Origin of the sequence: Natronococcus sp. CG52, from assembly GCF_023913515.1 — an archaeon.
GTDB lineage: Archaea > Halobacteriota > Halobacteria > Halobacteriales > Natrialbaceae > Natronococcus > Natronococcus zhouii.
Window position 1 is genome coordinate 610,852 of sequence record NZ_CP099391.1, and the last position, 54,691, is coordinate 665,542.

At 65.4% G+C, this 54,691-nt stretch carries 59 protein-coding genes (2 of these 59 running past the window's edge); 29 read left to right on the top strand and 30 right to left on the bottom strand.

The window, feature by feature from the left end:
- From NED97_RS03215 to NED97_RS23440, 4 genes are all read left to right on the top strand, one after another.
- On the top strand, window positions 1-695 hold the 3' portion of the coding sequence (locus tag NED97_RS03215) for a tRNA pseudouridine(54/55) synthase Pus10 (protein WP_252489283.1). Its footprint begins 688 nt before the window's first position; the window shows 695 of its 1,383 coding nt (coding positions 689-1,383); its start codon lies beyond the left edge, outside the window; the stop codon is at window positions 693-695.
- Window positions 696-747: 52 nt separating this feature from the next.
- The gene (rnhB, locus tag NED97_RS03220; RefSeq protein ID WP_252489284.1) at window positions 748-1,410 is read left to right on the top strand and encodes a ribonuclease HII; all 663 of its coding nucleotides are present in this window, start codon (window positions 748-750) and stop codon (window positions 1,408-1,410) included.
- A 72-nt stretch (window positions 1,411-1,482) separates the two neighbouring features.
- Window positions 1,483-2,493 (top strand): sodium:calcium antiporter, encoded by a 1,011-nt coding sequence (locus NED97_RS03225; protein ID WP_252489285.1) that lies wholly within the window; start codon window positions 1,483-1,485, stop codon window positions 2,491-2,493.
- Between the two features lie 90 nt (window positions 2,494-2,583).
- Window positions 2,584-2,691, top strand: coding sequence for a DUF7563 family protein (locus NED97_RS23440; protein WP_455429867.1), 108 nt, complete (start codon window positions 2,584-2,586; stop codon window positions 2,689-2,691).
- 27 nt (window positions 2,692-2,718) lie between these two features.
- Here NED97_RS23440 and NED97_RS03230 read toward each other — a convergent pair whose 3' ends face one another.
- Together NED97_RS03230 and secF are read right to left on the bottom strand one after the other, a co-directional pair.
- Entirely contained in the window at window positions 2,719-4,338 is a 1,620-nt protein-coding gene (locus NED97_RS03230) for a preprotein translocase subunit SecD (protein ID WP_252489286.1), read from the bottom strand.
- Window positions 4,335-5,219 carry a protein translocase subunit SecF gene (gene secF, locus NED97_RS03235; RefSeq protein WP_252489287.1) on the bottom strand — a complete coding sequence of 295 codons (885 nt, stop codon included), beginning with the start codon at window positions 5,217-5,219 and terminating at the stop codon, window positions 4,335-4,337. The genes NED97_RS03230 and secF overlap by 4 nt, the downstream gene beginning before the upstream one ends.
- Window positions 5,220-5,338: 119 nt before the next feature.
- Here secF and NED97_RS03240 point away from each other — a divergent pair, with 119 nt between their 5' ends.
- Window positions 5,339-5,713, top strand: coding sequence for a hypothetical protein (locus NED97_RS03240; protein WP_252489288.1), 375 nt, complete (start codon window positions 5,339-5,341; stop codon window positions 5,711-5,713).
- A 12-nt stretch (window positions 5,714-5,725) separates the two neighbouring features.
- On the opposite strand, the gene NED97_RS03245 is transcribed toward NED97_RS03240, so the two are convergent.
- Window positions 5,726-6,196 carry a DUF5812 family protein gene (locus NED97_RS03245; RefSeq protein ID WP_252489289.1) on the bottom strand — a complete coding sequence of 157 codons (471 nt, stop codon included), beginning with the start codon at window positions 6,194-6,196 and terminating at the stop codon, window positions 5,726-5,728.
- 123 nt (window positions 6,197-6,319) lie between these two features.
- Here NED97_RS03245 and NED97_RS03250 point away from each other — a divergent pair, with 123 nt between their 5' ends.
- Window positions 6,320-7,615 (top strand): glucose-6-phosphate isomerase, encoded by a 1,296-nt coding sequence (locus NED97_RS03250; protein WP_252489290.1) that lies wholly within the window; start codon window positions 6,320-6,322, stop codon window positions 7,613-7,615.
- Between the two features lie 29 nt (window positions 7,616-7,644).
- Here NED97_RS03250 and NED97_RS03255 read toward each other — a convergent pair whose 3' ends face one another.
- Window positions 7,645-8,307 (bottom strand): helix-turn-helix domain-containing protein, encoded by a 663-nt coding sequence (locus tag NED97_RS03255; RefSeq protein ID WP_252489291.1) that lies wholly within the window; start codon window positions 8,305-8,307, stop codon window positions 7,645-7,647.
- A 303-nt stretch (window positions 8,308-8,610) separates the two neighbouring features.
- Between NED97_RS03255 and NED97_RS03260 the strand changes: the two genes are divergently transcribed.
- Window positions 8,611-9,726 carry a CPBP family intramembrane glutamic endopeptidase gene (locus NED97_RS03260; protein WP_252489292.1) on the top strand — a complete coding sequence of 372 codons (1,116 nt, stop codon included), beginning with the start codon at window positions 8,611-8,613 and terminating at the stop codon, window positions 9,724-9,726.
- On the opposite strand, the gene NED97_RS03265 is transcribed toward NED97_RS03260, so the two are convergent.
- The gene (locus NED97_RS03265; protein WP_252489293.1) at window positions 9,727-10,185 is read right to left on the bottom strand and encodes an NOB1 family endonuclease; all 459 of its coding nucleotides are present in this window, start codon (window positions 10,183-10,185) and stop codon (window positions 9,727-9,729) included.
- 4 nt (window positions 10,186-10,189) lie between these two features.
- Window positions 10,190-10,435, bottom strand: a complete 246-nt coding sequence (locus tag NED97_RS03270) for a PRC-barrel domain-containing protein (protein ID WP_252489294.1) — start codon at window positions 10,433-10,435, stop codon at window positions 10,190-10,192.
- Between the two features lie 424 nt (window positions 10,436-10,859).
- Here NED97_RS03270 and infB point away from each other — a divergent pair, with 424 nt between their 5' ends.
- Window positions 10,860-12,659: a translation initiation factor IF-2 gene (infB, locus tag NED97_RS03275; protein ID WP_252489295.1), complete on the top strand. Its 1,800-nt coding sequence runs from the start codon at window positions 10,860-10,862 to the stop codon at window positions 12,657-12,659.
- Here infB and NED97_RS03280 read toward each other — a convergent pair whose 3' ends face one another.
- On the bottom strand, window positions 12,660-13,598 hold the full coding sequence (locus NED97_RS03280) for a hypothetical protein (protein WP_252489296.1): 939 nt from the start codon (window positions 13,596-13,598) through the stop codon (window positions 12,660-12,662).
- Window positions 13,599-13,852: 254 nt separating this feature from the next.
- On the opposite strand from NED97_RS03280, the gene NED97_RS03285 reads away from it, so the two are divergent.
- The 4 genes from NED97_RS03285 to NED97_RS03300 all read left to right on the top strand — a co-directional run bounded on the left by NED97_RS03285 (window position 13,853) and on the right by NED97_RS03300 (window position 17,301).
- A complete protein-coding gene (locus tag NED97_RS03285; RefSeq protein ID WP_252489297.1) occupies window positions 13,853-14,203 on the top strand; it encodes a hypothetical protein in 351 nt (116 codons plus the stop codon).
- A gap of 187 nt (window positions 14,204-14,390) precedes the next feature.
- Entirely contained in the window at window positions 14,391-16,061 is a 1,671-nt protein-coding gene (gene pyrG / locus NED97_RS03290; RefSeq protein WP_252489298.1) for a glutamine hydrolyzing CTP synthase, read from the top strand.
- Window positions 16,061-16,978: a glutamine-hydrolyzing GMP synthase gene (guaA, locus tag NED97_RS03295; RefSeq protein ID WP_252489299.1), complete on the top strand. Its 918-nt coding sequence runs from the start codon at window positions 16,061-16,063 to the stop codon at window positions 16,976-16,978. The genes pyrG and guaA overlap by 1 nt, the downstream gene beginning before the upstream one ends.
- A complete protein-coding gene (locus NED97_RS03300) occupies window positions 16,975-17,301 on the top strand; it encodes a DUF7126 family protein (RefSeq protein ID WP_252489300.1) in 327 nt (108 codons plus the stop codon). Before guaA ends, NED97_RS03300 begins: the two co-directional genes overlap by 4 nt.
- A 443-nt stretch (window positions 17,302-17,744) precedes the next feature.
- On the opposite strand, the gene NED97_RS03305 is transcribed toward NED97_RS03300, so the two are convergent.
- The gene (locus tag NED97_RS03305; RefSeq protein ID WP_252489301.1) at window positions 17,745-18,488 is read right to left on the bottom strand and encodes a 5-formyltetrahydrofolate cyclo-ligase; all 744 of its coding nucleotides are present in this window, start codon (window positions 18,486-18,488) and stop codon (window positions 17,745-17,747) included.
- Window positions 18,475-19,053: a MogA/MoaB family molybdenum cofactor biosynthesis protein gene (locus NED97_RS03310; protein ID WP_252489302.1), complete on the bottom strand. Its 579-nt coding sequence runs from the start codon at window positions 19,051-19,053 to the stop codon at window positions 18,475-18,477. The genes NED97_RS03305 and NED97_RS03310 overlap by 14 nt, the downstream gene beginning before the upstream one ends.
- A 115-nt stretch (window positions 19,054-19,168) precedes the next feature.
- On the opposite strand from NED97_RS03310, the gene NED97_RS03315 reads away from it, so the two are divergent.
- The gene (locus tag NED97_RS03315) at window positions 19,169-20,209 is read left to right on the top strand and encodes a zinc-binding dehydrogenase (RefSeq protein ID WP_252489303.1); all 1,041 of its coding nucleotides are present in this window, start codon (window positions 19,169-19,171) and stop codon (window positions 20,207-20,209) included.
- A gap of 78 nt (window positions 20,210-20,287) precedes the next feature.
- Window positions 20,288-20,599, top strand: coding sequence for a hypothetical protein (locus NED97_RS03320; RefSeq protein WP_252489304.1), 312 nt, complete (start codon window positions 20,288-20,290; stop codon window positions 20,597-20,599).
- 240 nt (window positions 20,600-20,839) lie between these two features.
- On the opposite strand, the gene NED97_RS03325 is transcribed toward NED97_RS03320, so the two are convergent.
- The 3 genes from NED97_RS03325 to NED97_RS03335 form a co-directional block, all read right to left on the bottom strand.
- Window positions 20,840-21,745: a ketopantoate reductase family protein gene (locus NED97_RS03325; protein WP_252489305.1), complete on the bottom strand. Its 906-nt coding sequence runs from the start codon at window positions 21,743-21,745 to the stop codon at window positions 20,840-20,842.
- Between the two features lie 255 nt (window positions 21,746-22,000).
- Window positions 22,001-22,567, bottom strand: a complete 567-nt coding sequence (locus NED97_RS03330) for an NUDIX hydrolase (protein WP_252489306.1) — start codon at window positions 22,565-22,567, stop codon at window positions 22,001-22,003.
- A gap of 64 nt (window positions 22,568-22,631) precedes the next feature.
- Window positions 22,632-23,585, bottom strand: coding sequence for a diacylglycerol/lipid kinase family protein (locus NED97_RS03335; RefSeq protein ID WP_252489307.1), 954 nt, complete (start codon window positions 23,583-23,585; stop codon window positions 22,632-22,634).
- Between the two features lie 54 nt (window positions 23,586-23,639).
- Between NED97_RS03335 and NED97_RS03340 the strand changes: the two genes are divergently transcribed.
- Window positions 23,640-24,431 carry a PHP domain-containing protein gene (locus NED97_RS03340; protein WP_252489308.1) on the top strand — a complete coding sequence of 264 codons (792 nt, stop codon included), beginning with the start codon at window positions 23,640-23,642 and terminating at the stop codon, window positions 24,429-24,431.
- Here NED97_RS03340 and NED97_RS03345 read toward each other — a convergent pair.
- Window positions 24,428-24,841 carry an Lrp/AsnC family transcriptional regulator gene (locus NED97_RS03345; RefSeq protein WP_252489309.1) on the bottom strand — a complete coding sequence of 138 codons (414 nt, stop codon included), beginning with the start codon at window positions 24,839-24,841 and terminating at the stop codon, window positions 24,428-24,430. The genes NED97_RS03340 and NED97_RS03345 overlap by 4 nt on opposite strands.
- 102 nt (window positions 24,842-24,943) lie before the next feature.
- Between NED97_RS03345 and carA the strand changes: the two genes are divergently transcribed.
- Window positions 24,944-26,020, top strand: coding sequence for a glutamine-hydrolyzing carbamoyl-phosphate synthase small subunit (gene carA, locus NED97_RS03350; protein ID WP_252489310.1), 1,077 nt, complete (start codon window positions 24,944-24,946; stop codon window positions 26,018-26,020).
- A gap of 468 nt (window positions 26,021-26,488) precedes the next feature.
- On the opposite strand, the gene NED97_RS03355 is transcribed toward carA, so the two are convergent.
- Window positions 26,489-27,679 carry an ABC transporter substrate-binding protein gene (locus NED97_RS03355; RefSeq protein WP_252489311.1) on the bottom strand — a complete coding sequence of 397 codons (1,191 nt, stop codon included), beginning with the start codon at window positions 27,677-27,679 and terminating at the stop codon, window positions 26,489-26,491.
- Window positions 27,680-28,253: 574 nt separating this feature from the next.
- On the opposite strand from NED97_RS03355, the gene NED97_RS03360 reads away from it, so the two are divergent.
- Window positions 28,254-28,790: a hypothetical protein gene (locus NED97_RS03360; RefSeq protein WP_252489312.1), complete on the top strand. Its 537-nt coding sequence runs from the start codon at window positions 28,254-28,256 to the stop codon at window positions 28,788-28,790.
- Window positions 28,791-28,836: 46 nt separating this feature from the next.
- Here NED97_RS03360 and NED97_RS03365 read toward each other — a convergent pair whose 3' ends face one another.
- Window positions 28,837-29,580: an SIMPL domain-containing protein gene (locus NED97_RS03365; protein ID WP_252489313.1), complete on the bottom strand. Its 744-nt coding sequence runs from the start codon at window positions 29,578-29,580 to the stop codon at window positions 28,837-28,839.
- Window positions 29,581-29,699: 119 nt separating this feature from the next.
- On the opposite strand from NED97_RS03365, the gene NED97_RS03370 reads away from it, so the two are divergent.
- Complete coding sequence (locus tag NED97_RS03370) at window positions 29,700-30,560, top strand: universal stress protein (protein ID WP_252489314.1); 861 nt, start codon at window positions 29,700-29,702, stop codon at window positions 30,558-30,560.
- A gap of 66 nt (window positions 30,561-30,626) precedes the next feature.
- Here the strand turns inward: NED97_RS03370 and NED97_RS03375 are convergent, their stop codons facing one another.
- The gene (locus tag NED97_RS03375) at window positions 30,627-31,442 is read right to left on the bottom strand and encodes a glycerophosphodiester phosphodiesterase (RefSeq protein WP_252489315.1); all 816 of its coding nucleotides are present in this window, start codon (window positions 31,440-31,442) and stop codon (window positions 30,627-30,629) included.
- Between the two features lie 29 nt (window positions 31,443-31,471).
- Between NED97_RS03375 and NED97_RS03380 the strand changes: the two genes are divergently transcribed.
- Window positions 31,472-31,954 carry a hypothetical protein gene (locus NED97_RS03380; RefSeq protein WP_252489316.1) on the top strand — a complete coding sequence of 161 codons (483 nt, stop codon included), beginning with the start codon at window positions 31,472-31,474 and terminating at the stop codon, window positions 31,952-31,954.
- A gap of 187 nt (window positions 31,955-32,141) precedes the next feature.
- Here the strand turns inward: NED97_RS03380 and purH are convergent, their stop codons facing one another.
- Window positions 32,142-33,779, bottom strand: a complete 1,638-nt coding sequence (gene purH / locus NED97_RS03385) for a bifunctional phosphoribosylaminoimidazolecarboxamide formyltransferase/IMP cyclohydrolase (RefSeq protein WP_252489317.1) — start codon at window positions 33,777-33,779, stop codon at window positions 32,142-32,144.
- A gap of 168 nt (window positions 33,780-33,947) precedes the next feature.
- On the opposite strand from purH, the gene purB reads away from it, so the two are divergent.
- Window positions 33,948-35,333, top strand: a complete 1,386-nt coding sequence (purB, locus tag NED97_RS03390; RefSeq protein WP_252489318.1) for an adenylosuccinate lyase — start codon at window positions 33,948-33,950, stop codon at window positions 35,331-35,333.
- A 302-nt stretch (window positions 35,334-35,635) separates the two neighbouring features.
- Here the strand turns inward: purB and NED97_RS03395 are convergent, their stop codons facing one another.
- The 7 genes from NED97_RS03395 to dapA form a co-directional block, all read right to left on the bottom strand.
- Window positions 35,636-36,712 carry a M20/M25/M40 family metallo-hydrolase gene (locus NED97_RS03395; RefSeq protein WP_252489319.1) on the bottom strand — a complete coding sequence of 359 codons (1,077 nt, stop codon included), beginning with the start codon at window positions 36,710-36,712 and terminating at the stop codon, window positions 35,636-35,638.
- Window positions 36,713-36,857: 145 nt separating this feature from the next.
- The gene (locus NED97_RS03400) at window positions 36,858-37,253 is read right to left on the bottom strand and encodes an SPW repeat domain-containing protein (protein ID WP_252489320.1); all 396 of its coding nucleotides are present in this window, start codon (window positions 37,251-37,253) and stop codon (window positions 36,858-36,860) included.
- A gap of 83 nt (window positions 37,254-37,336) precedes the next feature.
- A complete protein-coding gene (gene lysA / locus NED97_RS03405; RefSeq protein ID WP_252489321.1) occupies window positions 37,337-38,566 on the bottom strand; it encodes a diaminopimelate decarboxylase in 1,230 nt (409 codons plus the stop codon).
- Window positions 38,567-39,387: 821 nt separating this feature from the next.
- Window positions 39,388-40,152, bottom strand: coding sequence for an aldo/keto reductase (locus tag NED97_RS03410; protein ID WP_252489322.1), 765 nt, complete (start codon window positions 40,150-40,152; stop codon window positions 39,388-39,390).
- Between the two features lie 673 nt (window positions 40,153-40,825).
- Entirely contained in the window at window positions 40,826-41,662 is an 837-nt protein-coding gene (locus NED97_RS03415; RefSeq protein WP_252489323.1) for a 2,3,4,5-tetrahydropyridine-2,6-dicarboxylate N-succinyltransferase, read from the bottom strand.
- The gene (dapB, locus tag NED97_RS03420) at window positions 41,659-42,423 is read right to left on the bottom strand and encodes a 4-hydroxy-tetrahydrodipicolinate reductase (protein WP_252489324.1); all 765 of its coding nucleotides are present in this window, start codon (window positions 42,421-42,423) and stop codon (window positions 41,659-41,661) included. The genes NED97_RS03415 and dapB overlap by 4 nt, the downstream gene beginning before the upstream one ends.
- Window positions 42,420-43,340, bottom strand: coding sequence for a 4-hydroxy-tetrahydrodipicolinate synthase (dapA, locus tag NED97_RS03425; protein ID WP_252489325.1), 921 nt, complete (start codon window positions 43,338-43,340; stop codon window positions 42,420-42,422). The genes dapB and dapA overlap by 4 nt, the downstream gene beginning before the upstream one ends.
- A 386-nt stretch (window positions 43,341-43,726) precedes the next feature.
- On the opposite strand from dapA, the gene NED97_RS03430 reads away from it, so the two are divergent.
- Together NED97_RS03430 and NED97_RS03435 are read left to right on the top strand one after the other, a co-directional pair.
- Window positions 43,727-44,536 carry a M48 family metallopeptidase gene (locus NED97_RS03430; RefSeq protein WP_252489326.1) on the top strand — a complete coding sequence of 270 codons (810 nt, stop codon included), beginning with the start codon at window positions 43,727-43,729 and terminating at the stop codon, window positions 44,534-44,536.
- 109 nt (window positions 44,537-44,645) lie between these two features.
- On the top strand, window positions 44,646-45,143 hold the full coding sequence (locus tag NED97_RS03435) for a LabA-like NYN domain-containing protein (protein ID WP_252489327.1): 498 nt from the start codon (window positions 44,646-44,648) through the stop codon (window positions 45,141-45,143).
- A gap of 17 nt (window positions 45,144-45,160) precedes the next feature.
- Here the strand turns inward: NED97_RS03435 and NED97_RS03440 are convergent, their stop codons facing one another.
- The gene (locus NED97_RS03440) at window positions 45,161-45,337 is read right to left on the bottom strand and encodes a hypothetical protein (RefSeq protein WP_252489328.1); all 177 of its coding nucleotides are present in this window, start codon (window positions 45,335-45,337) and stop codon (window positions 45,161-45,163) included.
- A gap of 155 nt (window positions 45,338-45,492) precedes the next feature.
- Between NED97_RS03440 and NED97_RS03445 the strand changes: the two genes are divergently transcribed.
- From NED97_RS03445 to NED97_RS03455, 3 genes are all read left to right on the top strand, one after another.
- Window positions 45,493-45,981: a PUA domain-containing protein gene (locus NED97_RS03445; RefSeq protein WP_252489329.1), complete on the top strand. Its 489-nt coding sequence runs from the start codon at window positions 45,493-45,495 to the stop codon at window positions 45,979-45,981.
- A gap of 365 nt (window positions 45,982-46,346) precedes the next feature.
- Window positions 46,347-46,736 (top strand): nascent polypeptide-associated complex protein, encoded by a 390-nt coding sequence (locus NED97_RS03450; RefSeq protein WP_252489330.1) that lies wholly within the window; start codon window positions 46,347-46,349, stop codon window positions 46,734-46,736.
- Between the two features lie 7 nt (window positions 46,737-46,743).
- Window positions 46,744-47,478 (top strand): methyltransferase domain-containing protein, encoded by a 735-nt coding sequence (locus tag NED97_RS03455; RefSeq protein WP_252489331.1) that lies wholly within the window; start codon window positions 46,744-46,746, stop codon window positions 47,476-47,478.
- 264 nt (window positions 47,479-47,742) lie between these two features.
- On the opposite strand, the gene NED97_RS03460 is transcribed toward NED97_RS03455, so the two are convergent.
- Window positions 47,743-48,051, bottom strand: a complete 309-nt coding sequence (locus NED97_RS03460; RefSeq protein WP_252489332.1) for a transcription factor S — start codon at window positions 48,049-48,051, stop codon at window positions 47,743-47,745.
- Window positions 48,052-48,148: 97 nt separating this feature from the next.
- A complete protein-coding gene (locus NED97_RS03465; protein ID WP_252489333.1) occupies window positions 48,149-48,406 on the bottom strand; it encodes a DUF5789 family protein in 258 nt (85 codons plus the stop codon).
- A gap of 116 nt (window positions 48,407-48,522) precedes the next feature.
- On the opposite strand from NED97_RS03465, the gene NED97_RS03470 reads away from it, so the two are divergent.
- Window positions 48,523-49,845: an MFS transporter gene (locus NED97_RS03470; protein ID WP_252489334.1), complete on the top strand. Its 1,323-nt coding sequence runs from the start codon at window positions 48,523-48,525 to the stop codon at window positions 49,843-49,845.
- Between the two features lie 148 nt (window positions 49,846-49,993).
- Here the strand turns inward: NED97_RS03470 and NED97_RS03475 are convergent, their stop codons facing one another.
- Window positions 49,994-50,302, bottom strand: coding sequence for a hypothetical protein (locus NED97_RS03475; protein WP_252489335.1), 309 nt, complete (start codon window positions 50,300-50,302; stop codon window positions 49,994-49,996).
- A gap of 482 nt (window positions 50,303-50,784) precedes the next feature.
- Between NED97_RS03475 and NED97_RS03480 the strand changes: the two genes are divergently transcribed.
- A complete protein-coding gene (locus NED97_RS03480) occupies window positions 50,785-51,285 on the top strand; it encodes a DUF5797 family protein (RefSeq protein ID WP_252489336.1) in 501 nt (166 codons plus the stop codon).
- 45 nt (window positions 51,286-51,330) lie between these two features.
- Here NED97_RS03480 and NED97_RS03485 read toward each other — a convergent pair whose 3' ends face one another.
- On the bottom strand, window positions 51,331-52,383 hold the full coding sequence (locus NED97_RS03485) for a DUF5787 family protein (protein ID WP_252489337.1): 1,053 nt from the start codon (window positions 52,381-52,383) through the stop codon (window positions 51,331-51,333).
- Window positions 52,384-52,521: 138 nt separating this feature from the next.
- Window positions 52,522-52,962 (bottom strand): bis(5'-nucleosyl)-tetraphosphatase, encoded by a 441-nt coding sequence (locus NED97_RS03490; protein WP_252489338.1) that lies wholly within the window; start codon window positions 52,960-52,962, stop codon window positions 52,522-52,524.
- A 110-nt stretch (window positions 52,963-53,072) separates the two neighbouring features.
- Between NED97_RS03490 and NED97_RS03495 the strand changes: the two genes are divergently transcribed.
- Together NED97_RS03495 and NED97_RS03500 are read left to right on the top strand one after the other, a co-directional pair.
- Window positions 53,073-53,411: an uS10/mL48 family ribosomal protein gene (locus NED97_RS03495; protein WP_252489339.1), complete on the top strand. Its 339-nt coding sequence runs from the start codon at window positions 53,073-53,075 to the stop codon at window positions 53,409-53,411.
- Window positions 53,412-53,479: 68 nt separating this feature from the next.
- Window positions 53,480-54,691, top strand: the 5' portion of a protein-coding gene (locus NED97_RS03500) for an amidohydrolase (RefSeq protein ID WP_252489340.1). 63 nt of this gene lie beyond the right edge of the window; 1,212 of the gene's 1,275 nt are visible here — the first part of the coding sequence; it begins with the start codon at window positions 53,480-53,482; its stop codon lies beyond the right edge, outside the window.

Consider the following 54,691-nt stretch of genomic DNA (forward strand, 5'->3'; position numbering starts at 1 on the left):
GCGTCGAACAGGTCGTGAGACCCCACGTCGTCGAGGCGATGGACGGCGCCGAGGGCACCTTCCACGGCGCGGGCCGCGAGGACGTCGACGCGCGGATGCTCGAGGGCGGCCGTCCGTTCGTCCTCGAGGTCAAGCACCCCCACCACCGGGACCCCGACCCCGACGCACTCGAGCGCGAGATCAACGCCGCCGACGGTGCCGTCGAGGTCGAGGGCCTGCGGCTGGCGACCTACGAGATGGTCGAGCGCGTCAAGGAACACGACGCGAGCAAACACTACCGCGCGGACGTAGAGTTCGCCGAGCCGGTCGACGAGGCCGACTTCGAGACGGCGCTCGAGGAACTCGCCGGAACGACCGTCGAACAGTACACCCCACAGCGGGTCGACCACCGCCGCGCGGGGCTCACCCGCGAGCGGACGGTGTACGAGATCGACGGCGATCTCCACGAACCGACCCGCGGGGAGGTTCGGATCCACGGCGCGGGCGGACTCTACGTGAAGGAACTCATCAGCAGCGACGACGGCCGAACCGAGCCGAGCCTCGCCGGGCTACTCGAGACCGACGCCGAGGTGACGGCGCTGGACGTGACCGGCGTCGAGGGCGAGGACGAGCCGTTCGAACTCGAGGACTACTTCCGGGACGAACCGCCCGCCGACGAGCCGACGGACGACGAGTCGGCGGAACCGGCCGAGTGACGATCGCGAGCGAGTCACAACGGTTTTTGTTCCACCCGCCAATCTTCGAGCCATGCCGTTCGGCGTCGACGAGGCGGGAAAGGGGCCGGCGCTCGGCTCGATGTTCGCCGCGGCGATCCACCTCGAAGAGCCTGACGTCCTCCCACACGGGATTACAGACTCGAAGCGACTCGCGCCGGAGCGCCGCGAGCAACTGGCGTCGACGCTGCGAAGCGACGAGCGAATCGCCGTCGGCGTCGCCGAGATTCCGCCGGAGCTGATCGACGATCCCGAGACGGATATGAACTCGCTCGCGGTCAGGGCCCACGCCGAGGCGATCGAAGCCGCGCTCGAGGACGTCGGTGCGTCCGCGGAGACGCTCCAATCGGGACTCTGTGACGCCTGCGACACCGACGCCGATCGCTTCGCTCGCCGGGTCGCCGACGCCTGTGCGCTCGAGGTCGACGTGACGGCCGAGCACGGCGCCGACGACGATTCACTGGTCGTCGGCGCGGCGAGCATCGTCGCCAAGGTCGCACGCGACGCTCACATGAGCGCGCTGGGCGACGAGTACGGCCCGGTCGGGAGCGGCTACCCGAGCGACCCGACCACGCGGGAGTTTCTCGAGAGCTACGTCGCCGATGCCGGCGAACTGCCCCCCTTCGCCCGCGAGTCGTGGTCGACCTGCGCGGACGTGCTCGCCGACGCGCGACAGACGGGGCTCGAGCAGTTCTGACGCGCGCAGCTATCCCCCGGTTCAGGTCGCCGTTTTATGCGGGTTCCCGGTGAAAGTACACGCGAGTAACCTGTGCTCGACATCGTCTGGTTTCTCGCGCTCGCGACCGTCGGGACGGCCGTCGTCTGGAAGGGAAGCACCTGGCTCGAGTCGGCGTCGAACCGGCTGGCCGCCGGCTACGGCGTGCCGCCGGTCGTTCAGGGTGCAGTTATCGCCGCCGCCGGCTCGAGCGCGCCCGAACTGGTGAGCGTGCTCCTCGCGACGCTCATCCACGGCGAGTTCGAACTGGGCGTCGGCGCCATCGTCGGTTCGGCCGTCTTCAACCTCCTCGTGATTCCGGGACTGGCCGTCCTCGTCGGGACCGGCGGCGTCTCGACGAGCCGGGACCTGGTCTACAAGGAGGCGCTGTTCTACATGCTCGCGCTCGCGGTACTCCTGCTCACGTTCTCGCTGGCGGTGATCTACTACCCGCTCGAGGGCGCTGGACTGCAGGGAGAGGTCACGCGGTGGCTCGCGCTGTTCCCGCTCGCGCTGTACGTCCTCTACGTGTTCACCCAGTATCTCGACGCCACCGAGGACGAGGTCGAGGCCGACCAGTCCGTCGACCGCCTCGAGACCTGGCTCTGGTTCGGCCTCGGACTGGTCGTCATCGTCGTCGGCGTCGAGGGGCTCGTCCGTGCCGCGATCGGTCTCGGGGACGCCTTCGGAACGCCCGCGTTCCTCTGGGGGATGATCGTCGTCGCGGCCGGCTCGAGCGTGCCGGACGCGTTCGTCAGTATCGTGGCAGCCCGGTCGGATCGACCGTCGGTCAGCCTCGCGAACGTGCTGGGGAGCAACATCTTCGATCTGCTCGTCGCCATCCCGGTCGGCGTCCTCGTCGCGGGGACGCTCTCGATCACGTTCGCCCACGTCGTGCCGATGATGGCGTTTCTCGTCCTCGCGACGGTCGTCTTCTTCGCCATCGCGCGGACGGACATGCTGCTGTCCGAGCGCGAGGCCTGGCTCCTGCTCGGCGCGTACGCCCTGTTCGTCGGCTGGCTGGTCCTCGAGAGCGTCGGGGTCTCGGACGTCATTCCGACGTAGTGACCGACGGCACGGCCTCGAGTCGCCGGGGCTGCACTGGCAGGCGAGGCGCTCTTTTCCCTCACAGCGATTCGTTCTGTGGGAGAGATAATGCCGATCTGTACACGATGTGAGAACCCCGTTTCGCTCGACTTCGTGCGGGCCCACGGCGACGGTGCCGAGACCGTCGACTGGTGTCCGCGCTGTCGCGGCGAGTGAACGAAAGAATCGAGAGACCGAACGCCCCTACTTGTCCGTCAGCAGCCGTTGCAGGATGTCACCGTAGGCGGGACGGGTGATCAGCACCCCGATGAGCACGCCGAGGATCGTGATGATGGCGAACCCGCGAAGGTCGCCGAGGCTCAACACGGCCAGCGGCGACAGGGCGATGATCGTCGTCGCCGCCGCGGCGCCGATGACCCAGAACGCCTTGCGGAAGCGCGACTCGAACACCCGCTGGGAGTTGACGTCGCCGTCGTCCATCACCTCGTCGGCGATAATGATGAGGTCGTCCACCCCCGTCCCGACGACGGCGATGAAGCCGGCGACGTGAGAGAGATCCAGCGGCATGCGTATCAGTGCGGCAAAGCCGAGCAGCACGACGACCTCGGCCAGCGCCGTGAGCACCATCGGCGCGGCGACGCGCGGATCGCTGTACCGCAGGTAGACCACGCCGCTGACGGTCAGCACCGAGAGCACCCCGATGAGCAGCGAGTAGAGCTTGAACTGATCGGCGAGGGCCGGCTCGAGCGAGTACGTCTGCTCCTGCTCGAAGTCGAGCGGCGCGGTCAGCGCGCCGGACTGGAGGTTGACCGAGAGGTGGTGGGCGTCCTGCTGGGTGGGGACGATCATCTGGAACGTCGGATCGTTCTCCCAGGTCCCCTGGGCCATGCTCTGTCCGAGATCCGGGCTCATGCTGTGAGCGTCGACGACTTCGTCGTCGACTACGGTGAGGAGACACCACTGCGGGTTCTCGGAATCGAAGTCGAACTCGCCGGTTTCACGGTCGTGGATGTTACACTGGCCCATCCCCTCTCCGGTGAAGCCGTACTCGTTCATCGCCGCCTGATACTCCGACGCGGGGCTGTTCCCGTCCTCGTCCGCGGTGTCGTCGACGGTAACTGGGACGTAGTTCTGGTCGCGCCGGTCGTCGTAGGACGCCGACCCGACGTTGTCGAACTCCTCGCCCTCGAGGACGGTCTCGTTGGTCTGGGTGCCGTTCTCGTCGGGATGGTAGGCGACGATCTGGACGTCACCGCGCTCGGTCAGCAGGTTCCGGAGCTCCCCGGGACTCATCCCGGGGACCTCGGTGACGATGTAGTAGCCGTCGCCGACGGTCGCCTCCTGGTAGGCGTTCCCGCCGGAGAGACCCGCCTCGTTGATACGCAACTCGATCGTGTTGATCATCTCGTCGCGGGTCTGCTGGGTGACGCCGTCCTCGACGTCGTCCTCGTCGACGTCGACGCCGGCTTCCTGCAGTGCGGCGGCGAACTCTCCGGGAGTGACGTCCCCGTCGAACACCTCGGCGGTGAACCGGTTGTCGTCCTCGTGGTAGCGGACGACCGCGTCCGAGGGGTCGATATCGAGTTCCTCGTACAGCGTCGACTCGACCTCCCGTTCCTGGCCGGGTTCGATGTCGATACCGGCGGTCATCCCGACCGGAGGTGCGCTAATCCGCGTTCCGCCGTCGAGACCGAGACCGTACTCGAGGTTCGTCGGGTTGTCGTCGACGGTCTCGTTCTCCTCGACGAGCGTGTCGTCGTCCATGACGCCGCCGGGGGCGAACAGCGCGACCAGCGCGGCGGTCACGAAGAGCACCAGCAGGAGGATCCGCCAGTACTCCTTGACGAAGGCGATCGGGTTCACGACCGCACCCCGTGGAACTTGTACCAGCGAAGCAGGCTCAGGTTCAGCATGTACGTGTTCATCAGGTCGGCCGCGAGGCCGACGAAGAGGATGATGCCGATCGACGCCAGCAACTCGACGCCGAAGAGCCACGCGGCGATCCCCATCACGAGCATCGCCGACATCGAGGTGACGGTCATCGTGACGCCGGTCTGCATCGCGCGGTGGGTGCTCTCGTAGAAGTCACCGCTGCGGCGCAGGATGTGGTTGTTCAACAGGATGTCCGAGTCGACCGAGTATCCGATCAGCATCAGGAGCGCGGCGACGGTCCCGAGCGAGAGCGAAATGCCCGTGATCGCCATGAACGCCAGCGGAATCACGATGTCCGAGAACGCCGACACGACGATCGCGATCGACGGGACGAACGTCCGAAAGAGCAGGAACGCGAGCACGCTCATTCCGAGGAACGCGACGGTAACCCCCAGCAGAGCGGTCTGCTGTGTCTGCTGGCCGAAACTCGCCGACGTCGAGGACACCTGCTGGATGACCGATGCGTCACCGTCCGGATCCAGGTTGGCTTCGGCCTGTTCGCTCAGCGCCTCCTGTTCGGTCGAGGAGAACTGAACGATGTACTGGTTCTCCGCGTCGGGCGAGGCGACGGCCTGGACCGACTCCGGTTCCTCGTCGAACGCATCCGGAATGTCTTCCTCCGGCGTCGTCGTCTGTACCGTGAGTTCCGTCCCGCCGGCGAAATCCATGCCGAGCTGAACCGGCGCTCCGAACAGCAGAAACGAACCGGCGAGGACGAGCAGTGCGACCCCGAGAACCGCAAGCGGCACCGCCGCGAGTTGGCGGTCACTGTACCGGGTGTAATCGATCTCCGGTACGTCGAAATACCCCATATACCGGACCACTCGTAGTCGGCAGGTGTAAGCCTTCCCAATTTCTGCAGCTTTTTCCAGTGAGAATAATTTCGCGTTCACGCAACGACCTGATACTCCTCGAGTCCGTAGACGGAGGTATGGCGCCAGAATCAACGCAGTCGTCCGCGGAACTCGAGGAGCCCGCCGACGCGACGCGAGACGCGTTCGCCGAGCGAGTCGTCGTCTCGTACCCGTCCGACCTCTCGGACTGGGGCCGGTTCCAGGTCGAAAAGCCCTCCTTCCGGGCGTTCCTCCGGAAGACGCGCGACGCCGCCGAAGAGGGGGACGTCTGGGAGGAGTTCGTCGGCGTCGGCTGCTGTGGAAACACCCTCGACGTCCCGCTGCGAGTCGAAGCCGTCGAGGGCGGCCCCCGGATCGACGACGATACCGAAATAGAGTACGAGGTCCGCGAGGCGTGCGGCATTCAGGGGAGCTGGCGCGTTCAGAGCAAGGGCGGGCCGAGCCAGGGCTGATCCCGAACCCCGTCAGTCCGGCAGGTACCGGACGCTCAACACGCCGTCGGCGGCCGACCGACGCACTTCGACGCGAACCGCCTCGAGTCTGGCCGCCCGCGCGATCGTCTCCTCGTCCTCGAGGACGTCCCGTGCGGCGGTCTCGACGTCCTCGGCGAGGTGAAAGACGTGAATTTCGCCGGTTCCAGCCCGCTCTTCCCGAATCAGGTCGCCGACCTCGGCGGCGGCGGCGAGCTCCTTTTCGTGCCGGGTCGGCTCGAGGTCGCTGTCGACCAGTTCGATCGAGCGTCGGTTCTCGACGTCGACGACCTCCCAGGCGACCTCGAGGGGCGGTTCGGGTGCGACGGTGGCCTCGAGAACGTCGCGGATCTCGAGGCCAGGGTTGGACGACAGCGTGTGGACCTGTGCGGTCTCGACGTCGCGGACGACGGCCGACTCGTCTTCGGCGTGCGTGACGACGAACGTACCCGTCTTTTCGGTCATGGTCGCTCGTAGTAACGCGGCGGTTTTCCGGGTTTCGGCTTCGCTCGACGACGCTGCGAGGCCGCTCTCGGGGCGCTACCGCGTGACGGAACGACTTTACCGCAGGCGGTCGGCCTCTCGGTCATGGACGTGGACATCGGTAACGCGTTGGCGTCGGTCGCCTCGCCGGGCGTCTCTCGAGAATCCCTCGAGCGCCTGGACGAGCAGGTCGCCGACGCACACGAGCGTATCGAGGCCGGACTGAACGAGGGAGAGCACGGCTACGCCGCGCTGAACCTGCCCGAGCGAACCGACCCGGACGAGATTCGAGCCGCGGTCGAGCCGGTCGCCGACGCCGAGGCGCTGATCACCGTCGGTATCGGCGGCAGCGCGCTCGGTGCGGCGACGATCACGGACGCGCTGGATTCGGACACCGAGACTGTCTATCTCGACAACGTCGATCCCGCGTGGGTCTCGAACCGCCTCGAGCGACTGCCGCTCGAGAACACCGCGATCAACGTTGTCTCGCGTTCGGGGACGACCGCGGAGACGCTGGCGAACTTTCTCGTGGTCCGGGAGGCCTTCGAGGACGCCGGCGTCGACTGGACCGAGCGGACGATCGTGACGACGGGCGAGTCCGGACCGCTCCGCGACCTCTCGGACCGCCACGATCTGCCGTCGCTGAAGGTTCCCGACGGCGTTCCGGGTCGCTTTTCGGCGCTCTCTGCGGTCGGGATGGTCGCCGCCGCGGTCTGCGGACACGACCTCGAGGCGCTGCTCGAGGGAGCCGCCGCCGAAGCCGACTCGCTGACCGGTTCGTTGTTCGACTGTCCCGCGTACGCCTACGGGGCGACGGCCTACGCGCTCGACGGCCGCGGCGCCGGCATGAACGCGATGGTCCCCTACGCGGAGTCGCTCGAGACCTACTCCGAGTGGTTCGCACAGCTGTGGGCCGAGAGTCTGGGGAAGGACGACCTCGGGCAGACGCCGCTGCGGGCTCTCGGAGTCACGGACCAGCACTCCCAACTCCAGCTCTATCGCGCGGGCCCGCGCGACAAGATGATCACGTTCGTCACGCCGCGGGAGGGCGACGACCGGCCGGTTCCGAACACCGACGTCGAGGACCTCGCCTACCTCGGCGACGCGAGTCTCGGCGAACTGCTCGAGGCCGAGTTCGAGGCGACGGAGGCCAGCCTCGCCGCGGCCGGTCGGCCGAACGTCCGGGTCGAACTCGAGCGCGTCGACGAGTACGAGCTCGGCGGCCTGCTGTACGGGATGGAAGCCGCGTGCGTGCTCGCGGGCGAACTCTACGGCGTCAACACCTTCGAGCAGCCCGCGGTCGAGTGGGCCAAGAACGCGACCCGCGGGCTCCTCGGCGGGGGGGCGTTCGAGGAGGCGGAGGCCGTCGCCGAGAAGACGGAACTTCGCGTCGAACGCTGACCGAAGGCCGGCGGAGTTCCGGATCCGCCTCAGGAACTGCTGTCGTCGGCGAACGCACTCTGCAAGATCGCTTTCTGACCGCGCCGAAGGAGCGCGGAGAGCGCCTGGCTCGAGATTTCGAACTCGTCGGCCAACTCTTCCGCCGAAATCTCCCGCGGGACTTCGAAATACCCCTCTTCCAGCGCGCGGCGCAGTACGTCGCGTTGTCGGGAGGTGAGATCGTACTTCTCCGTCTCCTCCTCTTCGCTTCGGTAGAGGCGCCGGAGCGTAAACGACAGATCGCGCTCTTCGCACCGCTTGCGGTAGCTCGACAGCGCGTCGCGGTTTGGAAAGTGGGCGCGGTACTCCGCCCCGTCTTCCCGCAGTTCGATGTCGAGAAGCGTGACTCCGTACTCGATCGCATCGACGTAAGTCAGCCCCCGCTCCCCCTCGGGGGAGAGTGCCACCCGGAAGAGACACCGCTCGGAGAGAGTCGAGAGCGTCTCGAAATCCGCAATAGACCGGTCGTTCGACAGCTCCTGAAAGAACAGTTCGAGATCGGACTCCCGTCCGCTTGCCCAGAAGATGAGTTCCGAGCCGTCTCCTTGGTCCGGCTGCTCGTCTTCGACCTCGATCGTGACTTCGGGGATCTTCTGCCGGGCTTCCCGCATTATCGGCTGATTCGATATCGTGTACTCCGCGATGAAGCTCATGGCTATCGCTCGCAGGGGGCGGTAGCGTTTCGCGTCCCACTGCTGCGTTCCGGATACGGTAGCCGGTGACCGGCCGCGGCCGCTTGCCCTTCGAAGCAGCGTTGTCGGAGCCGCGGTCGATATTCGTGAGCCATACGCGTTCGTTCTGTGTGGCGGCTGTTAACTCTTGTCTCGGCGAGATCGATAGATGAGGCGGCTCGATCCGAGTATCGGTGGAAAACTACCCGCCGCATTCGAGCGCCTCTCCGCCCGGTTCGTAATCGATTACGGTGCCCCTATGAGTATTCGGCCGAACACACACCTATGAGCGAGACAGTTCGGTCCGGCGGCGAGGACTCGAGGGACGATTCTTTCGTCCCGTCGCTCGGCGTCGTTCCCGCGACCGTTGCCATGGCCGCCGCGTTCGTCCCCGTTCGAGGCGGCGCCGACGATCCGTTCGTCTGGTTGGCGGCCGCCTTCACGGTCGTCACCGTCGTCGCCTTCCTCGCCCGCCGTCACGGGGCACTCGAGCCGGAACTCGGCGGCCTGACCGCCGCGATATCGAGTCTGCTGGTCGTGCTCTGCTCCGGCTACGCCCTCAATCAGGGCGTATCTGGCGCGGCGACCGTTCCCGGACTCGGGTGGACGATCTCGATGCTCTTTCTCGCGCTCGTGGCGGCGGGCGCCGCAATCGGATTCGCTGCGGCCGACTACGCCGGCGTCTCGAGCCGCGGACTGGTACGCCGTACGCTGCGCTTCTCGACGATGGCGGGGCTCGGCTTCGCCGGTCTGATCTCGATGGCGTTCGTCAGCGCCTTCCTCCTTTCGGCCGTGATGGCTCTCGGCGGTGGCGGCTCGGACCTCGACCTGCAGTTCGTCCAGTACTCCTCGACCGCGATCGGACTCGGCTCCATCGCGGCCGCCTACCTCCTGTGGCGCGGCCACGGCCTGTCGTACCTCGACCTCGAGCGGCCGGACCTTCGATCGGTCCTCTGGACGGTCGGGGGACTGGCCATGATCTTCGGCGCGCTCGTCGCGATCTCGCTGCTCATGTCCGCCATCGGGGTCGACACCGCAGAACACGGGACGGCACAGCAAGCCGAACAGAACCCCGAGTTGCTGGTCGTCATCATCCCCGCGATGATCCTGATCGTCGGACCGTTCGAGGAACTGCTCTACCGTAACGTCATCCAGAAGTCGCTTTACGACACCTTCTCGAGATACGGCGCCGTCGTCGTCACGAGCGTGATCTTCGCGGGGGTCCACGTCGCAGCGTACGGGACCGCGGGCGCCGGCGAGGTGCTCGCGAGTCTGGGCGTGTTGTTCGGGCTCTCGTTGATACTCGGATTCGTCTACGAACGGACGGACAACCTGATGGTTCCGGCCATCGTCCACGGCTGTTTCAACGCGGCACAGATGGCGATGATCTACCTCGCCTAACTACGAGGGATTCTTTCGGGCCAGCCCCGAGCCACAGATCGGACACCGGTCCTTCTCCTCGTCGAACTCCCGTCCGCAGCCCTGACACTGGAACAGCCAGTGGCGCTGCTCGTCGATGCCGTCTCGAGCGATCACTTCGACGCCGACGTGGAGCTTCTCGGCGACGTTTTGCATCGCGTAGTCGTCGGTGACGAGGGTGGCGTCGAGTTCGAAGCTCGCGGCGACCAGTCGGATGTCGGTGTCCGAGAGGACCTCGAGATCGCCGGACTCCTTCGCCGCGCGGCGGACCTTCTCCGTGGTGTCCTCGTTCGGGATGTGAACGTGCATCCCCGAGCCCTCCATCGCGTCGTAGCGATAGGCGCTCTCGTCCTCGAGTTCTTCGCGGACGAGGGGGATCGTTGCAGTCTGTTCTGCCGTGTGGAAGTCGTGGATAAAAGCCGAGGAGTCGAGAACGTACATACCGTTAGCGCTGGACGACGATGTAGTCTTTCACCGCACGAACGCGGTTGACAGGAACGAGGAATCGGCCGACATCGTCGGTTTCGAAATCGACCGCCCGGTCTGGTAGCTCTTCGTCGGGTTCGATGATGAGATCGTGTAGCGTCCCCGAGTTGATGTCCATCGTGATGTTGTAGAGCATCCCCAGTTCCGTTCCGTCGGAACCCATGACGGACTTCCCCGAGAGATTTTCAGCGAGTATCTCGCTCATGCTACCCCGTACTTACTAGTTGCTATTAAAGTCCACGGGGGCATCCGCGATGATGTTCAGATTACACCGACTCGCTGAGAGAATCGACCACCGGACGCTGATCACTCACAGTAGTATCTGAACGCGGCCGGCATCGCCGTTTCCACCGGTCGTCCGAGGGTCGTCATCCGAGGGGGTGACCGTCGGCGACGATCAGACCGCGTTTCACAGCCGTTGGGGACACGAATCGTTCTCCCAGTCATCGGCTACTACACACGACCGCTCTGTGCCGTTCTCCTCGCGTCGTTCCACTTCTGCTCCAGGCTCGCGACGCGTCGTCGTGATCGAAACGCGCGGCGCGAACGGACGACCCAGTGCGACCGTGACGATGGGTTTAACTACCGTCCTACGGACGATTTACCAAAGACCTTCTCGGGTGGTCACCATGTCTGATTCAGATACGCGCGACCCTACATCTCTCCGAACGCCGATCGTTGCCGTCCTCGGACACGTCGATCACGGCAAGACCAGTCTCCTCGACAAGATCCGCGGCTCCGCGGTGATCGAGGGCGAAGCGGGGGCGATTACCCAGCACATCGGGGCGACCGCCGTTCCGCTGGACGTCATCTCCTCGATCGCGGGCGAACTCGTCGATCCCGACGACTTCGACCTCCCCGGCCTGCTGTTCATCGACACGCCGGGCCACCACTCCTTTACGACGCTTCGCTCCCGCGGCGGCGCGCTCGCGGACATCGCCATCCTCGTCGTCGACGTTAACGACGGCTTCCAGCCCCAGACGCTCGAGGCGCTCGACATCCTCCAGCGCTCGCAGACGCCGTTTATCGTCGCGGCGAACAAGATCGACACCGTCCCCGGCTGGAACGCCAACGAGGACTCGCCGATCAACGCGACCTACGAGGCCCAGTCCGACCGCGTGCGCTCGCGGCTGGACGAGAGCCTCTACGAGATCATCGGCAACCTCTCGGACGAGGACTTCTCCGCGGACCTCTACTGGCGAGTCCAGAACTTCCAGCGCAACGTCGGCGTCGTCCCGGTCTCGGCGATGACCGGCGAGGGCGTTCCCGACCTGCTCGCCGTGATGATGGGCCTCTCCCAACGGTACATGAAAGAGGAGATGGAGATCGACGTCACCGGTCCCGGCGTCGGCACCGTCCTCGAGGTCAAAGACGAGAAGGGCTTCGGGAAGACGATCGACATCGTCCTCTACGACGGGACGATCCGGGCCGACGACACGATCGTCGTCGGCGGAACGAACGAGACCATCGTCACCGACGTTCGCGCCCTCCTCCAGCCGCGCCCGCTCGCGGAGATCCGCACCGAGAGTCGGTTCGAGAAGGTCGACGAGGTGCCGGCTGCGGCCGGGATCAAGGTCGCCGCGCCCGATCTCGGAGAGGCGATCGCCGGCGCCCCCGTTCGGATCGTTCGCGACCGCGATCTCGACGAGGTTATCGACGAGGTCGAAGCCGAACTCGCGAGCATCGCCGTCGACACCGAGGAGGAAGGCGTCGTCGTCAAGGCCGACACGCTCGGCAGCCTCGAGGCGATGGCGGACGCCCTGGAGGAGGCCGAGGTTCCCATCGTCCGTGCGGAGGTCGGCGACATCGCCCCGCGCGACGTGTCGGTCGCCTCGACCGCCGACGATACGAAACAGCAGGCGATCCTCGGCTTCAACGTCGACGTTCTCGACGACGCGAAGCAGCGCGCCGAAATCGAGGACGTCCGGGTGTTCTCCGACGAGGTAATCTATCAGCTTATCGACGAGTACGAGGAGTTCGTCGACGAACTCGAGCGCGCCCAGCAGGACACGATCCTCGAGAACATCGTCCGACCCGCCCGGTTCCGGATCCTGCCGGATCACACCTTCCGCCAGAACGACCCCGCCGTCGTCGGCGTCGAGGTGAACTCGGGTACGATCCAGAACAACACGAACGTCGTCAAGTTCGACGGCAACGAGCCCGAACGCGTCGGCCAGATCAAGGGGATTCAGGAACAGGGCGAGGACGTCGACGAGGCCCGCGCGGGCAACCGCGTCTCGGTCGCCATCGACGGCCCCACGGTCGGCCGTCAGATCGAGGAGGACGACGAACTCTGGACCGAGATTCCCGAGAAACACGGGAAGATCCTCGAGCAGGAACTCGCCAGCGAGATCCCCGGCGACGAACTCGAGGCGCTGAACATGTACCTCGACAAGCAGCGCAGCCGGGACCCCTTCTGGGGCAAGTAATCAGTTCCGCCCGCTCGCCGTCCGTTCGCTTCCTTCGACCCGCTCTCGAGCCTCCTCGAGCGCCGCGAGCACCGCCTCGGGGTCGTCGATCACCGACCGATCGCAGCGAATATTCCTGAATCGGCGCTCGAGGACGAGTTCGTCGTCGGTGAGTTCGACGTCGGTGATCTTCTCCCAAGGGGTGAGCTTCCTCGAGCGGCCCTGATCGAAGCGGATCCCGCGCTCGTGGGCGTGCAACTCGCCCAGTGCGTTCTCCGAGACGGAACTCGCATCGAACGAGAACCGCGTTCCGTAGTACTTCTTGCCGCCGGAGTCGTTCTCGACGTCGAACCAGCTCCAGGCGGCCACGACGCCGCCGAAGGCGACCCAGAACAGGCCGGACAGGGTACCGGTGACGACGCTCGTGAGGCCGCCCACGAGCACGAAACACACCAGTATGACCCCGACACCTCCCCGAGAGAATGCGCTCGCCGGCCGATAGCTCCACGTGACGGACGGCTCGTCGGCGGTGATCGCTTCGACGTACCGGTTGCGACACAGTTGTTGCAGGCCGAGCGCCGTGACGGCAAGCACCAGCGCGAGCGCGACCGTTACGGCGAGGTATCGCGAAGTGGCCTCGAGCGGCGTGACGCTCGGAGCGAGGACTGCCGCGGCGAAGCCGACGGCCGGCAGGTAGCAGGCGAGACGCCAGCGCCAGCGTCGGCCGATCCGCTCGGGGAGGCCGTGGGCTCGCTTCGCGAGGATGTGGCCGGCGAGCGTCACCGCCGTCACGACCGTTGGGAAGGTTCCGAGCAGCGTCGCCGTCGTCACGTCGGCGAGCAGGCCGGCGAACGCGGCGATGCCGCCGACCACGAGGCCGAGGTAGAAGCCGAACGCCGCCTGGAAGCCGATGTCCGGCGGCTCGGAGTCGACGACTTCTCGCCGGCGCTCGAGGGACATACGCGGCGGTACGCTATCGGACTGCAAAAAGATTCCCTGTTGACGTGTTCGCTTCGCGACTACCGCGTGTCGGCTCGCTCGAGGTGCAGCGCCGCGTCCCCTCGCGCGGCCTCGTTTCGGGCGCGTCGTCGGTCCGGATCACTTCGAAGACGAGGCCGACGGCTTCGAACTGCGCCGATCGTCCGAGACGAATATCGGGCGACCATTCTATTTCCCCGGCAAGCGTTAACACACTGGTCGTGGTGGCCTGTCGTATGCTCGTGCATCTTCAGCAGTACAAACACGAGGAGGTCCAGTTCGACGACAACAGAACGACCGGCGAGTCCCAGACCGAAGACACGGTCGACAAAGAGCCGGAGGAGTACTTCGGCGAGAGCATCGACGACTTCGACCTCGAGACGTGGGAGACCGTCGAGTACGAGGACGATCCGATCCAGCGTCGAGACGTCTCCATCGGCGGAGTCACCGCCGTTTCCGTCCCGCAGGAGCCGACCGACGAGGACGATCCGGACCTGCCCGGGCGGACGATCCAGCTCCGCATGGGCGGCGGCATCGAGTCCCTCGACCAGGCCGTGATCGTCGAAGTTCAGGACGAAGAGCCGTAGTATTCCTGGCAGGCCTCTCACCTCCGGTCGCCGTCTCTTACCGACGTGTCCCTGCGGTCCGGCTCCCCCGTCGGCTCGAGTTCGCTTAGCTGACGAACTGGGAACGTGTCACGAACGGTAATGATAGCCACTGACGGAGACGGCTCGGTCCCGAAATCGTTTTCAACTGCTCGCGCGCACACTCGGTATGCCGACGGAATCGGACACTCATTATGATCCCTCGCTGGGGAACAAGTTTATCTTCGTCACCGGCGGGGTTATGTCGGGGCTCGGGAAGGGGATTACGGCCGCGAGCACCGGCCGACTGCTGAAGAACGCCGGGTTCGACGTCACCGCCGTGAAAGTCGACCCCTACCTGAACGTCGACGCGGGGACGATGAACCCCTACCAGCACGGGGAGGTGTACGTCTTGGAGGACGGTGGCGAGGTCGACCTCGACCTGGGGAACTACGAGCGGTTCCTCGACATCGACATGACCTCGGACCACAACATCACCACCGGCAAGACCTACCAGCACGTCATCGAGAAGGAGCGCGCCGGCGACTACCTCGGGAAGACGGTCCAGATCATCCCGCACATCACGAACGACATCAAGCGTCGCATTCGCGAGGCCGCCGAGGGAACCGACGTCTGTATCATCGAAGTCGGTGGTACCGTGGGTGACATCGAGGGAATGCCCTACCTCGAGGCGCTTCGCCAGTTCGCCCACGAGGAACCCGAGGAGAACGTCCTCTTCACCCACGTCACGCTCGTCCCGTACTCGAAGAACGGCGAGCAGAAGACGAAGCCGACCCAGCACTCCGTGAAGGAGGTCCGCTCGATCGGGCTCCAGCCCGACGTGATCGTCGGCCGCTGCGAGGATCGACTCGATCCCGAAACGAAGGAGAAGATCGCGCTGTTCTGTGACATTCCCACCGAGGCGGTCTTCTCGAACCCGGACGTCGAGGACGTCTACCACGTTCCGCTGATGGTCGAAGAGGAAGGCCTCGATCAGTACGTCCTGGAACACTTCGGACTCGCCGACCGGGCGCTGCCCGAGGGCGAGCGAGTCCAGGAGTGGCGAGAGATCGTCACGTCCGAGAAGACCGGAACGGTCGACGTCGCGCTGGTCGGGAAGTACGACCTCGAGGACGCCTACATGTCGATCCACGAGTCGCTGAAACACGCCGGCTTCGAACTCGGCGTCGACGTCGACGTCCGCTGGGTGTCCGCCGGCGAGATGGCCGAGGGCCACGACGGACAGCTCGAGGACGTCGACGGCGTCATCGTTCCCGGCGGCTTCGGGATGCGCGGCTCCGAGGGCAAGATCGAGGCCGTCCGGTACGCCCGGGAGAACGACGTCCCCTTCCTGGGACTCTGTCTGGGCTTCCAGATGGCCGTCGTCGAGTACGCCCGAAACGTGCTCGGCCTCGAGGACGCCCACTCGGCGGAGATGGAGGAAGAGTCGCCGCACCCGGTCATCGACATCCTGCCGGAGCAGTACGAGGTCGAGGATATGGGCGGCACGATGCGCCTCGGCGAGCACACGACCGTGATCGAACCCGAGACGCTCGCCTACGACCTGTACGGCGACACGTCCTGTTCCGAGCGCCACCGCCACCGCTACGAGGTCAACCCCGAGTACTTCGACCAGTTCGAGGACGAACCGCTCGTGTTCTCCGGCACGGCGGGCAACCGGATGGAGATCCTCGAACTCGAGGATCACCCCTACTTCCTCGGGACGCAGTTCCACCCCGAGTACACGTCCCGACCCGGCCAGCCGAGTCCGCCGTTCTTCGGCCTGCTCGAGGCCGTGGTCGATCGCGCGGCGATCGACGACGACACGACGACGGAGAACGAAACTGAGGTAACCCACTGATGGTCGATACACACACGTTCGTACCCGAGGCAGTCGAAGAGATCGAGAACGAAGTTGGCGACGCAAACGCCGTCATCGCCCTCTCGGGCGGGGTCGACTCTTCGGTCGCCGCCGCCCTCGCCTACGAGGCGATCGGCGACCAGTTGACGCCCGTCTACGTCGACACCGGACTGATGCGCAAGGGCGAGACCGACCAGATCCGCGAGACCTTCGACTACATGGACTCGCTCCGGATCGTCGACGCCAAGGACCGGTTCCTCGAGGCGCTCTCGGGCGTCACCGACCCCGAGGCGAAACGCGAGATCATCGGCGAGCAGTTCATCCGCGAGTTCGAGCGCGAGGCGACGGAGGCCGACGCCGACTACCTCGTCCAGGGAACGATCTACCCCGACCGGATCGAGAGCGAAGGGGGGATCAAGTCCCACCACAACGTCGGCGGCCTTCCCGACGTCGTGGACTTCGACGGCATCGTCGAACCCGTCCGCGACCTCTACAAGGACGAGGTTCGCGAGGTCGCTCGCCACCTCGATCTGGACGAAATCGTCGCCGAGCGCATGCCGTTCCCCGGTCCCGGTCTCGCCGTGCGCGTGATCGGCGAGATCACTGAGGAGAAACTCGAGGTCGCTCGCGACGCCTGCCACGTCGTCGAGGAGGAACTCGAGGAGTACGACCCCTGGCAGGCCCTCGCGGCGGTTATCGGCAAGGCGACGGGCGTCAAAGGTGACAACCGCGTTCACGGCTGGGTCGTCTCCGTGCGCTCCGTCGAGTCCCGCGACGGGATGACCGCTCGCGCCCAGGAGATCGACTGGGAGACGCTCCAGCGCATCCAGTCGCGGATCACCGGCCAGAACGAGAACGTCGCGCGAGTCGTCTACGACGTGACGCACAAACCACCCGCGACCATCGAGTACGAATGAGCACGAACGCCATCGTCGCCGGCCCCGACGAGGACGAAATCGGCGACGCGCTCGAGGCCGAAGGCGTCGACGTCACCCGCGTCAACGGCGTCGTCTCGCGACCCTCGCTCGAGGAGGCGGGGATCGTCGACACGGACCTCTACGTCCTGACGGACGTCGGCCAGGCGACGACGATTCCGATCGCCTGCGACCTGAACGACGAGATTCGGACCGTCACGTACACTCGAGACACGGTTCCGGAGTTCGTTCGCGGACAGCTCGACCTCGCGATCGATCCGCGGCTGATGGACGCGGCGATCGTCGCCGAGGAACTGGTCGACTGATCCCCGCATCCGGACCTCGTTTCCGGACGACCCCTTATTTTCCTAATGTCGTTATACGGCCAGTGTGAACTTTCTCGAGCCTGATTTCGAGCGGATAAACTCGGGTTAAATCTGGAGGAATTCGACGTAAGAGACCGATACCGTCTCCCCCGTTCAAGTGGCTCCCGAGGATAGGAACGGACGGAGGTCGACGGGCAGACCCCACCAAGTGGCACCCATCTGCCAACCCGTGACTTCCAGCAACCCCACCACAGCACCCTTCCCCCCACCATTGCCATACCGTTATCCGCGTGCTCGGTGACGCGGGTCCCTGCACCGGCCCGCTCACCGCTCGCGATTCTGCACCGGGACACAGGGTCGTGTCCCAGTATGGCTTCACTACTCCAGCGAGTGACGACGACGGCCGGGCTCGCGTAAGTTCTGACGATCGACGAACTGGCCAGCTATCGGTCCGGTTCCCGATCCCGAACCCGCTCCAGAACTGGAATCTCCTCGAGTCGCTCGTCCGCGAGCAGGTCCCAGTCGATGCCGGACGGCTGCTCGCGCGCCGGCGGTCGACGCACGCGCTCGGGCGTGACGATCAGGCCCATCGAGACGTCGTGATCGCCGGTCGCGACGTCGTCGTCGACCACCTGCCGTTCGTGGACCGTCGTGGCGACCGGCGTCGTCTCGTCGACGAGTCCGAGTTCTCGGAGCACGGCGTACTCGAGGTCGCTGTACCCCTCTCCCTTTCCGATTCGGTCGCCGTCATCGATCACGGCAACGCTCCCGGAGACGATAAGATCGATCGACTCGACCGCTTCCGGGCCCACCTGCTCGCCGTGTTTCGACGAGCCCGAGACGGTCGTCGCCGCGTCGTAGTCCTCGAGGACGTCGGGATCGAGTTTCAGGAAACACCGCTCGTCGCTGAGCCGCGGGACCGCCATGTAGACGGTCTTCCCCGCGCGCAGCGCCCGGCGCCGAACCGGAAGCTGCGGCGCGTCGGGGTTCGCCTTGATGGTCGTCGCCGCCTCCCACTCGGGCTGGTCGGCGAGCCGGTCGGCCGCCTCCTCGGCGCCGGCGAAGTTGGGAATCCGTCCGTGGGGCGGGAACGGAAATCGGGCGACGCCACTGTCCTCGAGGTCGTCCCAGACGCGTTCGCGGATCTCCTCTTTCTCGCCGGAACCGTCTCCGTCACTCGTCGGCATCGTTCTCCTCGCCCTCGGTGGTGCCGGTTTCCGTCTCCGACGACTCCTCGCTCGTGCCCTCGCGGGCGAGGATCACGAGGTGGCGCGCCTCCGGCAGGATGATCTCCTCGAGGCCGAGTCGGACCGCGTCGCGGTTACCGGGGAGACAGAACACCGGCACCTCCTCGGAGACGCCCGCGGCCGTTCGTGCGGCGACGACCTGGGTTCCGAACTCCTCGTAGGCGACCGTCGTGAACAGTTCGCTGAACGCGGTGAGATCCTTCTCGATCAGCGGATCGACGGCCTCCAGGGTTGCGTCCTCGGGCTCGATACTGGTCCCGCCGCTGGTGACGATCATATCGACGTCGTCACGGTCGACCAGTCGGGAGACGACCGACTGGATCTTGTCGTAGTCGCTGTCGATGTGTTCCTGCATGACGACCTCGCAGCCGTTCTCCTCGAGGACCGTGGCGATCTCGGCGGCGGCGGCGCCGGTGTCGATGGAGCGATTCGTCGCGACGGTGACGAGGCCGGTCCCGATCGGACCGCCGATCGGGCCGTTTTCTTCCTCGTTCGACTGGGTCATACGCTCCGTTCGAGGAGCGGTGAGTAAAACGCTGGCAAACCGTCTTCATCGTCTTCCCCCGATGACACTTCGTCGACCCAACTGTTATGCTCGTGGTTTCCGTCGGACGACGTGTATGCAAGCGGTCAAAGTCACCGAACACGGCGACACCGGCGTCATCGAGTACGGCGAGTATCCCGATCCCGAGGTGGGCCGCAACGAGGTGCTGGTCGACGTGAAAGCCGGCGCGCTCAACCACCTCGACGTGTGGGTGCGCCGCGGACTGCCGACGCTCGACCTCGAGATGCCCCACGTACCGGGCAGCGACGCCGCCGGCGTCGTCGAGGAGGTCGGGGAGGACGTCACGCGCTTCGAACCCGGTGACCGCGTCGCGCTCACGGCGGGGGTCAACTGCGGTGACTGCGAGTTCTGCCGCGACGGCGATCCGACGCTCTGTGTCAACTTCCACCTGATCGGCGAACACGTCCCCGGCGTCCACGCCGAGTACGCCGCGGTTCCCGAGAACAACCTCATACCGGTCCCCGAGGGCGTCGACTGGATCACCGCCGGTTCGACCTCGCTCGTCTTCCAGACCGCCTGGCGACTGCTGATCGACCGCGCGGATCTCGAGGCCGGCGAGAAGGTGCTCGTCCTGGGCGCGAGCGGCGGCGTCGGACACGCGGCCGTCCAGATCGCCGACTACGCGGGCGCGGAGGTGTACGCCACCGGCAGCACGGAGACGAAACTCGAGCACGCCCGCGAACTCGGCGCGGACCGCGTCGTCAACTACGAGCAACGGAACTTCGCGGAGTGGGTCCGCAGCGAGACCGGCGGCCGGGGCGTCGACGTCGTCGTCGACTACATCGGCGCCGGCACCTGGCGCGACTCGATCAAGAGCCTCGCGAAGAACGGCCGACTGGTGACCTGCGGCGGGACGGCCGGCGGAAACCCCGAGACCGACATTCCGCGGATCTTTTGGAACCAGCTGCAGATCATCGGCTCGACCATGGGGACGCCGGGCCAGGTCGACGACGTGATGGAACTCGTCTGGGACGGCACCTTCGAACCCGCGGTCCGCGAGGTGTTGCCGATGAGCGAGACCGCGCGCGCCCACGAGATCATCGAATCCCGCGAGGGGTTCGGCAAGGTCGTCGTCCGCCCGGACAGCGAACTGTAGCGGATTCGACCGTCCGTCTTCGCCGAGAGCGATTCCGGAACCGTGAGGGCTTTGACCACGGCCTCGAAACTGACGGCTGTGACCTCGAGCGACGACGGCGGGTACGTTCACGATCCCGCGGCCTTCGACGACGACGGCGAGCCTCGAGCGGGAGACGAGGACGCCGACAGCTGGGTCGACGAACCCGTTCATCCCGCAGCGACTGACCGCGAGTTCGACTGGCGCGGCTGGATCCTCGTCGTCGTCGTCGTCTTCGCGTTCGTCGTCTCGCCGCTCACCATTCTGCTGTGGCCCCCGGCGACCGACTATCTGTTCGCGCTGATCATCCTGCCGCTCGCGCCCGCCGTCGTGCTCGCGTTGACGGCCGTCTGGGCGACGACGCGGCCCTGAACTGCGGCGACGAATTCTCGCGACGATCCGAGAGGACCAGGAGACGCCCCGTCGGGTGCTGCTCGAAGGACGGGAGTGGAGAGGCGCGTGGTTTTCAGCGGCTACTATCGGTGAGAGCGGAGAAAGAGTGTAACCTCATCGCTCGCTCATCAGCATCCGTATTGTGGAAGGACTAGACTACGGCGCTAGAGAGCGGCCTTCAGCTGGAAATCTGTCCGGCTCAGGGGTAACGGGTCCGCGTCACGAACACCGTTCAGCTCCGTTGATAAGCGCCGTCACGAGCGTGTTCGAGGGTACAGCGATATCTGCGGTCTCCGCCATCTCGAGAATCACTCCGTTCAACTCCTCGATCTCCGTTCGCCGCCCCTGCTCGACATTCTGTGCCATGCTCACCCTGTGAGCGGCGTGTGAGCGGGCCATCGACGCGATCGTTTGCCGTATCGCAGCCACGTCGACGTCGATCCCGTGGCTGGTGGCGACGCGGGCTGCTTCCGTCAGGAGTCGCGTAACCACACCGTCCAGCGGGTCGGTTGTCAACCGTGCGACCGGGCATCCCGTCAGCGTCAGTACGGGTGCCGTTGCCAACACGAGCGCACCTTTTTCCCAGATGACCGATCGGGGGTCGGTGACGGACTCGACATCAAATCCCGCGTCCGTAAGCGTTTCCCGAATCGTCGTGCGGGCAACCGCGTCTCCACCGCCGAACGTCGTCAGTCCGGCGGACGTACGGGTGACGACGCCCGGTTCCTCTGCGATCGCTGCTTCGTAGGTGACCCCACAGAACGCCCGTTCGCTTTCGACCTGACCGAGAAGATAGTCGTAATTTCGAAGTCCGTTCTGCAGCGACAGCACCCACGTCTCCGACCCGATGCACGTCGCGTGATCGGCCAGCGCCGTCTCGGTTTGGTGTGCCCGAACCAGGACGAGGGCCAAGTCGGCTGTCCCCACGTCACTGGCAGTCGTCGTCGCGTTAACTTCGACTGTCAGCGGTGCATCCCCGTTTTGACGGATGGCGATTCCCGCTGTCGAGAGGGTACGGGCGCTCTCCTTCCTGCGGTGGAGAAGCCACACATCGTGACCGGCGGCAGCGAGTCGTCCGCCGAACAGACACCCGAGCGCCCCTGCGCCGATGACCGCGATTTTCATGCAGTCCGTTTTCCGCCGACTGAGAAATACGTTTGCCGCACGCGCGGTTGATACGATACGTTTGCACGCGTAGCGAGTAGCCAATTCGGCCGAATCACTCCAAACGAAATCTAAAGGACGTGCCGAACCTATTCCCTCCGTTCAGCGGGCGGCTCTCGACAGAGCTGGGAGGGTTGTAATCCGCAGCGGTACATCGTTGTCCCGTCCGTGACAGTCGTTCGCGGGTGATTTCGACTACCGAACTCGTATTACCGGCTACTCCGACTGGACGTCTCGGCGCATCGCGATCTCGAACCACGGACAGAGACGAAGCTGTCGGTACCACTCGGGGTTCGAGTGCAGACGGTCGTAGGGAACCCACATCAGGCCGGCGACCTCCTCCTCGTCGGGATCGAGGCTCCGATCCGACAGCGTCAGCTTCAGGACGGCGCAGACCTCGTGTTCGACGCCCGCGTTCTCGAAGTAGCGCTTGTACTCGAAGCGATCGGTCAGTCGCACGTCGTCGTACTGGTCGGGCGTGACCCCGAGTTCCTCCTCGAGTCGCTGCTTGGTCGCCTCCTCCTGGCTCTGTCCCTGGACGGGGTGGGAGGCGACGGTGCCGTCCCAGTAGGTGCCCCAGAGGCGCTTGTCGGGTGCGCGCTGCGCCAGCAGGATGTTGTCGTCCCGGTCGAAGACGAGCGAGGTGAAGGCCCGATGACGGACGCCGTCGCCGGTGTGGGCCTCGAGTCGATTGACGAGTTCGAGTTCGGTGTCGTCTCCGTCGACGGCGATCACGTCCTGCTTTGCGTTCTCGTGGGGGTGATCGTCCTCTTGCGTGCTCATACCCTCACAATTGCGGAGGGTCTTGAAACCAGTATCGTCTCCGGCCCGCGCCGTCGGCCGATCGTCAGGCGTCGAACGGCCATCCGTCGTCCTCGTCCTCATCTGGGTTCGGGCGATAGTCGTCCCCGACGGCGACCTCGACCGCCGTCGGCTTCGTCTCGAGTTCGAGGGTTTCGGTCTCTAGCATCTCGCCGTCGAGGCTGTACTCGACCGAATCGTGGAGGCTCTCGATAGTGAGCGAGGGCGTCCGTCGACGGACGATGTGCGTGTTCTCGCGGTTGAACAGGCGCTCGAGTGCCGCCTCACCGAGCAGGTCGACGGTCGCAGCCTCCTCGACGATCGTGACTTCGAAGAGTCCGTCTTCGACGTTCGCCTGTGCGGTTCGCGCGCCGGTGAACCGTCGACAGTTCCCGACCAGGACGAACATCGCCTTTCCCGTCCACGATTCGGCGACCTCCCCGTTCGGACCGTCGGCGGTCGTCACCCGCAGGGGGAGCGAGTCGAACGACCTGACCGTCTCGAACGTGTTCAGGACGTACGCGAGGACGCCGAACTCCCGTTTCCCCTCGGAAGACGTCTCTCCGCTGGCCTCGGCGGTGACGCCGCCGACGCAGGAGTTGACGAACGACCGGTCGTTCGCGAGTCCGAGGTCGATCCTCCGTCGCTGCCCGTACTCGATCACCTCGAACGCGTGTTCGATCCCCTCCAGGCCGACGTTCGACGCGAAATTGTTACCCGTCCCCGCGGGGATGACGGCGACGGTCGTCGTCTCGAGTGCGCTGGCGGCCACGACGCCGCCGACGACCTCGTTGACGGTTCCGTCACCGCCGGCCGCGGCGACGAGGTCGGCGTCCGGTGCGGCCTCGCGAGCGAGTCGCCGCGCGTCGCCGGCCTCCTCGGTCTTTCGCACGTCGAATCCGTGCTCGGCGGCCAGTTCGACGACGTCGTCGACGTGGTCCTCGCTGCCGCTAGCGGGGTTGAGGACGAGCACGCGTCCGTCCGTGCCGTCTGCTTGCATACTGTGGGACATGCCGGGCGTGAGCAAAAGGGACTTCCCGGCGTATGCGCTCTCATGTACGCTGTGGACCTGCACACTCACACGCGGTTCTTCCACGGTCACCGGGCGCTGGGCGATCGGTTCGATCCGGTGGGCGTTCGATTGCTCGCGCGAATGGCCCAGTACCGCGGTCTCGAGGGGATCGCGACGACCAATCACGACTACTTCTCGCCGCTCGATCCGCCCGCGGAGGTCGTCACCGTGCCGGGGATCGAGATTACGACCGACCACGGCCACGTCCTCGTCGTGGGTCCCGACCCGCCCGCCGAGACGGAACCCGGCGAACTCACGCCGGGTGAAGCGGTCGAGTTGGCCCACGACCGCGACTGTGCCGCGATCGTCGCCCATCCGTTTCGCAACAGCACGGTCCGGGAACTCGAGGACGTGCCGTTCGACGCGATCGAGGTCAACGGCAAACACCCGCGTTCGCGGCCGCTCGTCGAACGGTTGGCCGACGAGCGAGAATTACCCCTGGTCGGCGGCAGCGACGCCCACTATCCCTTCGAGGTCGGTCGGGCGTACACGACCGTCGACGCCGACCGTCTCACGCCGAAGGCGGTCGCCGATGCGATCCGGGACGGGCGCGTCGACGCGAGGATCTCCCGATCGACGCTGGATCAGGTGCTTCGACGAGGGTACCGGACGATCCATCGGCGAAAGCAGGTGATAGACGCGATGAAACCGCCGACGCCCGGCGTCGGTACGCCGCCCGGCGAGGGGTCGGACGAGGAACTCGACGGCGTCCGGACCGACCGGTCGGACACCCGCGGTGACGGGGCGGACGACGGTACCGCTGGACCTGACTAACCCAGCTGTTCGTCCAGAATCAACCGGGTCTTCGTACTCACGACCTCCTCCTGGTCTCGAGCCTGCGTGATGAGGTCGTTCACGCCGCGGGTGTCGGCGGCGTCGACGACGAGCACGACGTCCTGCTCGCCGGAGACCATCCAGACGAAGTCGACCTCCTCCCACTCGGCCATTCGTTCCGAGATGCCCTTGGTATCGACGTCGACCGCGACGCTGACTTCGATCATCGCCTTGACGTTCCCGGTGTGCGTCGAGATCGTGAACCGTTCGATCACGTCCTCGTCCATCATCCGTTCGACGCGGTTCCGGACGGTTCCCTCGCTCGTCCCGACTTCGTCGGCGATCTCCGTGTACGGCGTCCGGGCGTCCCGCCGAAGCGTATCGAGAATCTGTCGGTCCAGATCGTCCATGGAGATTCGTGAGTACGAACGACTCGCACTTACCGATTACGAATTTCGTAACTCAGCTTCGAAGGCAACACTTATGCCCGGCTATCCAATACGTAGTTCGTAATGACAGTTGCCTACGTTGCGCTGGAGGGTGGCCACGTAATCGAGGGTCGTGGTCGTGCTCCGGGAACCGCTCGTGGCGAACTCGTTTTCACGACAGCCTACACCGGCTACGAAGAGAGCCTGACCGACCCATCCTACGAGGAACAGGTCCTGACCTTTTCGTACCCGCTGATCGGGAACTACGGCGTCCGCGAGGAGCGCTTCGAGGACGGCCGCGTCCACCCGCGCGCCGTGCTCGCGCGAGAACTCACCGAGGACGTCGCGGCGTGGCTCGCCGAGGAGGGCGTTCCGGCCGTCGACCACCTCGACACCCGCGAGGTCGTCACCGACATCCGCGACGGCGGCGCGATGAAGTGCGGTATCGCCGTCGGCGAGGACGCCACCGAGGAGGACGCCCTGGCCGAACTCGAGGCCTGCAAGGAGATGAGCGAACACACCGAGATCGGCGCCCAGGTCAGCGTCGACGAACCCGTCGTTCGCGGCGCCGACAACGACGGCGAGACCGTCGCGCTGATCGACTGCGGCGCGAAGGGCTCGATCGTCGACTCGCTGGTCGCCCGCGACGCGACGGTCCGCGTCCTGCCACACGATGCGAGCGTCGAAGAGGTCGAGGCGGTCGATCCCGACGTTCTGTTCGTCTCGAACGGTCCCGGAGATCCGGCCAACTACGAGCAAGCGGTCGCGCTCGTCGAAGCGTTCGTCGAGGACACGCCGGTCGCCGGTATCTGTCTCGGCCAGCAGATCGTCGCCCGCGCGCTCGGCGGCACCACCGAGAAGATGGCCTTCGGCCACCGCGGCGTCAACCAGCCCGTCCTCGACCTCGAGTCGGGCCGGGTCGTCATGACGACACAGAACCACGGCTACACGGTCGCCGAACCCGGCGACCACCTCGAGGTCTCTCAGATCAACGTCAACGACGACACGCCGGAGGGACTCGACGGACTCGAGTACGACGTCATCACCCGCCAGTACCACCCCGAGGCCAACCCCGGTCCGGAGGACACCCTCGACTTCTTCGACGACGTCCTCGCGATGGCGGACTCTCGATCGCAACGAACCGTTCCAGCGGACGACTGAACGGATTCTCGTCCGTTTTCGAGAGTTCGTCCTTCCGTGCCGGAGAAGGGGAGACGGATCACCGTGCGAGGGGCGAGACACAGAGCGATCGACCGTTGACACCGAAACGAGTCGGTGGAGATGTCGTACCAGTACGAACCGGGGTTCTGTGATTCGCTATCGACGTTCCACACGAATCGCCGATAGAGGGATTGAGAACCCGCTGTGAGATCGCGTACGGCTGACTGAGATTGCTAACGAAGTCACGGCACACTGCCTTTCGCTATCTCGGTGTCAGAGTCGGGAGCCTCGCCGGGTGCATATTCCGGACGCTCGCCAGCGACGGCGGAAAACTGTCGGCGGTCGGCGGTGAGACCCGACGGGCGACGGGAAATCGGCAAACCGAAGTTCGGCGCCGATCCGTGAACCGTTTCAGTACGGTCACTCGATCCCCGGGATAAGTGACGATCGAGTTGTGCTCGCGCCGCCTCAGCGGTCCCCAGTGACGATGTCCGCGACGCGCTGGCGGTCGAACAGCCGCTCGTCGGCCGGGATATCGGGATAGGATTCGGCGGCCACGTAGCCCGGCCACTCGCCGAACCGTTCCGGATAGAGCTGTTTGGCGGTCATCTCGAGTTGGAACAGATTCATGAGCGGACCCTGATAGCGCATTCCGCCGGCGACGACGCGTTCGTTCCGGACTGCGGTCAGATCGCTGCCGACGGGGTGGTCCTCGAGTGCGTCGCGAACGCTCTCGATGGAGTACTGCGGCGTGATTCCCCAGAGGTGGAGGATAACATCCGGATCGGCTTCGGCCATCGCCTCGTAGTCCAGGACCCCCCAGTCGCCCGACCACTCGCGGTCGGCGAGGGCGTCGCGTGCGCCGAGCGGTCGCGTGTCCGCTTGCCAGAAGCCGGGTGCGTTGAGGTGGTAGGTGTAGAACTCGCCGTCACCGAGCGTGACCCGCGCGGCCGTCGGCCGTTCGCTCTCGGGCGGGAGGTTCGACTCGATATGCGACCGGAGGTCGTCGTACGCCGCCTCGAGCGCCTCGTAACGCTCGCGTTCCTGAAAAACCGCGGCAACCGTTTCGAAGAGTTCCCAGAGCGTGTAGTACTCGTAGCTGTCGGCGTACGCGTCCGCCGGGTCGCTGTGAACGCCGCTGTGAAAGTTCCCGACCCACGGGCCGATCGACTCGGCTATTTCGTCGATATCGGATTCGTCCCAGTCGCCCTCGGTCGTCAGCACGTACGACGGATCGAGGAAGTGAACGTCGCTATCGAGGTCGTAAAGCCGTTCTCTGACGAGTCCCTGCTCGAGCGGATTCGACAGGCCGTCCCACTCGAAGCCGACGCCCTCGAGGTGGTCGTAGAACGAGTTCATCGTCGGCCCCGCCATCTCGGGTGCGAACAGGGTGTTTGCCGCCTCGTCGTGGCCGAGTGCGACCATCATGTCCGCGTACTGTGGAAACGTGACGAAGGCGTTCTCGGGAACGTCGTCGAACTCGACTTCACCCGCGGGAGCCATCGTTACCGTGTACGGATCGTTCGTTGCGGTGTCGTCCTCGTTCGATTCTCCGGGATCGGTTCCGCTCACACACCCGGCCACGGCTGCGCTGCCGACTGCGACGCTCGTCGCGATCACCTCTCGTCTGGTTCGATCGAACCCGCTTGCTCTCCTCATAGGATTTAGGCCTCCCTAAAAGATTAAAAACGGATCGATTTAGGCCGGCCAAAACAACTGCTCCGTCGGGGGTCGTCTGGAGGGCGCGCTCGACAGTACGCCGGTGAGGAGTCGCCGTCGTGTCGTCGGTCGTCGGACCGTCTCACTGCGGTCGAGTTCGTCGAACGCCCGATCGGGTCGGTTCGTGACCAGCACGTATAGGCCGGCCTCGAGGGCGTCGCGAACGCTGCTTTTCGTATCGGCGACTGTTCAGATGTCGTCACAGAGCCGACCGGTCCAGTCGAAACGCCCTCGCTTCGCGTCGACCCGAGTGCGGCTGCGTCGAAGGCGATGATCGGCAGCCGATCGTACAATTCGTAGGCGTCGATCGTCTCGAGGGTCGCGTCGGTGTCGCCCGTCTCTTCGACCTCGAGATAGATCGAGATATCCGTCTCGGTGGGTTCCTCGAGGCAGCGAACCGTTCCTGCCGGCGGCTGAACGGACACGTCTCGTTTTGAACGGCCGAGCGCGCGGTCCTCGTCGCGCTGCTCGAAACTCGGAACGTTGAACAGCCGGGCGCTCGCTTGCTCGAGCGATGGAGCGTCCGCTCGGCCTCGCGAGCTTCGACGACCGGAGTCGGTTTGCACACGCGCTGACGGTCGCCGTCGCCGTCGTCGTCTTCTGGTTCGGTTACTTCGGTGCCGTCGCCGCCGCCTACGGCGACCTTTCGGTGCTCGCACCGGAGACGAGCATCGAGCAACAGCGCGTCGGCGGCGTCGTCGGTTCGGTCTGCGTCTGGACCTACTTCGCGCTCGCGTTCGTCCGCGGCTACGGCGGTCCCGCCCTGAACGCCTTGGCCTACCCGCTCGTGATCGTCCTGCTCGCACCGTTCGTCGGCCGCTGGGCGCTTTTCGGGCCGGACTTCCCGGGACTGACCGCTCGCTTCGTCGGACTGCTCGTCGTCGAACCGCTGCTCACGACGGTACTCGTGATCGTCCCCGGCATCGGGTCGTTCGTCACACTGCTAGCGCTCTGGGCGTCGATGACCGACGAGTCCGATCGGCGAGCGTGGGAGCGACGGCACCTCTCCGACGAGTTTCACGAGGAGTTCGTCGGCCGGGACTACGAGTGACCGCCGGTGGCGGTACCCCGCGCGACTCGCGTCGCGAGTCGAACGATTACTCGAAGCCGTAGGTGACTGTCACCGACGCGGTCACGCTCACCGGATCGGCGTCGATCTCCGTCGGTGGTCCGTCGGCGGCGTCGTCCTCGGCGACGTCGGCCGCGACTCGGACCGTATTCAGCCGGACGTCGCCGGTTTCGACCGCTTTCGTTCCTGTGATCGTGACGCCGCGGTTGTCGGCGATGTGTCGGGCCTCGTCGTCCGCGTTCGCCAGCGCGTCGTCGATCGCCTCCTTCCGGATCTCGTCGTGCGTCTCGTCCTGCAGACTGAAGGTCACGCGGCCGACGTCGTCGGCTCCGGCGGCGGTTAGTTCGTCGATAATTTCGCCGACGCGGTCGACATCCTCGAGCGTAAGCTGGAACGAGTGCTGCCCCTCGTACCCCGCCGTGTCACCGTCCCGTCTGCGCTGGGGGTGAACGCGATACCGTCCCTCCTCGACGTTCTCCTCGGGAATCCCGAGGTCGTCGAACGCCTCGCGAAGCGCCTCGGCCCGCGCGGCTAACTCGTCGGTGACCTCCTCTGCGGTATCGCCGCTCGCTTCGGCGCCGACGCTGAGGGTCGCCGCGTCGGGGTCGGCCGTGGCCTCGCCGCTGGTGCTGACCACGATTTCGTTGTCGTCGGTACCGGTGGATCGCGTCGTCGATCCGGGGTTGTCGCTCCCGAACGCGTTCGTCACGCAGCCGGCCGTCGCCACGGTAACGACGGCGCCCGATCCTGCGAGGAACTGTCGTCGATTCATGTGGGACTGCACACGTGGCAGGGAAATAACACTACCTGAAGCTCAAACGGCTCTTTGAGTTTCGGAGACCGGGGAGAGAGTACTTGGTCGCCCGCGTTGACCGGTTCCGCATACGACGCATGCCGAACGCTCGTCTGCTCGTTCCCGTCGCGAACCCGGAAACCGCGGATCGGTTGCTCGACACCGCGGTCGATATCGCCGCCGATCGCGACCTCGAGGTCCTCGTGCTTACCGTCGTCACCGTTCCGATGCAACTGTCGCTCGAGCAGGCTCGCAGCGAGTTCGACGTCGCAGGCCGGGAGTCGATGGTCACCGAGGCGGTCGACCGCGTTCGCGGCTACGGAATCTCGGCGACCGGTCGGATCAGGTTCGGGCGGAGCGTCGCAGGCGGCATCCGAGGCATCGCATCGAAGGAGTCCGTTGAGACGATCCTGCTCGGCTGGCGCGGCCGTCCTCGCCGCCGAGACGTCGTACTGGGTAGCCACATCGACGACGTGCTGGCCGACGCGCCGTGTGATGTCCTCGTCAAGCGGATCGATCGCGACCGACGCGCCGTCTCGTCCGTCCTCGTTCCCGTCGCCGGCGGTCCCAACACCGAGTTCGCCGCGGAAACCGCCGGCGCGCTCGCCCGCGCTCACGACGCTCGGATCGAACTCGTGACCGTCGTCCCGGACCGCGAGGAGGCGACCGTCGCCGAAGCGCGGGACTTCCTCGACCGAACGGCACCCGCGCTGGGAGCCGTCGAGTCGGTCGAGCAGACCGTCTTCGAGGGCTCCGTCGTCGAGACGATCGTCGATCGCTCGGCCGATCACGACGTGACCGTCGTCGGCGCGGCCGAGGGTGGATTCCTGCGACGTGCGCTCGTCGGCGACGTTCCCGAAGCGATCGGTCAAGAAGCCGATGGCGTCGTCCTCATGGCTAAACGGCGGCGGGACGTCTCGGATGCGCTGTGGCGGCGGATCCGGAATCGGCTGCGGTGACGGATTCGACGGAACCGCGCTCGGTTAATCCCGCCACGGTACTAATTCTCTAATTCGGACCGACGGCTACGACTCGGCGCGCAGAATCTCGTACGCGTAATCGGGACGGTTCGTGACGAGAACGTCGAGGTTGACCTCGAGAACGTCGCGGACGGTCTGTTTCGTATCGACGAGTTTCCAGACTCCGGCAGTGACCGATTCGGTCCGGGCCGCGCTGATGAAATTCGAGACGCCGCGCGGCGCGTAGTGGCTGAACGCCAGATCGGCGCCGCACGCCGCAGCCTCCTCCGCCAGCCAGGGTGACGGAACCGAACCGATCAGTCCCGTTCTGATCCCGTTGTCTCGCGCGGGGTCGAGCGCCGCGGGATCGAAGGAGATGATCACCAGTCGATCGAGCAGGTCGTACTCGGCGACGGTCTCGAGTATCGATTCCGTGTATCCGGCGGCTTTCACCTCCAGAAAGATCGTCGCGTCGGACGCCGCGAGTTCGTCGAGTCCGTCAGACAGTCTGATGAGCGGTTCGCCGTCGATCCTGGCGCCGTCGATCTCGCTCCATGGGGTATTCTGGACCCAGCCGTGCGCCGTCGAATCCCAGTCGAGTACGGGGTCGTGGAACAGTACCAGTTCACCGTCGCCGGTTCGTCGGACGTCGAGTTCGACGCCGTCGACGCCGACCTCGAGCGCCGCGCGAACGGCGGCTCTCGTGTTCGGTGGCGCGAGCCCTTCCGCGCCGCGGTGGCCGACGATTAGCGGGCGATCGCTCGTTACGGTTTCCCCGGTGACCAGCGGTGTAAGTCCCCAGGCCGACGTCGCCACGATTCCCGCGCCAAACCCGGCCAGTAGCCGTCGACGAGAGAGTGACGGACCGGTTCCGGGAGACATTTCGTTCCGAACGAAGCGAGTGCAGCCACATGAAGGTTCGCTCCGGGTTCGGTTACGTTCGGCCGCTGCTCGGTCCGTCTCGCTCGACCCGGAGAACGAAGTTCGTCACCTCGGTCTCGACTCTCGACGTAGAGCTCTGCGTATCACCCCTCGTGAGGCGACTCGAGCGCGTTTCGAAACTGGTCCGGGACATCCCCTCCCTTACGATGTTCGTTCTCCTCGGGCTCGTTCCGGCCGGTCTCGCGGCGCCCTCCTTTCGTCAGCCGGTCGTCCTCCCGGCCTCGGTGATCGGTCGCGTCGAAGTCACGTTCCGGCTTCTCGTCTACGTCCCGGTCGCCGGAATCGGAGCGATCCTCCTCGAACCGCTCGACATCGGCGGAGTCCTCGGAATTCCGGTTCTCGAACAGGTCGTCGTGTTCGCCGCGCTGCTCGGGTTTTGCTCCCTTCTCAGTCGCGCGCTCGTTCGGGTCGGGCTGATCGTCTCCCGTCGACTCGAGATCGGGCAGCGGTGAGTCGCGAACCGGAATCAGAAACCGATTCGGAAGAATCGATCGCGTGGCGGCGCGTTCAGTCGCGTCTGACCGACCGCTGCCCGGTGAACGCGGCACCCGCCTTTTTCCGCACGGGTTCGGGTTCGTTCACCGCTCGCGCAAAAATCTGGACCGAAAATCCGCTCGCTCACGCCGTTCACTCGCGGCGCTAATCGTGTCTGAACGACCGCTGCCCGGTGAACGCCATCGCGATGCCGTGTTCGTCCGCGGTCTCGATCACGTCGTCGTCGTTGACCGAGCCGCCGGGCTGGACGACCGCCTCGATGCCCGCCTCGGCGGCCTCCTCGATGCCGTCCGGGAACGGGAAGAAGGCGTCGGAGGCCATCACGGCGCCCTCGGCGTCCTTGCCCTCCGCGTGCTCGTCTGCTTTCATCGCGGCGAGCCGGACCGCGTCGACGCGCGAGACCTGCCCCATCCCGACGCCGACCGTCTCGGTCCCTTTTGTGAACAGGATCCCGTTCGACTTGACGTGTTTGAGCGTCTGCCAGGCGAACACCATCGACTCGAGTTCCTCGTCGCTCGGCTCGCGCTCGGTGACGACCTCGAGGTCGTCGACCGAGACGGACTGAAGGTCGCGCTCCTGGACGAGGCGGCCGCCGACGAGGGGCTTCTCCGTAAAGCGCTCGCTTCGGTCATCCAGCTCGCCAACGTCGAGCACCCGGAGATTGTCCTTCTCGCGGAGCACCTCGAGCGCCTCGTCGGTGTAGCCCGGCGCGACGACGACCTCCTTGAACGAGTCGATCACCCGCTCGGCGGTGCCGGCGTCGCACTCGCGGTTGAGCGCGACGATACCGCCGAAGGCGCTCATCGGGTCGGTCGAGAGCGCCTTCTCGTACGCCTCGGAGAGGCTGTCGGCCGTCGCACAGCCGGCGGGGTTGGTGTGCTTGATAACCGCCGCGGCGGGTTCGTCGAACTCCTTGATCAGGTTCAGCGCGCCGTCGGCGTCGTTGTAGTTGTTGTACGACAGCGCCTTCGCACCCTCGTTCAGCTGGTCGGCGTGCACGACGCTGGCTTCGTCGCAGGTGTAGTCGGCGTAGACCGCGGCGTCCTGGTGGGGGTTCTCGCCGTAGCGGAGGGTATCGGCTCGGTCGTCGGAGATCAACCGACGGGCCGGAAGCCCATCGTGATCGTCAGTATCAGTACTCGCGACGTCCGCGTCGACCGTCACCTCTCCAGCGCCGAGATCGATGTCCACTGCACCCTCGGCGAACCACTTCACCGCCCGCGGGTACGCGCGGAACTCGCCCTCGTAGAGGACCCGTTCCTTCAGCGTCTCCTCGTCGTCGCCCTCGTAGATCGGAATCGGTTCCTGGGTGACGATCGGTCCGCCGTCGACCTCGTTTTCGACGACCTCACCGTCCTCGTCGGTCGCGTCGGTGACGAGGTGGACCGTACAGCCCGTCACCGAAACGCCGGCCTCGAGCGCGTCGCCCCAGGCGTCCGTGCCGGGGAACGAGGGAAGCAGCGAAGGGTGGACGTTCAGCGTCGTCGGCTGTTCGTCGAGGAAGGCGTTCGAGAGCACGCGCATGTAGCCGTCGAGGCAGACGAGGTCGAACTCGTACCCCGCGAGCGCCTCGTTGACGGCCTGCTCGTGCTCCCGGCGGCTCATCCCGTCCTCGATCGGGACGATCTCGGTGGGAATCCCGCGCTCGGCTGCGGCCTCGAGCACCGGCGCGTCCGCGCTGTTCGTGAGCACGACGGCGAGTTCGGCACCAGCCGGCTCGCGGTCGGCGATGTTCAACAGGTTGCGCCCTCGGTTGCCGGCCATCCCGGCGATTCGCGTCATGGTCGAACCCGCGCCCGCGAGGGGCAAAGTGGTTGCGGTCTCGACCGGCCAGTTATACACAACCTCGCATTACTCTGGAGGTATTTCTCCGGATAACCGTCGAGATATACACGCTCGTGGCTTCCCGTTTCGATACGTTTTTGCACCGCGCTGGAAAGCATCCGAACGATGACCGACACCAACGCGCTGTACGCCGTCTCGCCGCTGGACGGCCGGTACGGAGGGCGGACCGAACGGCTCTCGCCGTACGCGAGCGAGGCCGCGCTCATGCGCGCTCGCGTCCGCGTCGAAGTCGAGTACCTGATCGCGCTGGCCGACCTCGAGGCGACGCCGCTGACCCTCGACATCGACGAGCGCGAACACCTGCGCGGACTGTACAAGCACTTCGCCGAGGAGGACGCCCGGCTGATCAAAACGCTCGAGACCGAGGGCTACGCGGAGTTCGACGCGACGAACCACGACGTGAAGGCCGTCGAGTACTTCGTCCGCCACCGGTTGCCCGAGGAGAGCGACGCCTCGGCCTGGATCCACTTCGGGCTGACCAGCGAGGACGTGAACAACCTCGCTCACCGGCTGCTCGTCCGGGACGCCGTCAACGAGGTGCTGCTGCCCACGCTGTACGACGTGCAGGACGCGCTCGCGGCGATGGCCCGCGAGCACCGCGACCTGCCGATGCTCGCGCGCACCCACGGTCAGCCCGCGACGCCGACGACGTTCGGCAAGGAGATGGCGGTCTACGCGGCCCGCCTCGGTCGCGCAACGGGACGGGTTCGCGAGGCGACCGACGACCTCAGCGGAAAGCTCGGGGGCGCGTCGGGAACCTACGCGGCTCACGTCGCGGCGTATCCCGACGTCGACTGGCCGGCGTTCGCCGAGGAGTTCGTTCGGGGACTGGGCCTCGAGTTCGTCCCGCTCACGACGCAGGTTAACCCCTGTGACGACCTCGCGGCGCTGTTCGATGCCTTCCGCGGGGCGAACGACGTCCTGCTGGATCTGGATCTGGACATGTGGCTCTACGTCTCGGATCGCTACCTCGGCCAGGAAACCGTCGCCGGCGAAACCGGCTCCTCGACGATGCCCCACAAGGTCAACCCGATCGACTTCGAGAACAGCGAGGGCAACCTCTCGAAGGCGAATTCGGATCTCGCCTTCCTCGCCGACTACGTCACGACCTCGCGGCTCCAGCGCGACCTCTCGGACTCGACGGTCAAACGGAACATGGGGGCCGCCCTCGCACACTGTCTGATCGGCTACGACAAGGCCGCGGCCGGTCTCGGAAAGGTCGTCCCCAACGAACACGTGATGCGCGCGGAACTCGAGGAGACCCCCGAGATCATCGGCGAGGCGGTCCAGACGATCCTCCGGCGCGAGGGACAGGAGGACGCCTACGAGCGGGTCAAGGAACTTACCCGCGGGCGGGAGGTCGCACTCGAGGACTTCCACGACCTGTTCGACGACCTCGAGGTCGACGACGACGTTCGCGAGGAGCTTCGTGAGCTAACACCCGCCTCGTACACGGGCGTCGCGAGCGACCTGGTCGACGAGCAGCAGTAGCCACGGATCGCCTCCTGGAACCCCGATCAGTACTGATTTGAGCGGAGGATACTAACTGCCGACTATGATCGAGTCTCTCTTCCCGGAGATCGCCACGATCCTGCTCTTTCTCATCGTGATCATCTGTATGATCATCCTGCTGTACATCTCGATCAAGTGGTGAGGGTTCTCCTCGAGCCTCCCGAGTCGACGAGCGGTGATCGACTTCCGGAGCCGGGTGGATCGGGTGTGGAGAGGTCCGTCCAGCTCCCCGAGCTATCAGCTCGTACCCGCTGAGATCGAGGCCTCCGATTCGGTCTCGCTCACCTCGCCACTTTCTCGAGCGTCTCAGCGACGGCGTCGGAGGCGGTCTCCACCTGCGGCAGGCGGACGTACTCGCGTTCGGCGTGTGCGACTGCCCCTTTCTCGTCGGCGAGCACGCCCGGCCCAAAGACGACCGTCGGGGCGTCGGCCGCGAAGAACGACGCCTCGGTCGCCGCCTCGAAGGGGCGAACGTCGCCGCCGCTCGCCTCCCGGAGGATCCGTACCAGTCGGTCGCCTTCGTCGGTCACGAACGGATCGGGAAACGGCGTGTCGGGACGGATCAGATCGACGGAGACCGAGAGGTCGTCCGGGACGCGCGACTCGAGGAACGCCTCGAGGTCTCCGCGGAACGAATCGCTGGTCTCCGGCGGCACGTTTCGGCGGTCGAACGTGACTCGACACGTCTCCGGTACCCGATTCGGAGCCTCACCACCGGCGAGCACGGTCGGCGTCAGCTTCGGGGCGCCGAGCACCGGATCCGGGTCCGGTCCGGCCTCGTCGTCGTAGGCTCGCAGCGCCTCGAGCACATCGGGGAGTCCGAACGCCGGATTCCGTTCGGCGGAAACGCTCGCCGCGTGGCCGCTCTCACCCTCGAGGGTAATCGTCCCCTCACACTGCCCGCGGGCGGCTACACAGACGTCGAGATCGGTCGGCTCGCCGACGATATAGCCGTCGGCGGACAGGGTCTCCCGCAGGCGGGCAGCGCCGGTCATCAGCGTCTCCTCGTCGGGGGTCAGCGCCAGCGTGACTCGACCCGCGGTCGGTTCGACTCGCAGGAACGCGGCGAGCAACGCGGCGAGCGGTCCCTTCGCATCGCACGCGCCCCGTCCGTAGACCGTGTCGCCGTCTCGCTCGTACGAGACGTGCGGCGCCACGGTATCGAAGTGCGTGTTCAGGACGATGTGGGGGCCGCCGTCCGTTCCGCGGCTCGCGAGGACGTTTCCGCGGGCGTCCACACTCGGCTCGAGACCGGCGTCCCGAAGCGTCTCGAGCACCAGTTCGCGCATCTCCGAGACGTCCTCGTGGGAGGGCGTCCCGACGGCGTCGGCGTGAAAGGTGGTGATATCGAAGCTCATGAGCACTCGCGCCGTCGTCGAAACGACGACTTGTCGATATCGCCTCTTTCAAACGTCGAGTGATAAGCCCGTGCATTCGCCTCGAGACCGGCGGCAAACCGATCGAACCGTCCGCACAGACCGCTGAAAGTACGGCTTTGCCGACCTACGCCCCGGTCGCAGTCGCGGTTCTCCGCCGCCAGCTACCGTAGACGCCGGCAGCGGCCAGGATCGTCACGAGCCCACCCGCGACGACGTTGCTCCAGAACAGAACGTCCACGGGCGTCCCGAAGACGAACGGCGCCGCGACGGTCCACAGTCCGAGGGGAACGAGCGGCAGCGGGGCGGCGAGCGCCGGGAGGCGGCCGCCCGACGGCTGAGCGGCGGTGTACGCGGCGAGGGTGGCGATCGCGGCACCGACCAGGACGTTGTTCAGGATGATCCAGCCGGACCCCGTGAAGAAGACGCCGGACCAGAATATCCAGGTGCCGAGAACGGCGGCGAGTCCGGCGACCCGTGGAACTGGAACCGTTGCATCTCGAGTCGATCGGCGGTCGCTCATAGCCCCGTCTACGAGGTCTACCCGTCTAAAACTATCACGCGGTCACGTTCGCAACCCGGACCGTCAGATTCGCCGAGGCGACGTTACCGTTCGACGCGCGTGACGTCCTCGAGCGTCTCGCGTCGCCGAACGACGCGGGCCTCGTCGTCTTCGATGGCCACCTCGGCGGGCCGGGGCTGGGAGTGAAACTGGCTGGCCAGTTCGTAGCCGTAGGAGCCCGCGTTACCGATCGCGAGCACGTCCTCGCGGTCCGGACGGGCGATCGGCCGATCGTGGGCGAAGACGTCCGCGCTGGTACAGACCGGACCGCCGACGGTCACCGGTTCGGGGTCGCGGTCGGGGGCGCTGACGTTGTACATCGGGTGGTAGGAGCCGAACATCGCCGGTCGGATTAGCGTCGCCAGGCTGGCGTCGATCCCGACGACTGTCGTGTCGGGAGCCTCCTTGATCGTGTTGACCTCGCTCAGGATGAGTCCCGCGTCGGCGACGACGTACCGGCCGGGCTCGAGCTTGAGCGTCGCGTCGATATCGCCGACGGCGTCGCGGACCATGTTCGAGGTCTTCTCGAGGTCCAGCGGTTGTTCGTCCTCGCGGTACGGCACGCCGTAGCCGCCGCCGACGTCGACGAACTCGAGGTCGCCCACGCGGCGAGCCATCTCGCCGACCCGCTCGATCGCCCGGCAGTGCTCCTCGAGTCCCTCCGTGAGCACGCCGCTGCCGGCGTGGGCGTGGAGGCCGACGAGTTCGAACCCCTCGCGGACCTGTTCGGCGACCTCGGGCACCTGCTCGTAGGGAATGCCGAACTTCGCATCGGCGCCGGTCGCGACCTTCTCGTGGTGGCCCGTCCCGATGCCGGGGTTGATGCGGATCGCGATCCGGCCGTCGTAGCCCCGGTCTGCGAGGCGCTCGAGCGTGTCGGTCGCGCCGATCGTGACCGTCAGGCCGGGGTTCTCGGCGCCCAGTTCCGCGGCGTAGTCGAGGTCGTGATCCGGCGGATTGACGGCGGTGTACTGCAGCGCGTTCGGATCCGCGCCGGCGTCGATCGATCGCTGGAGTTCGCCCCAGGCCGCACACTCGATGGTACCGTCGGCCTCGAGGACGGCCTCGAGGACGGCCTTCCCGGTGTGCGCCTTCGCGGCGTACATGACGTCGGCGTCGGGAAACGCCGCGGCGAAGCGGCTGTAGTTTTCTTTGACGCGGTCGAGGTCCATCACGTACAGCGGCGTTCCGTACTCGTCAGCGAGGGACTCGAGTCGCTCGCGGTCCCAGTCGGAGAGCCGGCGAACGGCCGCCGAATCGGCGAAGTCGGTCATCGTTCCTCTCGAGTAACCGTGAGCAGTCAAGGGTTTGGGTTTAGGTTTGGCGGTCCTGATCCGGTGGAAGCCTCTCAGGTCGTCGTTCAGAACGTTAGGTGGAGTTTGTGTTCAATACAGGTCAATTACAGAGTACAGTGGTCAGGTAGAGAGATACCGCCGATAAACGTCCGCTCCAATAAAACCCAGTCCTGCAGTTGTACCGACTACACCTAACACAGCAAACAGAAGTGGACTTTCACGGTCATTACATCCGTCGTTCCAGATGAGTGAGCCCACCCGGTTAGGTCCCCCCGTTCCGGGCAGGGTCACACCTTCGATTGAACTTCGAGTCGGATGTATTTCAATCAGATTATACATTGCACTGTCTAATTGGCAAGAAATTAATGTTTGGAAGGAAAATTCGATGGTAGCAATAAGCATCAACAACCCAAAGGCAAATATTCCATAGCTCGTGTATCCAGACGGTATCGAAACCATACATCAGGAATTAATATATATATATATATATATTCAGATTAACGTTATGGTCGCTGGATGTGTCTTGTAGATTCTACTTGCTGTTGACTGTTCAGTTCGCACCTTTCGATCCCGAATCAACTAATTTGAGTCCTCATCCAGCAGTATAGGATCACGGTTGTTCTGAGGAACAGTACCGCTACTGGCAACAGGGGATTCCACGTCCTCCCCAGCCGATTCGCTCGCTCACTGCGTTCGTTCGCTCATCCCTCGCACGGCTTCGTCCCGCGATTCACTCGTCGTTCATCGCGGTCCAGCGCGCGCCACTGCGACGTGGACTGGTCGGTCATCGGGCAATGCCACTATTCCGGAAACAGCTCTTCAGTTCGCTCGACGGCGTCGATCCGCTCGCGGTCGTCGTCCGTGAGCTCGAGGTCCAGCGCCTCGAGGTTCGCCTCCAGGTGCTCGCGGCTGCTCGATTTCGGGATCGTCACGACGCCCTCTTTCGCGGTCAGCCACGCGAGACAGACCGCCTCGGGCGTCGCGTCGTGATTCTCGGCGACGGCGACGACCTCGTCGATCTCGCCGGCGCGGCCGTTGGCGAGCGGCGAGTAGGCCACCAGCGGATAGCCGTGTTCGCGTGCGTGCGAGAGAAGCTCCTCGCGCTGGAACAGCGGGTGGTACTCGACCTGGTGGGCCGCCATCGGCGCCTCGAGGATGCCCTGCGCGGTCTCGACTTCCTCGACGGTGAAGTTGCTCAGGCCCACGCCGCCGACGAGTCCGTCGTCGCGCAGGTCGTCGAACGCCGGCAGCGTCCGCTCGGGATCGTACGTCTCGATCGGGCGGTGGACGTACAGCAGGTCGACGGACTCGAGTCCCAGCCGCTCGAGGCTCTCCTCGGTCGTCCGGCGGACGTCTTCGGGTGCGAGGCTGTCGGCCCAGACCTTCGTCGCGACGGTCGCGTCCTCGCGGGGAACGGAACTCCGGGCCAGTCCCTCGCCGACGACGGCCTCGTTCTCGTAGATCTGGGCCGTGTCGAGGTGTTCGTAGCCGACGTCGATCGCGGTCGCGATCACGTCGGGATCGTCGATCCCCATCGTCCCGAGACCGATCGGTGGAAGGTTCATACGGTACGTTCTCGGTTCTGTTGTAAGGTAATTCGTATTCTCGCCACGGTCGCTCGATCGGTCGCCGAAGCCGCTCGAGCGCGCGGAGCACCCCGCCGGCACTCGGGTCGGGACCGCACGCTCCGTGCGTCCCGGTGAGCTGTCGTCGTGAAGCCGACACGACAAGGGTTTCTGATTCCGAGACTGTATCGCCGAATTCTATCGGATATTCTAGGAGTTGTCGCGTTCCTCGCACTCGCGTGGCTGTTCGTTCTCGCTCTCGTATACGGCGATGCGAAAGAGAACAGGACGTAGAATGCACCCCTGTAGGCGCTGGTCGCGTTCTTCGGCGGGATCTCCGGGTTGCTCTAGTACCAACTGAAACGATTCACACATCGATCGCACTGTGCGCGGTTCTCGCTTGCTTCGCTCGCTCCGAACCGCGCTCCCGTCGGGCGATCGGGTGTGCAGTGACTTTCAGTGGCTACTATAGTCTACGTTCTTCTCGGCCGAGACGATGCGGCGGCCGACGGATAGAACGAACCGGTGTTTCCATAACGCAGAGGATATTTCGTATCTTCGGAGTGCTCTGATGACGTCGATTCGGTGCGACTCCTCCGGAGAAGGGGTCTTCGCGCGACCTGACGTGCGACCGGTCGACGCGACCAACTCGAGGTCACGTTCCGGACGGGAGTTACTCCCGCAGCGCGTCCTCGCGCTCGGTCGCCTCGAGCGTCTCCGTCTCCAGATCGGTGGCGACGACGGCGGGCTTGTAGGCGCCACCCTCGAAGAGGTCGTGGTCGCTGACCGAGGATTCGACGAACCGCGTGAACGCGCGGCGGTCGGCGGGCAGTTCGCCGTAGATGACTTCCTCCTCGACGAGGTCGTAGACGGGGATGCGCGGCGTCAGCAGGGTGTTCTCGCCGACGACGCTGTTCTCGCCGACGACGAAGCCCGAAGTGACCCGGCAGCCGGCGCCGAGCGAGACGTCGTCCTCGACGATGACCGGCGCGCTCTCGACGGGCTCGAGAACGCCGCCGATGAGCGTGTTCGCGCCGAGTTTGACGTTCTCGCCGATCTGGGCGCAGGAGCCGACGGTGTCACAGGAGTCGACGAGCGTCCCGTCGCCGACGTAGGCGCCGACGTTGACGAAGCTCGGACTCATCATGATGCAGTCGGAGCCGAGGTAGGCGCCGCGGCGGATCGTCGTTCCGTCCGGCGTGTTTCGGGTTCCGCGCTCGCCGAGATCCTCCGTGTCGCGGAGCGGGAGAACGTCGTAGTGGTCGACGTCGCCGTAGTCGTACGCCTGGTTCTGCCGCAGACCGAAGTTGAGCAGGATTCCCCGCTTGACCCATTCGTTGGCCTCCCACTCGTCGCCGTTCTTCTCGGCGGCCCGGATCTCGCCGTCCTCCAGGGCGTCGAGGAAGGCGTCGAGCGTCGCGTACTGGTCTCCGCCGACGCTATCGGCGCTGTGTGCGTCGTTCTGGTACTGTACCCACAGATCGTCGATTTCGGTCTCGAGCGCACTCATTCGTCGATCACGTCCGCAAAGTCGTAGTTCCCTGCCTTCTGTCCGGCGATCCAGACCGCCGCGTCGACCGCGCCGGCCGCGAAGACGCCGCGATCCTCGGCCCGGTGAGTCAACCGAACCTCCTCGTCGTTTCCGGCGAGGACGATCTCGTGCTCGCCGGTGATGTCGCCGGCGCGGAGCGCGTGAACGCCGATCTCACCCGCTTCGCGGGGTGAATCCCCTTCGCGGCCGTGGCTGCGCTCGGTGAACTCGCCGTTTTCCTCGATCTCCTCGAGGAGCCGGTTCGCGGTTCCGCTCGGCGCGTCGCGCTTGCCGTTGTGGTGAGTCTCGACGAGTTCGACGTCGTACCCCGGAAGATTCCGGACGGCTTCGCCGACGACGTTCACGAGCGCCTGGACGCCGCGAGCGAAGTTCGGGGCGTGGAGGACGGCGATCTCGTCGCTCGCGGCCTCGAGCGCGGCCGACTGGTCGCCGTCGAAGCCGGTCGTTCCCGTAACGAAGGCGACGCCGGCGTCGGCGCAGGCCTCGGCGTAGTCGACCGCCGACTCCGGGCCGGTGAAGTCGATCACGACCGTCGGCTCTCGTTCGGTCAGCAGCGAGTCGAACGCCTCGGCCGACTCGATGTCGACGTCTTGGACGGTTCGATCGGCGGGATCGCGGTTGACGGCGAAGACGACCTCGCACTCGTCGTGGTCGGCGGCGGCGATCACCGCTCGACCCATTCGGCCGGTCGCGCCGGTGACGCCGACGCGGACCGTCATCGGTTCGCCCCCGCGTCGGGAATCGACGCCGACTCGCGCTCGAGGTCCTCGAGTACGGCCTCGAGGTCCGCTCGATACTCCTCGGAGAGGCGAGAGAGCGGCGATCGCATGCGTGCGGGGCCGTAGCCGCGGATCTCCATAGCTTCCTTGACCGGAATCGGATTCGTCTCGACGAACAGCTCGCGGAAGAGGGGGCCGAGTTCGTGGTGGATGTTGCGTGCGCGCTCGTAGTCGCCGTCGAGGGCGGCCCCGACCATCGCGCAGGTTAGTTCGGGCTCGATGTTCGCTGCGACGCTGATCGTTCCGGTGCCGCCGACGGAGATCGTCGGCAGAGTGAGCGCGTCGTCACCGGAGAGGACGGCGAACTCCTCGTCGTTCGTTCGTTCTGCGATCTCGCCGATCTGTCCCAGGTCGCCGCTCGCGGCCTTGTAGCCCGCGATGTTCTCGTGGGATGCGAGTTCGACCGCCGTGTCGGGCTCGATGTTCCGACCCGTCCGGGAGGGGACGTTGTAGACGATCTGGGGCAGATCGACGGCGTCCGCGATCGTCCGGTAGTGGTCGACCAGCCCGCGCTGTTCGGGCTTGTTGTAGTACGGCGATATCAACAGGAGGCCGTCGGCCCCAGCCTCGACCGATCGCTCGGAGAGTTCCAGGGCCTCTCGGGTGTTGTTCGAGCCCGAGCCCGCGATAACGGGAACGTCGTCGACGGCCTCGATTACGGCCTCGACGACCTGGACGTGTTCGTCGTGGGTCAGTGTCGCCGACTCTCCCGTGGAGCCGACGGGGACGAGCCCGTCGACGCCCGCGGCCTCGAGGCGCTGTGCGTCGGTCTGCAGTGTTTCGAAGTCGATCTGTTCGTCGTCGTCGAAGGGCGTACACATCGCCGGAAAGACGCCCGAAAGGTCGAGTGCTGTCATGGTTGTCGTCTGGTGGTGGAGTGGTCAATCGGTTTCGCTATCGTCGGATATCGCCGGTCCTGCGCGTCCGAACCGCACCCGGGACGGGGACGCTACTCCCGCCGCGAGCGCACGCAGACGCGTTTAGGTTTCGAAAAACGAGGGGACACGCCGCTCACGACGCCGATATCGGATCGGTGAGCGACGCGGCACATACTGGGACCAGCTATCCGGACGGACTTATCGGTTGTGACTTCGGCACATCTGTCCGAGCCGCGGCTCCGAACCACTGGACGGCTCCGGATCCCCGGAGGTCAGATCACTGGTACGTGTGATCTCGGTGCACTCGTTCGGTTCGCTCGCCGCTTCCCGCGTCATTTATAGTTCTCGATTGCTAACCGGAGGGTATGCGAAACGCACAGCTGAAACTTCGGATGGCGCTGGTGGGAACCATCCTGTTCGCACTCTACTTTGGCGCCGCCCTGTTCTTCTCCGCCGCGTGGGGCGTCTCGCTGATTCCGGTGTTGCTCGTCAGCATCGTCGTGCTTCCCGCGATACAGTACAAGCTCGGAAAGTGGATGGCTCTCAGGGGAACCGAGGAGATGCCCGACGAGGGCCAGTACCGGCAGGTCCACCAGATGACCGAATCGCTCTCGCGCGATATGGGTCTCGAGAAGCCGAAGCTCGTCGTGCAGGATATGGGCGTTCCCAACGCCTTCGCGACCGGGCGAAAGGGAGCCGGGGTTGTCTGTGTCTCCAACGAACTCATTCAACTGCTCGAGCGCGACGAACTCGAGGGCGTGATCGCTCACGAACTCGCTCACCTGAACAACCGCGACACGATCACGATGATCCTGGGGCAGTCGGTGGGGATGGTCGTCAGCTACGCGGTCTTCTTCCTCCTGCGGGAGGACAACAACTTCTTCGTCGCCTACGCCGCCTCGATCGCGGCCCAGATGCTGACGATGATCTTCGTGATGGCGATCTCCCGGTACCGGGAGTACGTCGCCGACGACGATGCCAAACAGTACATCGGCAGCGGCGACCCCCTCGCACGCGCGCTCGAGAAGATCTCGAAGGGGTCGGAGGGTCGGGAGTCGAAGATCGACGACAACGTCAGCGCGCTCTGTATCCTGAACGTCGATCGGAGCACGTTCCAGAAGATTTTCTCGACCCACCCGCCGACCGAGAAGCGAATCGAGAAACTTCGGAACTGAACCGCCGTTCGGTTTCGTTCTGTCGCGTTCTGTCCGGCGTAGTCTGGCGGTTGGCGAGAAACCGACCGTTGTGAGAAGGGTTTTTACGATCGCACGTTACGGGTAAGATATGACCGAGATTCATCCGAACCAGCGCGTCGCCGTTCTCGTCGACGCGCAAAACCTCTATCATACTGCACAGAGCCTTCACAGCCGTAATATCGACTACTCTGCACTGCTCGAGAAAGGCGTTCAGGGCCGGCAGCTCACGCGTGCAATCGCGTACGTCATCCGTGCCGAAGCGCCCGAGGAGGAGAGTTTCTTCGAGGCGCTGGTCGACATCGGCTTCGAGACGAAGATCAAGGACATCAAGCGGTTCTCGGACGGGACGAAGAAGGCGGACTGGGACGTCGGAATGAGTCTCGACGCCGTCACGCTCGCCAATCACGTTGACACGGTCGTTCTCTGTACTGGCGACGGCGACTTCTCGAGACTCTGCTCGCACCTGCGTCACGAGGGCGTCCGCGTCGAAGTAATGGCGTTCAAATCGTCGACGGCCGACGAACTCATCGACGAGGCGGATTCGTTCCTCGATCTCGAGGAACGCCACGAGACGTTCCTGCTCTGATCGTCCCGGATCTTTCCTCACTCTGACTGGGCGTCACGAGCGACACTGACGAGCCAGGCGCCCGTGCCGACTGCCAGCGCCGAACCTGTCATAGCGTAGACTAATCCGTGCGATTCGAGGAGGCTGGGCCCGGCGAGCGTCAGACTGCTCACTGCCAGTAGCGTCAGTCCGAGCACAATCTGTGCGAGATCCATCCGACCGTTGAATACACCACGGACTATATAATATTCCTGATGACAGTCGTGAACGGATGTCTGTCAGCACGACACGACGATCCCGAAACGCCCTTCGAAGCCCGTCGGCGACACCAGTCGAAGGGCTTTCGACCCACCGCGGCAAACACCGGCCAATGAGCGACCCAGCCGACGGGAACGCGGGACTCTCGAGCCTTCGGACGATCGCAGACTACCAGTTCGGCGCCGGTGCTGGCGAGGCGCTCTTCCCACCCGAGGAGTCGCTGACGGTCAAACGCACCACCTCGGGACGTCCCCAGCAGGTCCACGACGAGACCGGCCGCCTCGTCTCCTTCGGCATCGACGGCCGGTTCACGCTGGGAATCGAGGGCGGACGCCGACTGGACGCCGCCCTCGACTACCCGGCCTACCGCGTGGTCGTCGACGACGAGAGCGAACCGTTCGTCCGCGACGAGATGAACGTTTTCGCGAAGTTCGTCCTCGAGGCCGGCCCCGAAATCCGCCCCGGCGACGAGGTCCTGGTCGTCCACGAGCGCGGCGAGGTGCTCGCGGTCGGGACGGCGGAACTCGACGCCGCGGCGATCGAAGACTTCGAGACGGGGATGGCGGTGAGCGTGCGCGAAGGAGTGCCCGCGGAGAACTGACGTTTTATCGAATCGCTCGCCGTCTGGCGCTGTGGCCGGGAGTGTGGCTCGAGCGCTGCGAGAGCCGCGTTCCCCGGGGAAGGGCAGGCTGTTCACCAACACTCGCCGCGAGAGCGCACCGGAGGTGCGCTCGAGCGGGCCGACGACCGATGTAGAGGCCCGAAGGGGTCGAACGAAGGCTCGGAAGCCGCAGCCCACGCAGCGAACGAAGTGAGCGAGTCGGAACGTCTTCCGGTGCTTTTGATCAACCTTTTGCCGAGGGACGCCGCGCTGGACGGCGAAGCCGCCAGCGCGGCAGACTGCAGCGTAAAAGGTTGGCGGGCCAGACCGCAGAGTAAAAGGTTGCGGGTGGCGATGTACCGGGTATGTTTGGAGGAGGCGGCGGAATGAACCCGCGCAAGATGGAACAGATGATGGAACAGATGGGAATCGACGTCGAGGACGTCGAGGCCGAAGAGGTAATCATCCGCACCGACGAGTTCGACCTCGTCTTCGACGACGCCGAGGTTACGAAGATGGACGCTCGAGGCCAGGAGACCTACCAGATCATCGGCTCGCCGGAGCAGGTCGAATCCGGTGCGGCGGGCGGTGCCGCCGCCGGCGATGCCGGTGCCGACGAGGAGAGCGGCTCCTCGATTCCCGACGACGACGTGGAGATCGTCGCCACCCGCACGGGTGTCAGCGAGGGCGAGGCCCGCGAGGCGCTCGAGGACAACGACGGCGACCTCGCCGCTGCAGTCGAGGACCTCGAGTGACACACGCGTGAGTGTCCCGGTCCTGCTGGTTCGCGACGACCGCGAGTACCTCGTCGAACCCGGCGAGGAGATGGGAACCGATCTGGGCGTGCTCGAGGTACCCGACGACGTCGAACCGGGAGAGACGCTCGAGACCCATCTCGGGAACGAGTTCCAGGTGCGGCGGCTTCGGGGACCGGATCTCTTTCATCACTTCGAGCGCACGGGCGCGCCGATGGTGCCCCGAGATATCGGCCTGGTGATCGGCGAGACCGGTATCTCGCGGGGCGACCGCGTGCTCGACACCGGAACCGGAACGGGCGTCCTCTCGGCGCTGATGGCCCGCGCCGGCGCGTCGGTGGTCACCTACGAGCGCGACCCCGAGTTCGCCGACGTCGCTCGAGAGAACATGAAACTGGGGGGCGTCGCCGACGCCGTCGACGTCCGGACGGGTGATCTCACCGAGGAAATCGACTCCCTCGAGCCGTCGTCGTTCGACGTCCTCACCCTCGATACGGGCGATGCACCGTCGGTGGTCGCGCACGCGCCCGAACTGCTGGTCGACGGCGGCTTCGTCGCGGTCTACAGTCCGTTCATCGAGTCGACCAGAGAGGTCGTCGAGACCGCTCGAGAGGCGGGCCTCTCGAACGTCCGCACGCGGGAGACGATCCAGCGCGAGATGCAGTTCGACGACCGCGGCTCGCGACCGTCGACCGCTCCCGTGGGTCACACGGGATACCTGATGCTCGCTCGGAACGAGTAGCTCTCTTCTACTCCCTCCTCGACCGAAAACGGCCGGGAGTGGGCTCCGAGTACCGCGAGGAGTCCGCGACTCGGGGAAGGGCAGGCCGTCACACCGTTACCGACCGCGAGCGAAGCCGAAGGTTGAGAGAGCGGGCCGACGACTGATGTGGAGAGCGCTATGCGCTCAAAACGGAAGGAGGAGTGCTTTTGATCGAAATTTCACCGAGGGACGTCGCGGCCGCGGCAATACCGCGGCCGCGATAGACCGCAGTGTAAAATTTCGTTAGTTGTCGTCTTCGCGCCACTTGTACTCGCACTCGGTACAGATGAAAAATCGCGTTTCGGATTCGTCGGCGGCCCGGATCTGTTTCATGTACCAGTAAGCGCGGTCGTTGCCACACTCGGGACACTGCGCGTTGGTTTCGGGAAGCGACGTTTCTCCGGAGGATTCGATGACCTCGCTCGCTTCCTGATCTTCGGTTACCGTGTACTGCGAGGCGTCGCCCTTCGGTTTCGTGAAGCCGCAACTGCCGCACTCCCACGTCCCGTCTTCCGCTTTCATCATCGAACCGCATTCGTCGCAAAATTCCATCGTTACCCGGGATACGTCGACCGAGCGACTTAAGCGACCCGTTTGGGGCTGTCGTGGTCTCGGCGGCGGTCTCGTTCCGTAACCGACCGCGGACGGATTATCCTTCGCCCTCCGACTGGTATGGTTCGCCGACGGCTTCCCGCGGCAACACGTTGTGGAGCGCCGACACGAGATCGTCGGCGGATTGGAACTGATCCCTGTCACTGCGCTCGATCAGTTTTCCAAGGTTTCGTTCGCCGTCGGCGAGCAGGAGCGTGACGTCGTCGAATTCGCTCGCCGCGTCGTCGGCGTCGATCGGGTACTCGAGCGTGTCGAACGTCGCATCGATTCGGCTGAGTTTGACCTTCCGGCTCATACGACAGGGGAGGACGGCCGGCGTCTTGTAATGCAGTTCAGTTTGACCGGACTGTCACTCGTTCCGCTACTTTCGATTCGAAACGATAATCGGGGTGGATCACGCAGTCCGATTCGATGCGGCGTCTCGTTCGATGGGTCCTGGCACGATTTTCCGGCCTCGTCCGGCTGATACTCGCGCAGTTCGCCGTCGACAGACGGGTGCTCGCGCTCGCGTTCGCTCGAATGGCCGACGGGATCGGCAACTCCTTTCTGATCATCGTCATCCCGCTCTACGTCGCGGACGACGTCGTCGGCGGGATGACGTTCGGACTCGGCGAGGCGATGATCATCGGAATAATCCTCTCGCTGTTCGGGTTCCTTAATAGCTCGTTTCAACCCCTCACCGGTCGCTTTTCGGACCGGACGGGGAAACGAAAGCGATTCATCCTGATCGGTCTCGGCGGACTCGCGATCACGAACGTGGCCTACCTGTTCGCGGAGACGTACGTTTCGTTGCTGCTCATCCGCGGACTGCAGGGTATCAGCGTCGCCTTCATCATCCCCACGTCCGTCGCGCTGGTCAACGAACTCGCGACGACCGGCGACCGGGGCGGAAACATGGGCGTCTACAACACGTTCCGCCTGATCGGGTTCGGCGCGGGTCCCGTCGCCGCCGGCGGGATCGTCAGCGCCGGTCCCTACTCGCTTCCCGTCGGCTGGACGATCAGCGGCTTCGACGCGGCCTTCTACATCGCGGCGATCACGGCGGTGATCAGCTACCTGCTGGTAACGGTGCTGATCACGGACCCCGAGTCGACGGGGGCGAACGCCGCCGCGGATCTCTCGATCGACGTCTTCGACCCCACGGGACGGAACGTGCTCGACCCGATCTTTACGCTGGGGATCGTCTCGCTGCTCATGGCGACGGCGATCGCCCTCTTCGCGACGATCCAGCCGCAGGTCAACGCCCGCCTCGAGCAGGGGGCGACCTGGTTCGGTCTCCAGTTTGCGGCGTTCATCATCGCACAGATCGTGTTACAGACGCCGATCGGGCGGGCGTGCGACCTGTACGGACGGCGTCCGTTCATCTTCCTCGGAATGGTAATCCTGGTGCCGTCGACGCTCGCCCAGGGGCTGGTCACCACCTCGGAGACCATGTTCCTGGCTCGACTCGCACAGGGAATCGCCGGGGCGATGGTGTTCGCGCCGGCGCTGGCGCTGGCCGGCGACCTCGCGGGGGAGGGCGAGTCCGGATCGAAGCTCTCGGTGCTCACGATGGCCTTCGGCTTCGGGATCGCGATCGGTCCCCTCTCCTCCGGCGCGCTGATCAGCTACGGGTTCGAGGTTCCGTTCATCTTCGGGACCGTGCTCGCAGCGTTCGGAGCGATTCTCGTCTACACGCAGGTCGAGGAGACTCTCGAGACGACGGCGTCGGTGCCGGTCGTCGGCGACGACTGACCGGCGCTCGGCGCGGTACTCGCATCTCGGTCGCGGCCACTCGATCGGTGTGTCAGATCGAACTCGCGGACGGGGCGTCGTCGAGCGCGAACGACGATCGTCGGGAAAGAAAGACTGGTACAGGAACGGCGCCGTCCGTGTCCAGCTATCAGAGATCGACGCCGATGTCGTCCATCAGGTCATCGGAAACGACGTCGTCCAGATCGGGTGTGTCGGCCGAGTCGTCAGGAACGAGATCGTCCTGATCAGGCAGTTCGTCTATCCCGCCGGGGACGTCAGGGCTGGTATCCTCGGCCGACTCCTCTTCGCTTTCGACTACCGTCTGTTCCTCTTCGGTAACGTCTTCACTCACCTGCTCGGTCGATTGGTCTTCGATGGCCTCTCCCTGTTCCACCGTCTGTGCTGCTCCGACGCCGGCGCTCAGCGCGAGGAGACCGACGGCGAGGACTACCACCATCACTGTTCGTCGATGCGCGTGAAGCAAACGTGTCGTACGATCGGTCATAGGTACTGCCCGCGGCGGGCAGAGACGTGTCATCGATAGCAGCAATAAACGCGGTCAATCGTTCGGTCTCCAAACAAGACGTTGGGATGATTAAATCAACACCTATCGGTAGTGAACGTTCGGCCGCCGCCGCGAGATTTGGCTCGCTACACCGTTCCAGTACTCGACCGGGTTCGACCCGGCGAGCGGTTTCGACGACTGAGAGCTACTACGAATGCGACTAGTCGGCCCCTATCGTTCTACGGTCACGGTAACGCGTCGGATAAGGAACTGTTCCGAGAGATTGCAACTCAGTATCCACTCGTCCTCGACCCCACTCGTTTCCACCTTCGATCGAGACGCCGGAACGTCCGGCGGTGACGACACGGCGCTCCGAACGCGAACCAATCGGCAGGACGCAACGCAAAAGTACCGGATCCGCATAGCTCTCGACGATGACGCTCTCGGACGAGGCCAGGGACCGGTTGGCCGACGTGGTGGAACTACAACCGACGAAAAATTCCGAGCTCCAGGAACGGTGGGCACTGGAAAGCGGCAGCGAGGTCCACCAGTACCTGGAGGACGAACTCGGGGACTACTACTTCCGGGACGACAACAGCCTGATCCGCGCGACCGCGGAGGCAGCGGACCTCGTCGACGTCGAACCGGGAATCGAGAGCGACCCGGACGAGGGAACCCCCTCGCGGATTCGCGTTCCCGAGTTACAGGCGCAGATCGTCGAGGTTCTCGCCGGCCCCGAGGAGAAGTCGGAAAGCGTCGTCTCGGTGCTACACAAGCTCCGGGACGCCTACGACGTCGATCCCGACTCCGAGGACGTCCGCTCGAGCCTCCAGAGTCTCCGTCGCAAAGGTGTCGTCGAGATCGAGTACCGAACCATTCCCACGTTTCGGCTGTCCGTCGAGCGCGACGACCTCGAGGTCGCAATCGCCGATTGAAGCGGCCGGCCGGCGACGATCGAATCGGCGCTAGCGGTTCGTCCCCTATAGCCCGGGTCGTCGGCGCCGTCGGCGCTCCTCGAGCAACTGTTTGCTTCGTTTTCCGGGTCCGCCCTCGATCGGCCAGCCGCGGGTCCGCCAGACCGGCGGTTCCGGTTCGAACGCGGAACAGGAGCCGGAGCACTCCGCGGCCGTCTGGCAGCGCTCCTTGGACTCGCAGTAGGGCAGCAACTGGATTCCGTCGGTTCCGCGCAGCGCGAAGTGTCGACAGTCGGGCCGCATCGTGTCGACGAACGAGCGCCAGCCGCGCTCGTAGGCGCGTTCGGCGATCCGAAGCCGCGTCTCGGCTTTCGTCTCCGAGGTGACGGAGTCGAAACGGGCGGCCGAGCCGTCCCGGCTCCCGCCGTCCGGTCGCTCGAGGATTCGCGTTCCCGGTTCGTCGACCGCGAGCGAGCGCGGATACCACGAGACGTCGGCGGCGAGCGTCTCGGGATCGAGCGCGAGCACGCCGGCCTCGACCGGCAGGTCCTCGAACAGTACCGGTTCGACGCGCTCGCCCGTCTCCCGGGTGGCGACCCAGACCTCGTCGGCGAGCGCGAGCGCGACGTCGTACTCGAGTTGTGTCCCCAGGTTCCGGGCGGCGCTCGCGTCGAGGTCCGGCTTGTTCTCGATGGCGACGATTCGGTCGACCCAGTTCGGATAGGACCACTTCCGGCGGATCTCGATCCGGTTGCCGTTCTTGCGGGTCTCGAGGATTCCGCGGTCGTCGGCGCGGTGGATCGCCTCGCGAACGTATCGCCACGGGTAGCCGGGGTGCGGGAGCGCGTCGCGGTAGTACGCCCACTCGGCGGGCGCGTTCCGGACGACGTGTAACAGGTCGCTGTCGAGTCGCTTCGGACCGTAGTTCGCCCGCTGCTCGAGGGCCTCGCGGTCGCACTCGAGAACGATCGTGTCCCAGCGCCGGCGTTTCGTACCGAGTTGGCGGGCGACGATGACCGCGCGGTCGGCCCCGCCGCCGTCGTCGGGGGGCCACGCGCGCTCCGCCCAGCGGCAGGTACGAAGCTCGAAGGCGAACTCGCTGTCGTCCGCTCGGTTCACTACCGATCGTACGGAAATCGAGGATAAGTGCGCTGTGGTCCGTCGCCGAGCGTGTCGAGCGGCGTCGGCGCTACACGCGAGAGGGCCGGTGCTCTCGGCGGGTCGAACGCGCCGCGGTTGTCGGTTGTGATTCGCCGGTTACTCCTCGTCGTCCTCGTCTTCGATCTCGTCGATGAACTCGTGCGCCTCCTCCAGGATCTCTCGCGGCCCGTCCTGCGTGACGGTGTTTACCGCCTGCTCGTAATCGCGCCACTGGAGGTCACGATGCTCGTTCGACAGTTCCGCGCTCGCCTCGAACGAGCGTGCGATAAAGAGGTGAACGGTCTTGTGGATCGTCTTGCCGTTCGCCTCGAAGACGTAGTCGTAGTCGTCTCGAAAGCCGTCGAGTAATCGGAACTGCTCGATACCTGCCTCTTCCTTTATTTCGCGGATCGCCGTCTGCTGTAGCTCTTCATCTCCTTCGACACCGCCCTTCGGAAACTCCCAGTCGCCCGGGCGGCTCTTGAGTAGAAGATACTCGCGCCGGCCCCGCGTATCGCGGAAGAGGATCGCGCCTGCGCTCGTAGCTTCGACTGCCATTACCTTGAGTAGCGGGCGGGACGTTAAGAGAATATCGGACTGTTCGTTCGACGTAGGCGTATCTCAGCAGGTTTTTACACGCCGGCCGTCGACGATTGCACAACACAGCCATGACCTTCGTTACCCGTCTCACGCTCCAGAGCGGCGATAGAGCCGCGCTCGATGGGATCGTCGACGACATCAAATCTTCCGCCGAGCGGAAAGGGGCCGCGCTGAAAGGTCCACACTCCCGTCCGCCGGAGAAACTGACGGTCCCCCAGCACGCCCGCCTGCACGGCGACGACGAGCGCCGGTTTCCCTCCTGGGAGTACACGGTCTTTACGCGCGAACTCGAGATCCACGGCCACGACAACCTCGCGCGGAACATCGCCTCGCAGAACTTCCCGGACTCGGTCCACATCGAGGCCGAGGTCGAGCAGATCCACGGCGCGGGACGCGGCGGAAACTGAGTACCGGAGTCGAGACGCGGAGCGGCATCTTCGATAGCACTTTTTAACGTCCCCGACGACTGGGGGATATGACCGACGAAACCCTCGTTTCGTTGCGCCGCGACTTGCACCGCAAACCGGAACCCGCTTGGCGCGAGTTCTACACCACGGCACGGATCGTCGAGGAACTCGAGTCCCGCGCGGATCTCGACGAACTCCACGTCGGCCCGGCTGCCATCGCCGCCGAGCACCGGATGGGCGTTCCCGACGAGGCCGAACTGACCGCGTGGTACGAGCAGGCCCGCGAGTACGACGTCGACGAGTCCGTCCTCGAGTCGCTCGAGGGCGGCTACACGGGTGCCGTCGCGGTCCTCCGCAAAGGCGAGGGACCGACCGTCGGCCTCCGCGTCGACATCGACGCCCTGCCGCGTGCCGAGTCCGACGACGCACAGCACCATCCCGTCGCGAACGAGTTCCGCTCGGAACACGAGGGCGCGATGCACGCCTGCGGCCACGACGCCCACGCGACGATCGGGATCGGCGCGCTCGAGGCGGTCGCCGAGAGCGAGTTCTCGGGAACGCTGAAGGTGTTCTTCCAGCCCGCGGAGGAGGTCGTCGGCGGCGGCAAGTCGATGGCGAAGAGCGAACACATTCGGGACGTCGACCACCTGCTCGCGCTCCACATCGGGCTGGACCACCCGACCGGCGAGGTCGTCGCGGGTATCGACGGCTTCCTGGCCGTCCGACACCTCGAGGCCACTTTCACGGGCGAACCCGCCCACGCGGGCGGCCACCCCGAACAGGGTCGCAACGCCGTCCAGGCGATGGCGACGGCGGTCCAGAATCTCTACGCCGTTCCGCGCCACAGCGACGGCGCGACCCGCGTTAACGCGGGCGTCGTCGAGGGCGGCAGCGCGGCGAACGTCATCCCTGAGGAGGCGCGGATCGTCGCCGAGGTCCGAGGCGAGACGACCGAACTGATGGAGTACATGCACGAGAAGGCCGAGCGCGTGCTTCGCTCCGCCGCCGAGATGCACGACTGCGAGGTCGAGACCGAGATCGGTGCCGCCGCACCGAGCGCGACGAGCGACCAGGAGCTCGTCTCGATCGTCGCCGACGTGGCGAACGACGTCGCCGGCGTCGAGAGCGTCCTCGAGCGCGACCAGCTCGGCGGCAGCGAGGACGCGACGTTCCTGATGCGCGAAGTACAGCAAAACGGCGGCAACGCCTGCTACGTCGGCGTCGGCACCGACCACCCCGGCGGCCACCACACCGCGACGTTCGACGTCGACGAGGCGAGC

Coding starts and splice junctions, on each gene's coding strand:
- rnhB (WP_252489284.1), top strand. CDS start 748: ATGCCGTTCGGCGTCGACGAGGCGGGAAAGGGGCCGGCGCTCGGCTCG.
- NED97_RS23440 (WP_455429867.1), top strand. CDS start 2,584: ATGCCGATCTGTACACGATGTGAGAACCCCGTTTCGCTCGACTTCGTG.
- secF (WP_252489287.1), bottom strand. CDS start 5,219: ATGGGGTATTTCGACGTACCGGAGATCGATTACACCCGGTACAGTGAC.
- NED97_RS03240 (WP_252489288.1), top strand. CDS start 5,339: ATGGCGCCAGAATCAACGCAGTCGTCCGCGGAACTCGAGGAGCCCGCC.
- NED97_RS03245 (WP_252489289.1), bottom strand. CDS start 6,196: ATGACCGAAAAGACGGGTACGTTCGTCGTCACGCACGCCGAAGACGAG.
- NED97_RS03250 (WP_252489290.1), top strand. CDS start 6,320: ATGGACGTGGACATCGGTAACGCGTTGGCGTCGGTCGCCTCGCCGGGC.
- NED97_RS03255 (WP_252489291.1), bottom strand. CDS start 8,307: ATGAGCTTCATCGCGGAGTACACGATATCGAATCAGCCGATAATGCGG.
- NED97_RS03260 (WP_252489292.1), top strand. CDS start 8,611: ATGAGCGAGACAGTTCGGTCCGGCGGCGAGGACTCGAGGGACGATTCT.
- NED97_RS03265 (WP_252489293.1), bottom strand. CDS start 10,185: ATGTACGTTCTCGACTCCTCGGCTTTTATCCACGACTTCCACACGGCA.
- NED97_RS03270 (WP_252489294.1), bottom strand. CDS start 10,435: ATGAGCGAGATACTCGCTGAAAATCTCTCGGGGAAGTCCGTCATGGGT.
- infB (WP_252489295.1), top strand. CDS start 10,860: ATGTCTGATTCAGATACGCGCGACCCTACATCTCTCCGAACGCCGATC.
- NED97_RS03280 (WP_252489296.1), bottom strand. CDS start 13,598: ATGTCCCTCGAGCGCCGGCGAGAAGTCGTCGACTCCGAGCCGCCGGAC.
- NED97_RS03285 (WP_252489297.1), top strand. CDS start 13,853: ATGCTCGTGCATCTTCAGCAGTACAAACACGAGGAGGTCCAGTTCGAC.
- pyrG (WP_252489298.1), top strand. CDS start 14,391: ATGCCGACGGAATCGGACACTCATTATGATCCCTCGCTGGGGAACAAG.
- guaA (WP_252489299.1), top strand. CDS start 16,061: ATGGTCGATACACACACGTTCGTACCCGAGGCAGTCGAAGAGATCGAG.
- NED97_RS03300 (WP_252489300.1), top strand. CDS start 16,975: ATGAGCACGAACGCCATCGTCGCCGGCCCCGACGAGGACGAAATCGGC.
- NED97_RS03305 (WP_252489301.1), bottom strand. CDS start 18,488: ATGCCGACGAGTGACGGAGACGGTTCCGGCGAGAAAGAGGAGATCCGC.
- NED97_RS03310 (WP_252489302.1), bottom strand. CDS start 19,053: ATGACCCAGTCGAACGAGGAAGAAAACGGCCCGATCGGCGGTCCGATC.
- NED97_RS03315 (WP_252489303.1), top strand. CDS start 19,169: ATGCAAGCGGTCAAAGTCACCGAACACGGCGACACCGGCGTCATCGAG.
- NED97_RS03325 (WP_252489305.1), bottom strand. CDS start 21,745: ATGAAAATCGCGGTCATCGGCGCAGGGGCGCTCGGGTGTCTGTTCGGC.
- NED97_RS03330 (WP_252489306.1), bottom strand. CDS start 22,567: ATGAGCACGCAAGAGGACGATCACCCCCACGAGAACGCAAAGCAGGAC.
- NED97_RS03335 (WP_252489307.1), bottom strand. CDS start 23,585: ATGCAAGCAGACGGCACGGACGGACGCGTGCTCGTCCTCAACCCCGCT.
- NED97_RS03340 (WP_252489308.1), top strand. CDS start 23,640: ATGTACGCTGTGGACCTGCACACTCACACGCGGTTCTTCCACGGTCAC.
- NED97_RS03345 (WP_252489309.1), bottom strand. CDS start 24,841: ATGGACGATCTGGACCGACAGATTCTCGATACGCTTCGGCGGGACGCC.
- carA (WP_252489310.1), top strand. CDS start 24,944: ATGACAGTTGCCTACGTTGCGCTGGAGGGTGGCCACGTAATCGAGGGT.
- NED97_RS03355 (WP_252489311.1), bottom strand. CDS start 27,679: ATGAGGAGAGCAAGCGGGTTCGATCGAACCAGACGAGAGGTGATCGCG.
- NED97_RS03360 (WP_252489312.1), top strand. CDS start 28,254: ATGGAGCGTCCGCTCGGCCTCGCGAGCTTCGACGACCGGAGTCGGTTT.
- NED97_RS03365 (WP_252489313.1), bottom strand. CDS start 29,580: ATGAATCGACGACAGTTCCTCGCAGGATCGGGCGCCGTCGTTACCGTG.
- NED97_RS03370 (WP_252489314.1), top strand. CDS start 29,700: ATGCCGAACGCTCGTCTGCTCGTTCCCGTCGCGAACCCGGAAACCGCG.
- NED97_RS03375 (WP_252489315.1), bottom strand. CDS start 31,442: ATGTCTCCCGGAACCGGTCCGTCACTCTCTCGTCGACGGCTACTGGCC.
- NED97_RS03380 (WP_252489316.1), top strand. CDS start 31,472: ATGAAGGTTCGCTCCGGGTTCGGTTACGTTCGGCCGCTGCTCGGTCCG.
- purH (WP_252489317.1), bottom strand. CDS start 33,779: ATGACGCGAATCGCCGGGATGGCCGGCAACCGAGGGCGCAACCTGTTG.
- purB (WP_252489318.1), top strand. CDS start 33,948: ATGACCGACACCAACGCGCTGTACGCCGTCTCGCCGCTGGACGGCCGG.
- NED97_RS03395 (WP_252489319.1), bottom strand. CDS start 36,712: ATGAGCTTCGATATCACCACCTTTCACGCCGACGCCGTCGGGACGCCC.
- NED97_RS03400 (WP_252489320.1), bottom strand. CDS start 37,253: ATGAGCGACCGCCGATCGACTCGAGATGCAACGGTTCCAGTTCCACGG.
- lysA (WP_252489321.1), bottom strand. CDS start 38,566: ATGACCGACTTCGCCGATTCGGCGGCCGTTCGCCGGCTCTCCGACTGG.
- NED97_RS03410 (WP_252489322.1), bottom strand. CDS start 40,152: ATGAACCTTCCACCGATCGGTCTCGGGACGATGGGGATCGACGATCCC.
- NED97_RS03415 (WP_252489323.1), bottom strand. CDS start 41,662: ATGAGTGCGCTCGAGACCGAAATCGACGATCTGTGGGTACAGTACCAG.
- dapB (WP_252489324.1), bottom strand. CDS start 42,423: ATGACGGTCCGCGTCGGCGTCACCGGCGCGACCGGCCGAATGGGTCGA.
- dapA (WP_252489325.1), bottom strand. CDS start 43,340: ATGACAGCACTCGACCTTTCGGGCGTCTTTCCGGCGATGTGTACGCCC.
- NED97_RS03430 (WP_252489326.1), top strand. CDS start 43,727: ATGCGAAACGCACAGCTGAAACTTCGGATGGCGCTGGTGGGAACCATC.
- NED97_RS03435 (WP_252489327.1), top strand. CDS start 44,646: ATGACCGAGATTCATCCGAACCAGCGCGTCGCCGTTCTCGTCGACGCG.
- NED97_RS03440 (WP_252489328.1), bottom strand. CDS start 45,337: ATGGATCTCGCACAGATTGTGCTCGGACTGACGCTACTGGCAGTGAGC.
- NED97_RS03445 (WP_252489329.1), top strand. CDS start 45,493: ATGAGCGACCCAGCCGACGGGAACGCGGGACTCTCGAGCCTTCGGACG.
- NED97_RS03450 (WP_252489330.1), top strand. CDS start 46,347: ATGTTTGGAGGAGGCGGCGGAATGAACCCGCGCAAGATGGAACAGATG.
- NED97_RS03460 (WP_252489332.1), bottom strand. CDS start 48,051: ATGGAATTTTGCGACGAATGCGGTTCGATGATGAAAGCGGAAGACGGG.
- NED97_RS03465 (WP_252489333.1), bottom strand. CDS start 48,406: ATGAGCCGGAAGGTCAAACTCAGCCGAATCGATGCGACGTTCGACACG.
- NED97_RS03470 (WP_252489334.1), top strand. CDS start 48,523: ATGCGGCGTCTCGTTCGATGGGTCCTGGCACGATTTTCCGGCCTCGTC.
- NED97_RS03475 (WP_252489335.1), bottom strand. CDS start 50,302: ATGGTGGTAGTCCTCGCCGTCGGTCTCCTCGCGCTGAGCGCCGGCGTC.
- NED97_RS03480 (WP_252489336.1), top strand. CDS start 50,785: ATGACGCTCTCGGACGAGGCCAGGGACCGGTTGGCCGACGTGGTGGAA.
- NED97_RS03490 (WP_252489338.1), bottom strand. CDS start 52,962: ATGGCAGTCGAAGCTACGAGCGCAGGCGCGATCCTCTTCCGCGATACG.
- NED97_RS03495 (WP_252489339.1), top strand. CDS start 53,073: ATGACCTTCGTTACCCGTCTCACGCTCCAGAGCGGCGATAGAGCCGCG.